The following is a 57,671-nucleotide window of genomic DNA, read 5'->3' on the forward strand; positions in this document are numbered from 1 at the left end:
CGCGTGGCGGCCGCCCAGTCAGCCACGACGCGGATCTCTACAAGGAGCGCAACACGGTTGAGCGCTGTATCAATCGGATCAAGGAGTGGCGTGGGCTGGCGTTCCGCTTCGACAAGACCCCCGAAAGCTATCTGGCCGGCCTTCATCTACGCGGAGCCATCTTGTGGATCCGAAGCCTCCGGCCTGCCTGAAGATCCGAACTCCGCACAGGCCCTAGAGGTCACCTCTGCTGATGTGGCCGAGCTTCCGAAGGCCCGTCGCGAGGTCGGCGACCGCATCACGCTCCCCGCATCCCGTCCACTGTTCTGAGTGCGGTGTCCTGAGCCCAGCGGCGGCGGTAGTCGCCGGGGGTGGTCCCGTACCACTGGCGGAAGGCCAGGTGGAAGCCGACCGTCGAGTGGTAGCCGACGCGCTCGCTGATCCGGCTGTGGGCGAGCATGGTCTCGCTCAGCAGGCGTGCGGCCTCCTGCATGCGGCGGGCGGTCAGGTGCCGGATCGGCGCCTCGCCGACCAGCTCGCGGAAGGTCGCCGCGAACGCCGAGCGCGACATCCCGGCCTGGGCTGCCAGTGACTCCACCGTCCAGGACTCGGCGAACCTCGTCTGTACGGCGTGCAGCGCCGTCCCGATAGCCGGGTGACGCAACGCCCGCAGGACCGGCGAGCCCTCGGCCAGCTCGCCCACCGCGGCCCGCAGCGCCAGCACGAAAACCAGCTCGAAGGCGCGCAGGGCGACCAGCGTCGCGCCGGGTTCGGCCAGGTCCCACTCACCCGCCAGTCGCCCGAGGGTGCCGCCGAGCAGCCCGTGACCTTCCAGCGTGGCCTGGTCGAGCACCAGGATGGGCGGCAGCGCCCGGTAGATCGGCGAGACGGCGGCCCGGTCGTAGTGGAGCCCGCCGCAGAGCAGGACGGTCTGCTCGCCGGGCCCGCCGAGCTCGACGGTGCTCACGCCGCCCGGCGGCCGCTCGGGTAGCACAGTGGCGAGCGGCACGGCGGGGCGCCCCGGCCGGTCGCCCAGCCGGTGGGCGCTGCCGTGCGGGAAGACGGCCAGGTCCCCGGCGCGCAGCAGGACAGGCTCGACGCCGGGCAACTCGACGGCACAGGTGCCCTCGTGCACATAGTGCAACAGCGCGCAGTCCTCGCCCTCGCCCGCGATGCCCCAGGGCGACCCAGCCTGCCAGCGGCTGTGGAAGACCCCCTCCAGCCGCAGCGGGGCCAATAGAGCGCTCAGCAGATCACCATCCACCGGACGATCCTTAAATAGCCCGATATTTCACTTTATCGAGCGTATCGCGGATTCGGTCGAGGCTGTCCGGCATGACCTTTCTTGTGATCGGCGCGGCAGGCGCCCAGGGCGGCGCGGTCGCGCGGCGGCTCGTCGCCGAGGGACACACGGTGCGCGGCCTGACCAGGAGCGGCCGAGTTCCGCACGGAGTGGAGCCGGTCGCCGGCGACCTCGGCGACGCCGGGGCGGTGAAGGCGGCCTTCGCCGGGGTGACGCACGCCGCGGTGACGCTGCCCCTGGTCTACGAGCCGGACACGGTGGCCGCTTACATCCACCATGTGCGCGACTCCGCGCTGGCGGCCGGGGTGCGGCGGCTGGTGTTCAACACCGCCAACCGGCTGCCCGAGGCCACCACGCAGGTGGCGGCCTTCGAGACGCGCCGGTGGGCGGTGCGGACGCTGCAGTCGGCCGGTCTGCCGGTCGTGGTGCTGTGCCCGCCGGTCTACCTGGACAACCTGGCCGCGTCGTGGGTGGCAGGTCCGCTGGCGGCCGAGGGCGTGCTGCGCTACCCGCTGCCCGCCGACCTGCCGGTGCCCTGGCTTTCGCACGACGACCTGGGCGCCGCCACGCACGCCGCGCTCGTGCGTGACGATCTGGAGGGCGCCATGCTGAAGCTCGGCGGGCCCGACGTGGTGACCGGCGACGAGCTGGCGGCCGCCTTCGGCGCCCGCTACTCCGCGCAGGATCTGGCCGAGTTCGAGTCGGGCCTGGCGATGGCGCTGGGCGCGCCGCTGGCCGCCGTGGTGGCGGCCACCTACCGCTGGGCCGCCGCCGACCGCGACCTGTTCGCGGCCGACCCCGCAGTGGCCGATCTGCTGGGCCTACGGCTGACGCCGCTACGCGCCTGGATCGCCGCCCGGCCCTGGGCGACCCGGTGAACGGCGCCGAGGCGGAGATCGTCCGCCACCACGAGGTCATCGAACGCTGGCTGACCGGCGCCGCCACGCGGGAGGAGTTCGCCCGCTTCGCCGACGCCCACGCCCCCGGCTTCACGCTCATCACCCCCGACGGCCAGACGCTCTCCCGCGACCAGGTCCTCGCCGAGGTCGAGGCACTCTACGGCAGGGCACCGGGGCTGACCGTCGAGATCCGCCATGTGCGGATCGTCGCCTCCGACGGCTCCCTCCTCGTGGCCACCTACCAGGAGGTCCAGCCGGATCGGACCCGGCAGTCCACGGTGATCCTCCAGGCCGCCACGTGGCTACACCTGCACGAGACCTGGCTACCGTGACGGCGGCCCGCCCCGCCCGGCCCGGCCCGTGAGCGTGACCCCGGAATGTCCCGGCCCGGGGCGGTGGGCGGCGGTCAGTACCGCTTGCCATGAGACGGGCGGCGGTCAGCCCTGCGCGTTCGCGATCGCGATGAGCCCCTCGATCTGCTCCCGCGACACGGGCGCGCCAGGGAAGGCCGTGAGCCGGCCGATCGGGAACGAGCCGAGTATCTTCCGCAGGCCCTCGTCATTGGCCATCGTCGACGCGCCGGCCCCGTTCATGCCGGACATCGCCTGCCGTACGATCGGGCCGGCGACCGGGTGGGCGAGCAGCTCGCCGATCGAGGAGTCCATGGTGAGCGGCAGGCGCACGTCGTCGCCGGTGACGGCCACGGTGACGGCCGAGCGCACGTCGCGGCTGGACGCGGCGACCTCGACGACGTACTCGCCGCCCTCGACGACCCAGCGGTCCACGCGGACGTCCCAGTACGCGAGGTCGGCGCGGCACACCACCAGCTCGGCGACCGCCGTCTCGCCCGGCTCCAGCGCGACCGAGGCGAATGCCTTGAGCTCCCGGGGAGCCCGCTGGACCGCCGAGCCGGGCAGGGAGGTGTACACCTGCACGACCTCCCGGCCCGTGACCTGGCCCGTGTTCGTGACGGGCACGGTGACGGCGATATCGCCGCCGGCCCGGACGGAGACCGAGGCGTCGCCGTAGCGGAACGTCGTGTACGACAGGCCGTGGCCGAACGGATAGGCGACCTCGACCGATCTCGCGTCGTACCAGCGGTAGCCCACGAGCAGTCCCTCTCCGTAGCGCACGTGGCCGGACTCGCCGGGGAAGTTGCCGTACGACGGGGTGTCCGCCAGGCGCAGCGGGATGGTCTCGGTCAGCTTGCCGGAGGGGTTGACGACGCCGAACAGCACGTCGGCGGTGGCCCCGCCACCGGCCTGGCCGAGGAGCCAGCCCTCAAGGATCGCGGGCACCCGGTCGCGGAACGGCAGCGCAACCACACCGCCGTTGGACAGCACGACGACGGTGCGCGGGTTGGCCGCGACGACAGCGTCGAGCAGGCGGAGCTGCGCGGCGGGCAGATCGATGTGGTCGCGGTCGTACCCCTCGGACTCCTCCGCCGCCGGCAGACCGAGGAAGACGACGGCGACCTCGGCCGAGGAGGCCGCGGCGACGGCTTCGTCCCGCAGCGCGGCGGCGTCGCCCGTGCCGTCGAGCGTGAAGCCCTCCGCGTACGTCACCTCGCCCGCCGACAGCGCGCGGATCTCGTCGATCGCGGTGTCGAGCCGCGTCGGGTTGATCAGGCTCGATCCGGCGCCCTGGTAGCGCGGTCGCGCCGCGAACGCGCCGATCACGGCCACGCGGGTGTCCCGGGCGAGGGGCAGCACGCCGTCGTTCTTCAGCAGCACGATCGATCGGCCGGCGGCCTCGCGGGCAAGCGCGTGGTGCGCCTCCACGTCGAGCGGCCCGGCGACCGCGGGGCGGGCCTGCGCCTTCCGTACGAGGTCGAGTACCCGGGCGGCGGCGGTGTCGAGTGTGTCCTCGTCGAGCTCGCCGTCCCGCACCGCGGCGACCACCTGGGCGTCGGTGCGCCCTCCGCTTGAGGGCATCTCCAGGTCGAGCCCGGCCTTCAGGCTCGCCACGCGGTCGGCGACCGCCCCCCAGTCGGAGACGACGAGGCCGGTGAAGCCCCACTCCTCGCGCAGCACCCGCGTCAGCAGCCACGGGTTCTCCGAGGCGTACACGCCGTTGATCCGGTTGTAGGCGCACATGACCGTCCAGGGCCGCGCGTCCTCGACCACCCGCTGGAAGCCGCGCAGGTAGATCTCGCGCAGCGGTCGCGGATCGACGTCGCTGGAGACGCGCATGCGGTCGGTTTCCTGGTTGTTCGCGGCGAAGTGCTTCAGCGACGCGCCCGCGCCCGTGGACTGGATCCCGCGTACGAGCGCCGCACCCATGACGCCGGACACGATCGGGTCCTCGGAGAAGTACTCGAAGTTGCGGCCGCACAGCGGCGACCGCTTGATGTTGACGCCCGGTCCGAGGAGCACGGCGACGTCCCCGATGGCCGACTCCACGCCCAGCGCCTCCCCGACGCGCCGCGCCAGCTCCGGGTCGAAGGACGAGCCGAGGCCGGCCGCGGGCGGGAAACACGTCGCGGGCACGCTGTCGGCGATGCCGAGGTGGTCGTTTCCGCCGCGCTGCTTGCGCAGGCCGTGCGGGCCGTCGGTCATCATGATCGACGGGACGCCGGCCCGCTCGATCGCCTTGGTCGTCCAGAAGTCCGCGCCGCTGGTCAGCGACGCCTTCTCCTCCAGGGTGAGGCCGGCCGGTGCCTCGTTCACCTCGGTGGCGTTGTCGGTCATGGTGTCTGCCTTTCTGCTCACGGCGGGCCGAAGGGGTGCCCGGTCAGAACGGGTAGGTGGGAGCCTGCCCGCGCATCGTGATCCAGCGGGTCTCGGTGAACGCCTCGATGTTGGCCATGGCGCCACCGAAGCGGGAGCCGGTGCCGGAGGCGCCGACGCCGCCGAACGGGGCGTTGGCCTCGTCGTTGACCGTCTGGTCATTGATGTGCACGATGCCGGTCGGGATCCGCTGCGCCAGTTCCAAGCCCTTCATCGCGTCGCGTGTGACTATGCCCAGCGACAGGCCGTACTCAGTGGCGGTGGCCAGCTTGACGGCCTCATCGAGGCTGGAGAAGCGGGCGACGGGGGCGACCGGGCCGAAGATCTCCCGGGCGAACGCCGGGGTGTCCGGGGTGACGTCAGCCAGGACGGTGGCGGAGTAGAACAGGTTCTCGTAGGTGCCGCCGGCGGCGAGTCGCGCGCCCTGGTCGACGCTGTCGACGACCAGCTTGTGGATCTTGCCGAGCTGCCCGGCGTCGATGATCGGGCCGAGGGCGGCCTGGCCGCCGGCCGGGTCTCCGGCGGTGAGCTGCCGGGCCTTGGCGGCCAGCCGCTCGACGAAGTCGTCGTAGAGCCGCTCGTGGACCAGGTGGCGGCCGGTGGTCATGCAGATCTGCCCCTGGTGGAAGAACGCCCCCCAGGCGGCCAGGTTGACCGCGGCGTCCAGGTCGGCGTCGTCCAGCACGATCAGGGCCGAGTTGCCGCCGAGCTCCAAGTGGGCTCGCTTGAGGTGGCGGCCGGCCAGCTCGCCGATGTGGCGACCCACAGGGGTGGAGCCGGTGAAGGAGATGACCCGTACCAGGGGGTGCGTGACCAGTGCCTCGCCGACGTCGGCCCCGCCGGGCAGCATCTGCAGCACACCCGGCGGCAGCCCGGCCTCTTCGAAGATGCGCGCTATCGTGACGCCGCCCGTGACGGCGGTACGCGGGTCCGGCTTGAGGATCACCGCGTTGCCCAGCGCCAGGGCCGGCGCCACCGAGCGGATGCCCAGGATGATCGGCACGTTGAACGGCGAGATCACGCCCACCACGCCGACCGGTCCCCTGGTCGCCAGGGACAGCCGGGGCTGCTCGCTGGGGATCACCTCTCCGTACGAGCGGCCGGGCAGCGTGGCGGCCTCGTAGCATTCCTGTTCCGCGGTGTGCACGGCGAAGCCCGCCATGCCGGGGACGGCGCCGACCTCACGGATGTTCCACCAGGCGATGTCGTCGGCGTGCTCGGCCCATAACTGACCGGCGCGCCGGAGCACCGCGGCGCGGACCGGATGCGGGGTCGCGGCCCACTCACGCTGCGCCTCGGCGGCGTTCTCGGCAGCCCGCGCCAGATCGTCGACGCCGGCCCGGCCGATCCGGCCGAGCGAAACGCCCGTCGCGGGTTCGATCACGTCGGCGCTGCCGCCGGAGCCCGCCTGCCACGAACCGCCGATAAAGATCTTGTCCTGCCACTGTGCCGCGTCGAGAAACACCGCGAAGTCCTTTCCTGCTGTGGGGATGGGTACCGCGGACGACGTCCGCGTCGTGGGTGGCCGCCGAGGTTCCGGAACCAGGCGGGTGGATCAGGGGTCGATTCGGGTCAGGAACTTCCGCACTGCCTCGATCGCCTGCTCCCTTCCGCGCTGCCCGGCCCGGCATGGATCAGCAAACCCGGACCCGTCACCCGACCGAACAGCAGGACACGACAGAGAAGCCGACACAGAATCAGCCCAGCTCAGCTGCCTCGATCAAATTGCCGGGTTCCGGACTAGCACAAAACGTGATCTTCCCTGCGGGAACGGACCCCGTCAAGGCACAGGTCAGAGCCGTCGTGGCGGTATCTTGACGCGGTACGCGTGGTCAGATCGGCCACCGGGACCATTCGCCTGCCCGGCGCGGGCGAGCGACAGCTCGTCTTCGGCAGCGGGCGTCGCACCATGTTTCGTCCTTCTTCTTCGCGGCCGGCGTTCAGCCGGCCGGATCATGGCGCGTCGGGCTGAAGGCCCGGGCGACGAGCGAGCGGAGTGCCTCGAGGCCGCCCTCGGCGAAGCCCGCGGAGCGGGCCTGCACGAGCACGTTGCCGATGGCCGTCGCCTCCACGGGTCCCGCGAGCACCGGGAGGCCCGAGCGGTCGGCCGTGCGCTGGCAGAGCAGGGCGTTGAGCGCGCCGCCGCCCACGATGTGGATCGTCTCGACACCGACGCCCGAGAGGGCCGACGCCGTGCGCACGGCTCTCGCGAACGCCTCGGCCAGGCTCTCGACGATCGATCGGGCGAACTCCGCGCGGCTCCGCGGCGCGGCGACCCCGCGCTCGGCGCACCACTCCGCGATGCGCCCCGGCAGGTCGCCCGGGGCGAGAAACCGCGGGTCGTTCGCGTCGAACACGGGCACCGCGGTCGTGACCGCGGCCGCCTGTGCGAGAAGCTCGGGCAGGTCGATCGACGACCCGTCGCGCTCCCACCAGCGCACCGACTCCGACAGCAGCCAGAGCCCCATGACGTTGTGCAGGAAGCGCACCCGGCCGTCGACGCCGCCCTCGTTCGTGAAGTTCGCCTCGCGCGCGGCGTCCGTGGTCACCGGCCGCTCGAGCTCGACGCCGACGAGGCCCCAGGTGCCGCACGAGATGTAGGCGGCGGACTCGGGGCGCATCGGCACGGCGACGACCGCCGAGGCCGTGTCGTGCGAGCCGACGGCCACGACCCGCATCCCGGTGGGAGCGCCGAGTTCGGCGGCGACTCCGGGCCGCAGGCCGCCGAGCGAGGTACCCGGCGAGACGAGGCGGGGCAGCACGGACGCTTCGAGTCCGAGCCGTTCGACGAGCTCGCGGTCCCACCCGCCCGTCTCGACGTCCAGCAGCCCGGTCGTCGAGGCGTTGGTGCGCTCGGCGACCTTCGCGCCCGTGAGCTGGAAGCCGACGAGGTCGGGGATGAGCAGGAGTGAATCGGCGAGCCCGAGGCATCCACCCGTCCGCTCGGCCGCGAGCTGGTACACGGTGGTGAACGGCAGGAACTGCAGGCCGTTGCGGCGGTAGAGCTCCGCGAACGGCACCCGCGCGTGCACTGCCTCGACCGCGGCCTCGTTGCGTTCGTCGCGGTAGTGGAACGGCTCGCCGAGGACGCGGCCGCCGCGCAGCAGCGCGTAGTCGACGGCCCAGGAGTCCACGCCGATCGACGCGACGCCGGGCTCGCGGCGGAACGCGTCCGCGAGCCCGCGCGTGAGGTCGCGGTACAGGCCCGTGAGATCCCAGTGCAGGCCCGACGCCAGGCGCACGGGAATGTTCGGGAACCGCGCGACGTGGTCGAGCCGGAGCGTGCCGGCCGCCTGGTCGACGTGCCCGACGACGACCCGGCCGCTCGTGGCCCCGAGGTCGACCGCGGCGACCGCCCCGGCGGTCATCGCAGGAACGCGGTGGCGACCCCCGCGTCGACCGGGACATGCAGGCCGGTGGTGTGGCTGAGTTCGGGGCCGGTAAGCACGAACACCGCGTTCGCGACGTGCTCGGGCAGCACCTCGCGCTTCAGGATCGTGCGCTGGGCGTAGAACCTGCCGAGGTCCTCCTCGGGGATGCCGTAGGTCTTCGCCCGGTTGGCGCCCCAGCCCGAGGCGAAGATGCCCGAGCCGCGCACGACGCCGTCGGGGTTGACGCCGTTGACCCTGACGCCGTGCTCGCCGAGCTCGACCGCGAGCAGTCGCACCTGGTGGGCCTGGTCGGCCTTCGTCGCCGAGTAGGCGATGTTGTTCGGGCCGGCGAACACTGAATTCTTCGAGGAGATGTAGACGATGTCGCCGCCGAGGCCCTGCTGGATGAGCACCCGCGCGGCAGCCTTCGACACGAGGAACGAGCCCTTGGCCATGACATCGTGCTGCAGGTCCCAGTCGGCCTCGGTGGTCTCGAGGAGCGGCTTCGAGAGCGAGAGGCCGGCGTTGTTCACCACGAGGTCGAGGCCGCCGAAGGCAAGCACCGCCTCGTCGATCGCGGCCCGCACCTGCGCGGCGTCCGTCACGTTCGCCTGCACGCCGATCGCGACATCCGTGCCGCCGAGCTCGGACGCCGCCGCCCGCGCCTTCTCGAGGTCGAGGTCGGCGACGACGACGCAGGCGCCCTCGGCCGCGAGCCGGGTGGCGACGGCCTTGCCGATGCCGGAGGCCGCGCCGGTCACGAGCGCGATGCGCGTCGCGTGCGTCTTGGGCTTCGGCATGCGCTGCAGCTTGGCCTCTTCGAGCGCCCAGTACTCGATGCGGAACTTCTCCTCGTCGGAGATGGGGGCATAGGTCGACAGCGCCTCGGCGCCGCGCATCACGTTGATCGCGTTCACGTAGAACTCGCCGGCGACGCGCGCGGTCTGCTTGTCCCTGCCGAACGAGAACATGCCGACGCCGGGCACGAGCACGATCGCCGGGTCGGCGCCGCGGATCGCGGGAGAGTCCTCGGTCGCGTAGGCGTCGTAGTACGCCCGATAGTCGGCGCGGTACTGCTCGTGCAGCTCCTTGAGGCGCGCGATGCTCTCCTCGACGCTCGCCGACGCCGGTAGGTCGAGCACGAGCGGCTTCACCTTCGTGCGCAGGAAGTGGTCGGGGCAGCTCGTGCCGAGCGCCGCGAGCGACCGCAGCTTCTCGCGGGAGAGAAACTCGAGCACCACCTCGCTGTCGGTGAAGTGGCCGAGCTGCGGCCTGTCGTGCGACGCGAGCCCGCGGATCGTCGGCGCGAGCGCGGCGGCCCTCGCGCGCCGCTCGGCCTCGGGCAGCGGCTCGTAGCCCGGCACGACCGCGCCGAACGGCTCCGGCTTGCCGTGCTCGGCGAGGTACGCCGCGGCGGTGTCGATGATCCAGAGCGAGTTCCTCTCGCTCTCCTCGGAGGTGTCGCCCCACGCGGTGATGCCGTGGCCGCCGAGGATGCAGCCGACCGCCTGCGGGTTCTTCGCCTTGATCTCCGCGATGTCGAGGCCGAGCTGGAAGCCCGGGCGGCGCCATGGCACCCATACGACCCGGTCCCCGAAGATCCTCTTCGTGAGCTCCTCGCCGGCGGCGGCGGTCGCGATGGCGATGCCCGAATCCGGGTGCAGGTGGTCGACGTGCGCGGCGTCGACGAGGCCGTGCATGGCCGTGTCGATCGACGGCGCGGCGCCGCCTCTGCCGTGCGGCCCGCCCAGCCCGAACAGGCAATGGTCGAACGCGGCGACCATCTCGTCCTCGCGCTCGACGCCCGGGTACACCTTCACGAGGTCGCGGAGCCGGTCGAGGCGCAGCACCGCGAGCCCGGTCTCGGTGAGCGTGCCGAGGTCGCCGCCCGAGCCCTTCACCCAGAGCAGTTCGACGGGCTCGCCGGTAACCGGGTCGGTCTCGGTGCCCTTCGCCGACGTGTTGCCGCCGGCGTAGTTCGTGTTCTTCGGGTCGGCGCCGAGGCGGTTCGACCGCGCGATGAGGTCGGCGGCTGCCTGGTTCGTCATGAGCGGGATCCTTCGGTGTGGCGGATGGTGGTCTGTTCCCTCGATGGGCTCACGCGCCCCAGCCGGCCTGCGTGCCGCCGACGCGCTCATCGGCGGTCCGGGCGAGGTAGCCCGACCCGGCGAAGGCCGTCATCGGGTCGGCGGGCAGGCCCCGCGACTCGCGCCACTCCGCGAGGGCCGGGCGAACGTCGGTGTGGAACGCGTCCATGAAGACGCGGTTCGCCTCGAGCACGTCGCAGCCACGCTGGGCGGCGGCGAGGGCCTCGCGGTCGACGAGCAGGGCGCGCGCGGTCATCTCCTGCACGTTGAGCACCGAGCGGATCTGGCCGGGGATCTTGTCCTCGACGTTGTGGCACTGGTCGAGCATGAACGCGACGTCGGGGTGGTTGAGGCCGCCGCCGCGGATGACTTCGAAGAGGATGCGGAACAGCTGGAACGGGTCGGCCGCGCCGACGATGAGGTCGTCGTCGGCGTAGAAGCGCGAGTTGAAGTCGAAGGAGCCGAGCTTGCCGAGGCGCAGCAGCTGCATGACGATGAACTCGATGTTGGTGCCGGGCGCGTGGTGGCCGGTGTCGAGGCAGACCATGGCCTTGTCGCCGAGCGCGGCGACCTGGGCGTAGCTCGTGCCCCAGTCGGGCACGTCGGTGTGGTAGAACGCCGGCTCGAAGAACTTGTACTCGAGCACGAGGCGCTGCCCGTCGCCGAGCCGGTCGTAGATCGTCTTCAGCGACTCGTGCAGGCGATCTTGACGGCCGCGCAGGTCGGCCTGGCCCGGGTAGTTCGAGCCCTCGGCGAGCCAGATCTTCAGGTCGCGGCCGCCGGTGGCGTGCATGACGTCGATGCACGCGAAGTGGTGGTCGATCGCCTTCCGCCGAACCCGCGGGTCCTCGTGGGTGAGGGCGCCGAACTTGTAGTCGTCGTCCTGGAAAGTGTTCGAGTTGATCGTGCCGAGGGCGACGCCGAGGTCCTCGGCGTGCCGGCGCAGGTCGTCGTAGGAGTCGACCTTGTCCCACGGGATGTGCAGGGCCACGGTCGGCGCGAGGGCCGTGTACGCGTGCACCTGCGCGGCATCCGCGATCTTCTCGTACGGGTCGCGCGGCGTGCCCGGCGCCGAGAAGACCTTGAAGCGGGTGCCCGAGTTGCCGAACGCCCAGCTCGGCAACTCGATGGCCTGCCGTTCGAGCTCGGCCAGGACGTCTGGGGAGAGCGTGGTCACGATCGCTTCTTTCTGTCGGTCGGATGCGCGGTCGGGTTCGCCGCCGAGCGCGGCGAACTGGGCTTCGAGGTGGAAGATCTCGGTCAGGTGCCGGGCGCCCCGGTCGGGCCGATCGTCGCCGAGCGCGCCCATGCCCGAGAGTCTCGGCTCGGTCGCAGGCGAGCGATGTACGATTGAATCGTTTCAAAGCGTAGTTACAACGGCCGGGTGCGAGCAAGTCACGCCAGTCGCGACGCGCTATGTTCTCGGAGTACCTCGGCGATCCGAGAGGTCGCCGCCTTCAGAATGCGTGTGCGCGGCGATGCTCGCCGCGAGCGAGAAGCCGGGAGCCAGGCTGACGCGCCAAGGGGAGAACTGATGACGGTGAGCGTTCGCGATGTCGCAGCCGCGGCGTCAGTCTCGGTTGGTACCGTCTCCAATGTCCTGAACCACCCGGACAAGGTCGCCCCGGCGACCGTCGAACGCGTGCTCTCTGCGATCGAAGAACTGGGCTTCGTCCGGAACGACGCGGCTCGACAGTTGCGAGCCGGGAGAAGTCGTTCGATCGGGTTGGTGGTACTTGACGTGCGCAACCCTTTCTTCACCGAGGTCGCCCGTGGCGCCGAAGAGCGTGCGGCCGCGGAAGGCCTGACCGTGCTGCTCGGCAACAGCGGCGCGAACAGCGCCCGGGAAGCGGCGTATCTCGATCTCTTCGAGGAGCAGCGGGTTCACGGCTTGCTGATCACACCGCTCAACGAGGAACTCGCCAGGCTTGAGCGGTTGCGCCGCCGCGGTACTCCGGTCGTGCTTGTCGACCGGCAGGCTCCTCCCCGCAGCTTCTCTTCGGTGGCGGTTGACGACGTCGCCGGCGGGTTCCTCGCCGCTCAGCACTTGCTTGAGCGGGGCCGCCGTCGGATCGCTTTCGTGGGCGGGCCACTCGGCATCCGGCAGGTCTCCGATCGTCTCGAGGGTGCTCGCCGCGCTGTCGCCGAGGTCGCGGGCGCCGCGATCGAGGTGGTTCCGACTGAGAGCCCGACGGTGTTGGAGGGTCGTACCGCCGGCGAGGCCCTGCAAGCGAGAACCCCGGCGGAGCGCCCCGACGCGGTGTTCGCCGCCAACGATCTGCTGGCGATGGGGCTGTTGCAGGCGCTTATGCTGCGAGGAAAGCTACGGGTGCCGGAGGACATGGCACTGATCGGATACGACGACATCGATTTCGCTGCCACGGCGATCGTGCCGTTCTCATCGATCAGGCAGCCGGCTGCTCTGCTCGGTCAGACGGCGGTCGATCTCCTGCTCCAGGAGGCGTCAGGCCGCGGAATGAAGGAACTCCGCCAAGTCGTCTTCCGTCCCGAACTCGTGGAGCGAGCTTCGACGCAAGCCTGATTCAACCTCCACTCCAAGACACGCGGGTGTCTCGCCTTCCCGCGTGCTCGGCGGGCGGCTAGGTCGCGGGCCACACAGCGGGCCGGTCGCGGTGGGTCCGCTTAAGCGCAGCCCTGCTTAAGCGCAGCCCTAAAGAACACCAAGGGGCCCAGCACACACTTTGGTCAGGAAACCGACCAAGGAGAATCCGATGACTTCCCCGAATGTCCCGAACGTGCTGGGCTTCCGCATCACCCACCGGGCCATGCGCGGCGACGCCCGCCGCCTCGCCAAGGTGACTCAGGAGATCGCCGCGGGGCGGCAGTCCTGCGACGCGCGCCGCGCCGCGGCGATCCGTGACTTCACCGTCCAGCTCTGTGCCGGCATCCACCACCACCACAGCGTCGAGGACGAGGCCCTCTGGCCCCTGCTCGTACGGTCCGCGGGCCCGGAGGTGGACCTCACCGACCTGAGCGACGACCACTCCGAGCTGGACCCCCTCCTGGACGAGGTCCGCGCGGCGATGGCCGACCCGGCCCAGGCGGCCAAGCCCCTGGCCCGGCTGGCCGACCTGCTCGACGAGCACATCGAGGAGGAGGAGCGCGTGATCTTCCCCATCATCGAGCGGCAGGTCTCCCCCGCGGCCTGGAACGCGGTGGAGAAGCTGGCCAGGAAGGGCGGCAAGATCTCCTTCGAACTGCCCCGGATCGAGCAGTACGCCCTGCCGTCGGAGATGGCGAAGCTGCGCAAGCTCGCGGGACCGGTGCTCGTGGTGCTGCTCGCGCTGATGCGCGGCGGCCACCGGCGACGCCAGCGGCTGATCTTCGGCGCCGCCTGACCCTGTCGCCCGGCCTGACGACGCTTCCCGATCCGGTCACCCCGTGCGTACGCGAACCGCGGCACAACGGCTGAATACGCGGCTCAGCGGACGGCCCGGCCGGTTACGGACGCCAGCGCGAGCAGGGCACGCTCCCGCCAGTGAGGGGAGCCGACCCGCTCCGCCACCTCGGCGGCGACGGCATAGTGCCCTTCGGCGGCCTCCGGGTCATCGAGGAACTCCGCGAGTTCCCCCAGCGTCTGGGCGACCGGCCACAGCGTGATCGAGCCGCTGTGCAGCCCGGCCAGCTCTTCGCGGGAGGGCAGGAGCAGCCGGTAGCACTCGCCGGCCACTTCACGGGCCCCGAGGGCGATCGCGTTGGCCGCCCGTACCGCCATCATGAACAGCCAGTAGTAGTCCCGCCGTGGTGCTCGCCCGGCCGGCCACACCTCCCTGGCTTCCTCGATGCGGCCCGCGGCGATCAGCGCGTAGGTGTACTGCTCGTCCACCTGGTCGGGGACGCGCTCCCGCAACGCGGCTATCTCGGCCAGCGAATCGTGGCCGCGCCCCGAGCACATGCGAACCGTCAACCTGCCCAGCGCGCCGAACGAAGCCGCGTTGATGGCGCCCACCTGGGCCATCCGCTCGGCCACCGAGGTGTAGGCGGCCTCGGCCCGCTCGAAGTCTCCCCTGAGCAGGAAGTGGAGGGCGTCGAGGACGGCGAGGACGCCGAGGGCGAGACCGAGCTGGCCGCTCGTGGAGAGCTCGACCGCCCGGTCGGCGTGGCTCCGGGCCCCGGCCCAGTCGTTGCGGCCGAGCGCCACCATGCACAGGGCGAAGTGGCCGAGCGTCTGGTAGCCGAGCAGGCCGCCGGACGCCGACGCCTCCAGCAGGTCCTGGCCGAGCCGCTCCAGTTCGTCGCGCCGCCCCGGCTCGACGCAGGCCCAGTATCGGGCGTTGAGCGCCATGCAGAGCAGCCGCGGATCGTCCAGGTCACGGGCGATCCGCAGCGCTTCGGCGCTCACCGTCTCGAGAAGCTCGGGGTCGTTCCCTTCGAGCTGGTGGGCCAGCGCCACCAGGACGCGGCAGCGCGCCTCCCCCGGTTCCTCGGGCATCGCCTCATGGGCCGCCCGTATGACGTTCTGGTCGGGCTGCCGGTCCAGCTGGATCGTCCAGATGACCGGCGCGTCGAACGCGGCGGCCGCACGGGCGATGAGCACCGGGTCGGTGGTCCGGCGGGCGAGTGAGAGCGCCGTCGCCTGCGCCGCGAGGGCGGACACGACGTCCCCCGCGTGGGCCTTCGCGGAGACCAGGCGGCACAGCAGATCCACCCGGGTTTCCAGATCGGGGCCCGCGGCGAGATCGAGCGCGTCGAGCGCGCCCCGGAGCAGCGCGGCCGCCTCCTTGTGCGCGTAGAGACCGGACGCCGTGTCCGCCGCCCGCGCGGCGTACTCCGTGGCTCTGAGCGCCGTGGCGGTGGTCGCCGCGGCCAGGGCATGGTGCCCGAGCGCCCCCACGTCTCCCGGTCTGAGCCGCTCCAGCGCCGCAAACGACCTCCCGTGCAGGCGGGTACGGCGCAGCCGGGGGATGTCCTCGTACAACGTCTCGCGTACGAGTGCGTGGGCGAAGCGGACGTGACCCGGCAGCGGCTCTGTCAGCAGCCCGGAGAGCACGCCTGCCTCCAGGCCGTCGAGCACGGTCTCCTCGTCGCCGCCGGACATGGCGATCAGCACGTCGGCGTCGGCGTCCCGGCCGAGGACGGCGGCGTTGCGCAACGTCAGCTGGGCCGTCGCGGGCAGGCGGGCCACCCGCCTGCGGATCAGGTCGCGGACGCCGGGCGGCAACGCGTGAACGGCGGCCGGCCCGTCGACGGCGAGCAGCCGCGCGATCTCGGTCACGAACAGCGGGTTGCCACCGGTCCGCTCGGTGACGGTGCGGGCCGTGGCCGGGTCGACCTCCATGCCGGACCGTTCCCGTAGCAGCAGGGTCACGTCCTGCTCGGTCAGGCCGTCCAGCGTCACGTTCTCGGCGGCCTGGACGGCGAGGGCCGCCCGGGTGGTCAGCAGGTCGACGGCGGCCTCCGCGGGCCGGTGGGTCAGCAGCACGAGGACGGGCGTCCGGGCCAGGCGTACCGCCAGGTGCCGGAGCAGCTGAAGGGTCTCCTCGTCGGCGCGGTGGACGTCCTCGATCACGATCAGCAGGGGTCCGGGCACGCCCTCCAGGTACTCCCCCGCCGCCTGGGCCAGCCAGAACTGGCCGACGGTTTGGTCGGTGTCGGGCTCCAGGAGGGGCGCGAGCCGTACGACGGCCTCCGGAGTGGGCGGGGAGGCGATGGAGAGATGACCCAGGACCTCGCTCCAGGCCCACGCGGGCGGCACGCCGCCGACGGTCTCCGGGCACCGGCCCACGGCGGCCCGCCAGCCGTCGGCCACGAGCCTGCCTACCAGCGCGTCGGCCAGCGTGCTCTTGCCCGAGCCCGCGTCGCCGCCCAGCCAGGCCACCCGGAGCCCGTGCCGCGCCTGGGCGGCGGCGGCGACCAGGCGGGCGAGCTCCGCCGTACGGCCGATCATGGGCGCGGGGTCGGCGGCGGGCGCGGGAGGGAACCGGACCGGGCCGGGAGCCGGTACGGAACCAGCGGCGGTCGCGACAGAAGCGGCCGGATCTGCCGACGCCGCAGGAGCGGCGGACGCGACCGACGGGATCCGGGCCGGGTCCAGGCGGAGGGAGTCGGCCTGGGCGAGGATGTCCGCCTCCAGGGCGCGCAGGTGGGGCCCGAGGTCCACGCCCAGTTCCTCGGCCAGGCCGTGCCGCGTCCGGCGGATCACGGCCAGCGCCTCCCCCTGGCGTCCCGCCCGGTAAAGGGCGAGGGCGAGCAGGCGTACGCCGTTCTCGCGGAACGGATGAGTATAAACGTGACGTTCGAGCTCCGGCACGATCTCGGCGTGGCGGCCGAGAGCGAGCGCCGCCTCGGCACGGTAGTCGACGGCGACGGTGCGGATCTCGTCGAGCCGGGACACCTCCGGGGCCGCCCACTCCTCGTCGGCGAACTCGGCGTAGGCCGGACCGGTCCACAGCCTGAGCGCCTCGTCGAGCGTCTCCATGGCCTCGGTGGGCCGTCCCGCGTCGAACGCGGCGACCGCGGCGTCGACCAGCCGGGGGAACCGCCACGCGTCCACGGCGTCGGCCTCCAGGTTCAGCCGGTACCCGGGCGGAGCGCTGACGATCACGCGGTCAGGACTCCGAGTGGAGCTCCGGGGAGGCCGGCCGGGTTCGAGGACGCGCCGCAGGTTGGAGATGTAGACCTGCAGCGCGGCCAGGGCCCGGGGCGGCGCCTGCTCCTGCCAGAGGTCGTCGATGAACCGGTCGGTGGAGACGACATGCCCCTGGGCGCAGACGAGCCTCGTCATGACGGCACGCTGGAGCGACGCGCCGAGGTCGACGGGGCGGCCCGCCACCTCGGCACGGCACTGCCCGAGGACCCGCAACCTCACCATGACGTTCCTCATGCCGGGTAGAACACGTCGCCGACGCGCAGGGTCGCGCGCTCGTGATGGGCGACGACGACCTTGGCCGCCTCCACGTCGACCATTATCGCGGGATAACCACCGACATCGCCGGGTTTATCGCGTGCGACTACGCGGCGCCACCGCGCTCGTGCAGGACCGCAGGTCACAACCCCCGGTCGGTGGGCGCGCCGAACACCATGGTGTACCCGAGTGGCCAGCCGGGGTCGCCGGTGCGGGCGAAGCGCACCCAGGCGGCGTGCATCGCGTCGGCCACGGCCTGCGGCGCGCCGGGCCCCGCGGTGCGTTCGACGCCGGGCGCGTCGAGCACGTCGAAGACGAAGGGCAGGTCGAGGTTGTGCACCGCGCCCACGCGTCCGCCGCCGACCGGGCTCTCGACGGGCGACTCCCACCGGAACTCGTAGCCGTAGGCGGGCCTGGCCTCGCGGATCCAGCGCGTCTCCCGGGTGAACAGGTGCTGGGTGAAGGCGCGTCCGACGCGCTCGGCCGGCGTGAGGCCGGGTTCGTCGACCTGGAGGCCGAGGTGGTCGAGCACGGCCTGCGCGGCGGCCTCGTCGAGGTCGGCGACCAGGCGGCGGACGAACACGTCGGCCTCCTGCGAGGTGCAGCCGACCAGCAGTGGAACGTGCCCGCTCGCGCCCGCGCGCAGAGCGGCCAGCGGGACGGCCGGGATCAGGTCGCCGTCGACGACCGGCTTGACCGGCACCGACTCGTTCAGCCCGCCGGAGTCGCCGGCCAGCGGCGGCGGCTGTTCGGCGACGAGCGCCTCGGGGGACAGCCCGGCGAAGGCGGACCTGGTCGGGTCGATCCCCAGCCGGGTGGCGAGCGTCTTGGCGTAGTCGCGCGCCTCCTGCTCGGTGGCGACCAGGTTGGCCGAGCCGCTCATCACGATCGCGCGCCGGAACAGCCCTTCGGCGCGAGGCGTCGTCAGCAGGGTGGCGACGGCGGCGGCGCCCGCCGACTGCCCGGCGATGGTCACGTTGCCGGGGTCGCCGCCGAAGGCCGCGATGTTGTCGCGTACCCATTCCAGCGCGGCCAGCCAGTCGAGGACGCCCCGGTTGAGCGGGGCGTCCTCCAGGGCCAGGAAGCCCTCGAAGCCGAGCCGGTAGTTGATGGCCACGCAGACCACGCCGTCGCGGGCGAAGCGGGAGCCCTGGTGCCAGGCCGCCCCGTTGCCGCCGATGGAGAACGCGCCGCCGTGGATCCAGACCAGGACGGGCAGCCCGGCCGGACCGGTCTCAGGGGTGCGCACGTCGAGGTTGAGGCAGTCCTCGCCGACCTCGAAGACGTCGGGCGCGTACAGGCCGATGTCCTCACCGGCCGCCTGTGGGGCGGCCGGGCCCCGCGTGACGGCGGGCCGTACGCCGTCCCACGCGGGTGGCGGGACGGGCGCGCCGAAGCGGTGCTCGCCGAAGGGCGGGGCGGCGTACGGCACGCCGAGGAAGGCGAGCACGCCCTCCTCGGCCCTGCCCTCGACCGGCCCGGCAGTCGTTCGTACGATCATGCGCGACGCCATCCGGCCGTCCCTTCGACGATTCTGATCGCCGCCCGGGTGAGCGGCTCAAGGCTGGCCTCGTGCACCTTGTCGAGGGTGTCGGCCGAGTCGAACAGGTACATGGGAGCCGACAGGAAGTGCACGAGCGGCACCCCTTCGGGGTGGAAGAAGGCCCCGTCGGTGGGCGGCATCGGGGAGAACACGTCCGGCGGCAGCACGAACGAGCGTCTCAGGTCCTCCGCGACGAGGGCCGCCGCCACCAGGCTCTCCAGCTCCGGCTTCCTGGTGGTGAACCACCAGCCGGGTTCGGGATCGCCGGTGGGCACCAGCTCGTCGTCCACGACCACGCACCGCCGGGCGGCGTGCTCCAGGTGGAGCTGGAGTACGACGTCGCCCAGCAGGCCGCGGTTCTCCTCGATGAAGGCCCGGGTGCCCGCGGCGTGCGCCATGTGACCCGCGGTCAGCAGGAAGATCAGGTTGTGTGGCCGGTCCCGCTCGGGCACGCCGGCCCAGTACTGGGCGGCGGCGAGCACCAGCGCGATCCCCGAGGCGTCCTCGACGGCCGAGGCCCAGGGCGCGTCGTGGTGCGAGCCGATGATCACCCACTGGTCGGATCGGCCGGGGAGCGTGCCGATCACGTTGCGCGAGACGGCCGGGCCCGTCTCCGACTCGACGGTGAGCGTGCCCGTGCAGGGGCCCTCGTCGACCAGGTCGAGCACCCGCCGCGAGTCGCCGCCCGACAGCCAGACGGCCGGGAGGTCGCGGTGCACGGCGTCGTAGGGCACGTAGTAGTCGCGTGTCTCCCACGGCACCCCGGTCAGCGCCCCCGCGAAGGCGGCGGCGCCGCCGTCCATGACGCCCTGGATGATGTCGAGGTAGTCGAGCTGGAACGGCAGCGTCTGGACCAGCTCGTCGAAGACGCCCTCGGGGTCGTGCACTGCCGTCGCCAGGTCCCTGACGTAGGACTGCGGCAGCTCGGTGAAGGTGTACTCGGGCACGACGATCGCGCCCGGCACGACCTCGCGGCTGACCGGCGCGCTCACGATCGCCTTCGGCGTGGTGTACGGCAGGGCGGACGCCGCCACCCGCACGACTCTCGACGGGTCGGCGTCCAGGCGCACCACCAGGGCCGCCGTCACCGGCCGCCAGACGGGCAGCTCGACCGGCGCCAGCCGTACGTCGTGGAGCCCGAACTCGGTGAAGCGCTCGGCGGCCCACGCGGCGGTCCAGTCGTCGGCCGGGTAGCCGGGACGCCTGATGCCCCGCGAGGTGACCGTCTCGATCCACTCCATCATCCGCGCGGCGCCGGGGATCATGTCCGGGATCATCGTTTCAGCCCTCCGAAGGTGAGCCCCGCCACGTAGTAGCGCTGCAGCGCCACCATCAGGATGAACGGCGGCACGGCGGTGACCAGTGCCGCGGTGGTGGTCAGGTGATAGGTGATGCCGACCTCGCTCTGGAAGTTGGCCAGCCCCACCGGCAACGGCCACAGCTCCTGCTCGTTGGCCACGATCAGCGGCCACAGCAGGTTGTCCCACTGTGCCAGGAAATGCACGAGGAACAGGGTGATGAGCGCGGGCTTGAGCAGCGGCGCGGCGATGCGCGCGAAGATGCGGAACTCCCCCGCGCCGTCGACCCGCGCGGCCATGAGCAGCTCCTTCGGGATGCCGAGGGCGAACTGCCGCACCAGGAAGACGCCGAACGCGCTGATCATGCCGGGCACCATCATGCCCTGGAAGGTGTTGACCCAGCCGAGCTCCTTCACGATGAGGAAGACGGGGATGACCAGGACCATCGGGGTGAGCGCGAGCGTGCCGATCACCAGCGCGAACAGGACGCGGCGGCCGGGGAAGGACAGCTGGGCCATCGCGTATCCGGCGGCGGCCGAGAAGATCACGTCCAGGACGCCGGTGCCGACGCACAGGATGAGGCTGTTGCGCAGGTAGGTGGGCAGGTTGCCCTCACCGAACAGCAGCCCGATGTTCTCGGGCAGGTGGAAGCCGTTGAAGACCAGCCCGCGCAGGTCGGTGTCGTCGGGCGCCGAGGCGACGACGAGCATGGCGTAGACCGGCAGCAGCATGAACCCGACCGCGACGATCAGCCAGACGGCGCGCAGGATCGTTCCCGCTCTCATTCGTCGCCTCCCTTCAGGAACCCGAACTGCAGCGCCGAGACGATCACCATGGCGGCGAGCAGCACCATGCCCATCGCGGCGGCGTAGCCCATGTGCTCGTAAGGGAAGGCGTTGGCCCAGATGTAGTACGGCAGCACCTGGGTGGCGTCGGCGGGCCCGCCGCCGGTGAGCAGGAAGGCGGGCACGAACGCCTGCATCGATCCGGCCACCGAGATGACCAGGACGAACAGCAGGGTCCGGCGCAGCAGCGGGAGCGTGATCCGGGTGAACGTGGTCACCGCGCCTGAGCCGTCGATGGCGGCGGCCTCGTACACCTCGCCGGGCAGCGCCTGCAGCCCGGCGGTCAGGATGATCACGAACAGCCCCATGCTCTTCCAGACGACCATCACGACCAGGGCCCAGATGGCCAGGTCGGAGCTGGTCAGCCAGGACTGCGGATCGATCCCGACCAGGCCGAGGAGGGTGTTGGCCAGGCCGCGGTCGGAGTAGATGATCACCCAGACCATGGACGTGGCGGCGAGCGGCATCACGGCCGGAATCATGACGAGCGCTCTGAGCCAGCGGTTGAGCCGCCCCGGCCTGCTCAGCGGCACGGCCACCAGCAGGGCCAGCACGATCGTCGGGACGACCGTGCAGACCGTGTAGACGACGGTGATCCACGCCGAGTTGAGGAAGCCGGGGTCGGCGAACATGCGCTCGTAGTTGGCGAGGCCGATCCAGTTGGGTGTCCCTGCCATCTCGTAGTCGGTGAAGCTGAGATAGATGGCGGCCAGGAACGGGACGAGCCAGAACACGACGAAGAAGACGGCCACCGGGAGGGTCAGCGCCACGCCCGCCGTGGCCTGGGGCCGGGCTCTGACCCTGCCGAGTACGCTCACAGGGCCAGTCGCACGGTGGAGTCGAAGGTCGCCGCGGCCTGGGCGGGGGTCGACTTGCCGTAGGCGACGGAGTCGACGGCGCCGGCCGCGGCCTTCGCCAGTTCGAGGGTGCCGGGGATGATCGGGCCGAAGTCGACGTGCGGGATGCTGTCGGCGACGATCCGCATGATCTCGGACTTGCCGCGCGGCCCGGCGTCGCGCCAGCCGTTGGTCGGGATGATGATGCCATTGTCGAGGTTGGCGGTCACCGACGGGGCGCCCTGCAGGTAGTTGACGAGGTGCCAGGCGGTGAACTGGTTGGGCGAGTCCTTGGCCACGCCCCAGCCCCAGGTGTAGGCGGGAACGACGGGCGGGCCGCCGGCCCAGGTGGGCATGGGCGCGACGCCGTACTGCTTGCCGAAGGTGAGTGTGTCCTTGCCCAGCTTCTCCAGCGCGGGGCCGAGGAAGGCGCCGCTGACGACCATGGCGGCCTCACCGGAGTAGAACAGGCCGAGCGCGCCCAGCGGGTTGGAGAGCGTGGGGTTGCCGATCCCCGACATGTACGTCAGGGCGCTGAGGCCCTGCTCGGTGGCCAGCGACGCCTTCGCGCCGCCCGCCGAGACGAGCTCGCCGCCCTTGCCCTGGATGAGGGCGGTCAGCATCATGAGGGCCCACTGCGGGTCGCCGTAGAGCCACTGCAGACCGACCCGCCTGCGGTCCTTGGAGGTGAGCTTGGCGCTGTACTCGGCGACCTCCTCCCAGGTCACCGGGGGCTTGTCGGGGTCGAGTCCGGCCTCCTCGAACCGGTCCTTGCGGTAGTAGAGCATGCAGGGGTTGAAGTCGATGGGCACGCCGTAGGGCACGTCCTGGTAGGTGAGCGGGGCGGTCGTGCCCGGCTCGTAGTCCTGGAGCGAGAGCGCCCTGGTGTCGACGGGCGCGAGCCGCTTCTTCTTGGCGTGCGCGGGGAAGCTCCAGTGGCCGATCTTGAAGACGTCGGGCGGGGCGCCGCCGCTGAAGGCGGTCAGCAGTTTGGCGTCGAGCTGGCCCACGGGCAGGTAGAGCAGCTTCACGTCGACCTTGAACTCGGCGATGTAGCGGTGCACGAGCTCCTGGAACTGCTGGCCGGTGTCCTGCGAGCCGTGCAGCCAGACGGTGACCTCGCCGTGCGGCCTGCCGTCCGCGGCCTGCTGCCGAGGCCGGTCCTTGCCGCATCCGGCGAGCAGGGCGAGCGCGCCGACGGCGAGTAGCCCACGCCGCGTCAGATCCGCCATGGGGGTCTCCTAGGTGAGGTTCTTGAGAGCCTGGTTCTGCCAGGCGGTGTTGGTGGGGAGCTCGGGGGTGCTGCCGGCGAACACCCCGCGGGCCTGGGTGTCGGCCTGGAGGCGGTACCTCAGCCAGGCGGTCACGTAGCCGAGGAAGGCCCCGCCGGTGTTCTGGATGTCGTTGTGCCCCGCGCCCTTGAGCAGCGCCCGGCCCGCTCCGGCGGTGGCCTGGTCGTAGTAGCCCTGCACGGTCGCGGCCGAGGAGATCAGCCAGTCGTTCGCGCCGCTGAGGAGGAGCACCGGGCAGGTCAGGTCGGCCACGGAGAACTCGTCTCCCGGGCTGGCCATCCACTGCGCGGGCACGGAGATCGGCACGACGGTCTTGATCAGCCCGGCGGAGTGGTTGGTCGCGTTGATGGATCCGCCCGCGCCCTGGGAGTGGCCGACGGCGGCGACCTGGGCGGTGTCCAGCTTGCCGTGGAAGACGCTGGCGGGGTCGGTGTTGAGGCCGATGAGGTGCTGGGCGGCGGCGAGGATCTCGGCGCCGGTGCCCGTGGTCGTGCTGGTGGAGGCGACCACCGCGAAGCCCCACGAGGCGAGGTGGTTGAGCAGCCCCGGATAGTTGTCGGGGGTGGCCCACGAGCCGTTGCCCCATGTGACGATCGGGTGGGTGACGCCGCCCGAGCCCAGGGTCTGCGGGTAGTAGAGCCGGTGGCCGCCCGAGGTGCCGGTGGCGACCGGCCACGGACCCGGCGCCTTGTAGATCGTCTCGATGGTGGAGGCGGCGTTGGCCTCGGTGGTCCACGACAGGAATCCGGCCGACATGAGGCCGAGCGCCCCTGCCCGCAACGCCTGCCGACGGGTGAAGTTCTCCATGGTCACCTCGTAGGTTATTTGGAGACGTGAACGTCTCCTAAGAGAGGGAAGTACGATCGGTGAGCGATGTCAAGACATGAACAGAAGGAAGTTCCGGCGGCCCGGCCACTCCCCAGGGGGCGGCACGGGCTCTCCCCCGACACGGTGCGCAGCTCCCAGCGAGAGCGCCTCGTGGAGGCCATGCTGAGGCTCGTCGCGAGGCGTGGATACGCCGCCACGAGCGTGCCGGACGTGATCGCCGCCGCGCGGGTCTCGCGCAACGCCTTCTACGCCCAGTTCGCCGACAAGGAGGCGTGCTTCCTCGCCGGATGCGAGCGCGACCTGCCCGCGATGGTCGACTCGATCCACGCGGCCGCGTCGGGGGCGGGCGACCGCTGGAGCGAGGCGCTCCGGCTGGGGTTGGCCGCCTACCTGCGGTGGTGGCAGGAGCGCCCGGAGTACGCGCAGGCGTACTTCGTGGAGTTGCCGAGGGCGGGTGAGCGGGCCGTCGAGCAGCGGGACGCCGCCTACCGGCCCTTCCTCGACATGCTCGGGGCGCTGGCCGCGCGGGCCAGGCTGGAGGATCCCTCGCTGCCGCCGCTGCGTGCCGCGGTGCCCCGCCTGATCGTCTACGGGACCACCGAGTTCATCGCCTCGGAGGTGCGTGCGGGCCGCGTCGCCACGCTGACGTCGTCGGCCGGCGACCTCTACCACTACACGGTCGCCCTGCTCGCCGGCCCCGATCACGGCATCGCGACCACCCCTTCCGCCTGAACCAGCCAGCCTTCGGGGAAGCACCCCTCCGCCGCCATGTGGGCGACGGCGGCCAGCAGGCCGCCGTTGCCCGGCAGGTAGAGGGGCAGCAGGCCGGGCCACTGGTGGTTGTGGCCGCTGGCCAGGTAGGTGTTCTTCGGGGCGTCCATCAGCAGCGCGTCCACGGCGGTGTCAGGCTCGCCGAGCCTGGCCGCGCACATGGCGAGCATCGGATAGTCCCAGCCCCAGGTGCTCTCCAGATCCCAGTTGGAGAGCACGTCGTGCAGGGTGGCCCGCATGGTCTCGGGATCGATCAGCGGGGTGGGCGGCACGAACCCGAGCGCGCCGGTCATCGAGGGGTGGTCGGTCCTGATCGTGTACGGCTCCACACCGATGGCCGCGTAGACGCCGTCGCGCACCAGCGGCCGGGCCAGGCCGTGCAGGACCCGCGCCCACTCCGGGTCGGGGCCCCGGCCGAGCAGGCCCCGCCACCGCTGGGCCGTCTCCAGCCCCCACCACCAGTAGGCCAGCTCGAACGTGGGATCCCGCACCAGCCGCCTGGACTCGTAGTAGGACTCCTGCGCCGGGACCAGCGGCGGCCCCAGATGCCCGCCGCCCGCGAAGGAGGCCATGAACTCGGCCGTCTCGAACACCAGGTCCCGGTAGTCCTCCAGCGCCCCCGGGCGGATCCGGCGGAGCAGCTCGGCGAAGTAGATCAGGTGCGGCTGCTGCCAGACGATGAAGGCGCCGATCTCGCTCGGGCTCTCCCTGCCCTCCGGCCCCACCTGCTTGGGCCAGCGGGCGCCGCGGAAACCCTGCCGCGCGGCCGTGGCCCTGGCCCGCGGCAGGATCGAGCGATACCACGGCAGGCTCCGCTCCAGCAGCTCGGGCCTGCCCCACAGGGCGAAGTGGGCGGCGTGCCACCAATGCATCTCCAGGTGGAACTTGCCGCTCCAGGAGTTGACGGCCAGCCCGGTCTCCTGCGGCGGGGTGGAGCCCGCGCAGTTCACCGCGGTGAGGTACTGCGAGAGCACGACCCGGCGTTCGAGCTCGGGCGCTCGCGGGTCGGTGCTGCCGTCGAAGCTCACCGCTCCCCCGCTCGTCCAGAACCTCTCCCAGTGGGCGGCGGCGGCCGTACGGACCTGGGAGAAGGACGGGAGGGCGGCGCCGACGGGGAGGCGGGCGAACTCGACGACGAGCTCCAGCTCGTCGCCCTGGATCAGGTACACGTGAGCGCCGGGCGACGTGAGCCGCGCCGGCCCCGCCCACTCGGCGGCCACGTGGTATCGGTCCGCGTCCAGGACGCGGGTGAAGTCGCAGCGCGAGCCGTACGGCGTGCGCGTGAGCGCGTGCGTGGTGGTGTGCCTGTCGGGTTTGTCCCAGTCGGCGGTGGTGTGCCAGCCGTCGCTGGCGTAGGGGAAGGCGATCCTGATCCCCGCGCCGCCCACGACACGGATGGCCAGCAGGTCGCGCTCGGGGTGACAGACCGTCTCCACCTCATGCGGCAGGCCGCCCAGCTCGAAGGAGCTGGACAGCGTGCCGGTCCACAGGTCGAGGGTCTGCGCCGACCGGCCGAGCGGGGCGGCCTCGTCGACGTCGAGGCCGATCCGGCCGAGATGCAGGCGGTGCGGGTTCACGTGCAGCCAGCCGCCCGCCTCGGTGGCCGGATACAGGTCCGGATAGCCGACGCCGTCGTAGTCGGTGAACGCGTCCTCCAGCACGTGGCCCTTGGGGTTGGGCATCGTGTGCCAGCCCCACTGCGCCTGCGTGCCCAGCGGCGCGAAGGTCTGCAGCCCGGTGGCGTCGGCGGTGAAGGCGAACTCCCCGTTGCCGACGGTGAGCGGACACCCGGCGTCGGCGATGGTGTGCCGACGCACGAGCGTCCTCCTGTCGATGCTCACGCACACCCCGGCGTGCCGGAGGCGCGCTGCTGGCGCATGGCGGTCACGTCGCCCGCGACGGCCGACTGGGCCATCGGGCCGAGGCCGAGCACGACGTCGGTGAAGGCGAGCGACGCCTTGCGCATCGCCGGCAGGTCGATCGCCTCGGTCCCGAACTGCGGCGAGAACAGCGTCTTGGGCGAGGCGATGGGCGAGATGACGGGCAGCAGGTGCTGGTTGTACGGCGTGCCCTCGCCGCCGAAGCCGCAGTGGTGCGGCACCGTGGTGAGATCCGCCGCCGACAGGCCCTTGAGGACCGCGGTGCGCTTCACGTCCCGGTACTGGATGTGACCCTTGACCAGTTCGCGCAGCGGCGTGCTCTCGCTGACGGGGACCATCAGCAGCTCGGTGAGGGTGGGGTCGGCGACGAGCTGCTTGCCGGGCAGGCCGTTCGGCCTGGCGACCGCGTTGTAGCGCTTGGCGCCGAGGTGCTCAAGCACGACGACGGAGGAGACCCCGCCCTGGTCGTACTCGGCGTCGAGCTGGGCGGCGAGCTGACCCGCGCCGCCCTCGCGGACGTTGGGGCCGGTCAGGTGCTGGTAGAGGTGGCCGGTCACGAACGCGAACTGCACGGTGCGCGGACGGCACTCCACCGGTAGCGACGACAGGTAGCGGGCCATCTCGATCATGGTGAGCGGGCCGTTGTCCCACACCGGGCTCATGCCGTCGGTGTGGCTCTCCACGACGATCTTCTGGGCGCTCCCGCCGGGAAGCGTCGCGAGCAGGGTGCGGGTCGTCGTCGGCGTCCAGGCGGCGTTCACGGTCAGCGCGGCCTGGACCGGCTGCCCGGCGGCCAGCGCGTCCTTGATCTGCTTGCCCTGGTCGGCGCCGACGTACGCGCCCGGCACGCTGTACGGCAGGCCCTCGTAGGGCGCGTACATGCCCTGGATCTGGGCATGCGGGAGCTGGCTGACCTCGATCACGCCCACCGCGCCCGCGGCGGCGGCGGCCTTGAGGTCGGCGTCGGCCGCGGCCGGGGCCTCCATCGACTCCGAGCCGAGCAGGTTGATCGTGTTGGCCGGGTCGTACATGGAGTAGCCGAGGCCGAGCGGATAGAACAGCAGGTTGGGCACGTTGGTCCACGGCAGGTCCCTGACGACGATCTTCCCGGCGGCGTTGGCCGCGGTGATGTTCGTCCCCGCGGCCAGGTGGACGAGCGGCGCCGAGACGCCGCCCGCGCCGGTCGAGGAGGAGAACGGCACGGGGGCCGCGACCTGCACGGCCGTACCGCCGACGGTCAGGCCGGTGCCGAGGCTGTCCCAGCGGTCGATGGCGTAGGGCAGCGAGGAGAACTGGAGGCCGGGGATGGCCGCCATCTCGTCCTCCAGCCAGTCGACGTAGTCGGCGTGCGCGGCGGAGCCGGTCGGCCTGGGGCCGAACGCCTCCTGCTGGTCGGCCAGGGTGCTCAGGCGGGCCTCGGAGGCGAACGCGGCGGGGTCGACCCTGACCGGGCAGGACAGAGCGGCCGCCTGGGCGAAGGCCGGTTGCGCGGGCGCGACCAGCGGGAGGAGGAGCGCGAGGAGAGCGAGTCGTCTCACGTGGGGGGTCCTTCCATTGAATCGTTTCAATATGTGGTCCGCGACAGTCCCCCGACGTGCGGTCGCTTCTCAGGGGCGAGGCGGTCCGGTGGTTCCGCGGACGATCAGCGTGGGCGACACCGACGACGTCACCGATCGTGAGCGTCCCTCGATGCGTTCGACGAGCAGTTGCGCGGCGGTCGCCCCGATCACGTGCCCGTCCTGGTCGACGCTGGTGAGCGAGATGCGCTTGAGCGAGGCGATGCCGATGTTGTCGTATCCGGCGACGGAGAGGTCCTCCGGCACCGACAGGCCCGCCTCGTCGGCGGCGCGCAGCACGCCGAGCGCCGCGATGTCGGCCCCGGCGAAGATCGCGGTGGGCCGGTCGTCGCGCGCGAGCAGTTCCCGCGCGCCCTCGAAGCCGCCCTCCTCGGTGAAGGAGGTGGCCAGCACGTCGTCGGCGAGTCCGTGGGCGCGCATCGCCTGGCGGTAGCCTTCGGCGCGCACCGTGTGCGGCAGTCCCTGGGCGCGGGCCCGCTCCAGGTGGGTGATGTGCGCGATCCGGGTGTGCCCGAGCCCGACCAGGTGGTCGACCACGAGCCCCGCCCCCATCACGTCGTCGTCGACGACCGCGTCGTAGGCCGCGGCGCCGCCGTGCCGACCCACCACGACGACCGGGATGGCCGCCGCGATGGCGGCGAGTTCGGCGTCCGTCATGACCGGCGAGATCAGGATGAGCCCGTCCATGCTCCGGTCGATCATGGCGTCGGTCATCCTGGCCTGCGTCTTGGGCTCGATCCCGCCAGGTCCGAGCAGCACCTGGTACTCGGTGTCGCCCAGCCGGCCGGTGACGCCCTCGATGATGTCGGGGAAGAACGGGTTGCGGGTGTCCGAGAGCATGACGCCGAGGGTGTAGGTGCGTCCGCGCAGGGCGCGGGCCGCGGCGTGCGGGCGGTAGCCCAGCTCGTCGATGGCCTGCGTCACCTTGGCCTGCATCTCCGCGCTCACGCCGTAGGCACCGCGCACCACCTTGGACACGGCGGCCGTGGAAACCCCGGCTCGCCTGGCCACATCGGCGATCGTCACCCGTCCGCTCGTCACACGCCGTCCTTCATCGAGTTTTCGTAGAACGAACTACACGCTTTTCTGAAAAGCGAGGCTAGCCCGTCACTGATCCTCAGGTCTACCTCTTGACGGGCGATTCTCTCGTGCCCTAACAATGGAGAACGTTCTACACAATACCCCCTCACATGAACAGGAGCACGGGCGTGAGAGCACCATCTCGTCTGCTCGGCTCGGCGATCGGCGCCGTCCTCGCCCTGTCCCTCTCCGGCTGCGGGTCGTCCGCCCCGGAGGGCACCGGTCAGGTGAAGCTGACCCTTTGGCACAACAGCGCGGACCCGGCGCCGCTGCTGGAGATGTACAAGAAGTTCGAGAAGCAGTCCGGCCACAAGATCGAGCTCATATCGATCCCGTCCGACGGCTTCGAGGACACCACCCAGACCAAGTGGGCCACCGGCGACCGCCCGGACATCCTGGAGTACCACGCGACGGCGAGCGGCCTGCTCGCCCTCAACCCGGCCGAGAACCTGCGCGACCTGACCGGCGAGGCGTACATCGCCAGGTCCGGCGACCTCTACCAGAGCGCCGGGGCTGTCAACGGCAAGGTCTACGCCGCCATCACCGGCTTCCCCCAGGTCTTCGGCCTCTACTACAACAAGAAGGTCTTCACCGCGGCCGGGCTGACCCCGCCCACGAACTTCGCCGAGCTCGCCGCCACCTGCCCCAAGCTCAAGGCCGCCGGGGTCACGCCGGTCTTCGAGTCGGGCGGGTCGATCTGGCCGGTGCAGATCCTGCCCATCCTCTACCTGGCCGGCGCCAACCAGTCCAACGCGTACGGCAAGGCCATCGCGGGCCACAGCAGCACGCTGGCCGACGCGGGCTCGCCCTTCGTCGCCGGTCTGACCGCCTACGCCAAGCTGCAGGCCGACGGCTGCTTCAACAAGGACATCGTCACCGCCAAGTTCGAGGACTCCATGAAGGCCCTCGTGACCGGCAAGGCCGCCATGGTCGCCCAGCACTCCGACATGCTCCCCGCCCTCCTCGCGGCCGCGGGCGGCGACCAGAAGACCGTCGACGAGTCCGTCGGCTTCGTCGGCCTGTCGAGCGACAAGCCGCTCGTGACCTACGCGCCCGGCCCGATCGGCACGTTCTACCTGCCCAAGACCGGTGACGCGGCGCGGGAGAAGGCGTCGCTCGACTTCGTGCGCTTCATGACCGGCCCGGCCTACGCCGAGTACATCAACGCGTCCAAGACCTTCCCCGTGTTCACGGACGTGCCCAACCCGCAGGGCGTCTCGTCCGTGCTGCAGGACGTCAAGAAGGCGTACGACACCGGCGCGGTCATCGCCTTCAACTCCGACATCCCCGGCATGGGCGGGCTGGCCCAGCTCATGTCCGAGCTGATCGCCGGGCAGAAGGATCCGCAGAAGGCGGCGACCCAGCTGCAGGGCCAGGTCGAGCAGGCGGCCAAGGCGGCAGGGTTGCCCGGATGGTGATGCGGAACAGGGCGGCCTGGCTGCCCTGGGCACTGCCCTCGATCGTGCTGGTCACGGTCTTCTTCCTCGCCCCGTTCCTGCTCAACGTCCGGTTCGCGTTCTCCTCCTGGACGAGCTTCCGAGCCGAGATCACCTGGAACGGGCTGGAGAACTTCCGCACGCTGATCGACCAGGACCTGCTGGCCAACGCGGTCACCGTGACCGTGCTGTACGCGATCCTGTGCATGGCGATCCAGAACACGGTCAGCCTCTCGCTGGCCCTGGCCCTCCAGCGGACCAGCCGGATCAACACCGTCTTCCGCTCGGCGTTCTTCCTGCCGACGCTCATCTCGCCGCTGGCCGCCGGATACATCTGGCGCGGGCTGCTCGCCCCCGACGGGGCGGTCAACTCCTTCCTCGGCATCGAGTGGGCGTGGCTGGGCGAACCGTCCACCGCGCTGGCGGTGGTCGCGTTCATCGACGCGTGGAAGTGGAGCGGGCTGATCACCCTCGTCTACATCGCGGGCCTCAACTCCATCCCGAAGTCGCTGCTGGAGTCGGCGACCGTCGACGGGGCCGGGCCGTGGACCCGGTTCCGGCGGGTGGTGTTCCCGATGCTCGCCCCGGCGCTGACCTTCAACGTGGCGGTCACGCTGGTGGGCGCGCTCAGCGCGTACGACGTGATCGCCGCCACCACCGGCGGCGGGCCCGGCGACCACACGCGGGCCCTGAACGTGGTGATGCGCCAGCAGTGGGGGCAGGGCTTCTTCGGCTCCGCCAGCGCGCTGGGGTTCACCGTGACGCTGCTGGTGATCGCCACCGCCGTGCCCCTCGTGTGGTGGCTGCGGCGCAGGGAGGTGGCGGGATGAGAGCGGTCCTCAAGTACACGGCGCTGACGCTCTTCGCGATCCCGTGGGTGCTCGTGCCCATCTGGCTCGTGGTGGTCAACTCGTTCAAACCCGCGGGCGAGGCCGCCGAGCTGGGCCTCGGCCTGCCCAGGACGTGGGCGATCGCCGAGAACTACGGCATCGTGCTCGACCGGGGCGGCTACCTGACGGGGCTGGTCAACAGCCTCAAGGTGACCGTGCCGATCGTGGTGGCCGTGGTGTTCCTCGGCGCGGCGGCGGCGTGGGCGTTCGGGCGCAGCCGGTCGCGGTGGCTGCAGGCGGCCTACTTCGTGATGGGGCTGTCGATCCTGCTGCCGCCGTCGATCATCCCGACCGTCTACCTGCTGCGCGCCCTGTCGCTGGACGGCGGCTCGCTCGGCTACGTGCTGGCGATGACCGGCTGCCGCCTGGGCATCGTGATCTTCCTGGCGACCGGATTCGTCCGGGCGTTCCCCCGCGACCTGGAGGACGCCGCCGCCATCGACGGCGCCTCCCGCCCGCAGGTCTTCGTCCGCATCCTGCTGCCCCTGCTGCGGCCGGTGCTGTTCGTCGGCGGCGTGATCTTGATCATCAACGTCTGGAACGACTTCTTCTTCGCGCTCTTCCTGCTCCAGGGCAGCGCGAACGCCACGCTGCCGCTGAGCCTGTTCCAGTTCGCCTCCGGCACCTTGCAGAGCCTGAACTGGAACCTCGTCTTCGCCCACGTCCTGCTCACCACGCTGCCCCTCGTGGCGGTGTACGTCGTCGCGCAGAAGCGCGTCCTGGCCGGCCTTACGGAAGGTGCACTCAAGGGATGACCACTCACGAAATCGCGCTCGACTGGGTCAGGCGCGAGATCAAGGAGGGGCGGCTTCCGTGCGCGGTGTTCGGCGCCGCCACCTCCGACGGGATCCAGGTGCTGGAGGCGTTCGGCGAGCACGACGGCCGGAAGACCAGGACCGAGGATCATTTCGCGCTGTTCTCGGTGACCAAGCCGCTGACGGGGCTGGTCGCCCTGCGCCAGGTCGAGCGCGGGCTGCTGTCGCTGCGCCGCCCGCTGCGGGACGTACTGCCGAACTTCGCGCGGCCCGACGTGACGCTCTGGCATCTGCTCACCCACACCAGCGGCATCGCCGAGCAGACGCTCACGCCCGACGATCTGCTGGAGCACCTCGTCACCGCGCCGTCGATGTTCGAGGCAGGCACGCTCAGCCAGTACTCCAACCTGGCCTTCGCCGGGATCGCGGAGATGGTCCGCGACGTCACGGGCCGCGACATGGCCGACGTGATCGACTCCGACCTGAACACGCTGGTGCCGGGCGGCGGGCGCATCACGTTCGACCCAGAGTGCGACGCGGCCGAGGTCCACGGCCTCGAACTGCTCGGGCCCGGCTTCGACTTCGACAAGTTCGTACGGCTCCGCCACCCGGCGGGGGCGCTGTTCTCCCGCGCCGAGGACCTCCTGGCGCTGGGCGGGGCGCTGCTGCGCGGCGACCGCAAGCTGATCCACCCGACCACCCTGGCCGCCATGACGACCCCGCAGACGACGGGCCTGGTCAAGCTGCAGCCCGACCCGGTCAACGCCGGGCAGGACTGGGGCCTCACCTGGAACCTGCGCCACTCGGCTCCCGGGCTGCTCGACCGGCGGCTGTACGGGCACGGCGGCGCCTCGGGGTGCCAGTGGTGGATGTACCCGGAGCAGGACGCGTGCTTCGTGCTGCTGATCAACGTGATGGCGCCGAGCCTGTTCGGCGTCGACGTCGACGGTCTGCACAACGCCTTCACCACCGGGCTCGATGCGTGAACCGGGATTCGGGGGTGCTCGGAGTGCAGGTCTCAGGCGCGCAGGCGCCGTTCATCCGTTCGGCCCCGCCCGGTTCACGGGCGGGCCTGACGTGCGGTCTGGCGGATCCGGTGGGCGTGGACGAGCCGTCGCCCCGGCTGTCGTGGGACGCCCGGCTGTCCAAGGAGGCCACCGTGGTGGTGTCCTCGGACGGGCGCGAGGTGGGGCGGTCGTCCGTGCCTGCCGGATCGCACGGCGTGGACGTGCCGGATGAGTGGCTGGCGCCGCTGACGCCGTACACGTGGAGTGTGGAAGGGTACGCGACCGGCGCGTTCACCACGGGCCTGCGGGCGCGCGGTGAGTGGGACGCCCCCTGGCTGGCTGGCGACCCTCAGGCGGCGGTGAGCCTGCGCGGGTCGTTCACGTGGAGTCCCGCTCCCGGGCGCGCCTGGCTGGCCGCCACCGCGCTGGGCGTCTACCGGGCGCTGCTCAACGGGGTACGGCTGAGCGAGGAGGAGCTGGCCCCCGGCTGGACCGACTACGGCCACCGGACGCGCTATCGGCTGCTGGAGCTCACGGAGCTGCTCGTACCCGGCGAGAACGAGCTGGAGCTGTGGCTCGCTCCCGGCTGGTACGCGGGTCACATCGCCGGCGGAGGTCCGCGCCGCTACGGCGACCGGCCCGCCGCCAGCGCCCAGGTGCTCGTGCGGGACGACGACGGAGTCCGCCGCGTGTTCGCCACGGACGCGGCCTGGACCCGGCGGGATCTCGGCCGCCCGCGCGCCGACCTGGTGATGGGCGAAACCGTTCAGGCTCCTTCCCCGCAGGCCGGACCCGCCGACACGACGGCCGTCTCGGAGCTCCTGGTGGAGGCCGACCCCGCGCCCCCGGTGCGGGTGATCGGTACGGCACCCGCCGTGTCCGTGACCGAACCCGCGCCGGGTGTCCAGGTGGCCGACTTCGGGCGGAACGTCGTCGGGCGCGTACGGCTGCGCGTCGACGCGCCGGGCCCGGTACGGATCGTGGTGCGGCACGGGGAGGAGCTGACCGCGACCGGGCGGCTCTACACCGACAACCTGCGCACCGCGGACCAGCGTGACGAGTTCGTCCTCGGCCCCGGATCGCACGTCGTGGAGCCCGCGTTCACCCTGCACGGGTTCCGCTACGCGGAGGTCACCGGCTGGCCGGGCGCGCTGACGCCGGACGACCTGGAGGCGGTGCTGCTGTCCTCCGCGCTCGCCGTCACCGGCTCGCTGACCGTGAGCGATCCCGCCGTACGGCAACTCGTCGCCAACATCGGCGCGTCGGCGGACGGCAACCTGGTGAGCGTGCCGACCGACTGCCCGCAGCGCGACGAGCGGACCGGCTGGACGGCCGACATCTCGGTGTTCGGCTCGACGCTCAGCTTCCTTCGGCACACGCAGGCGTTCCTGTCCGGCTGGGTGACGACGCTGATCGACGGGCAGCGGGCCGACGGCGCGGTCCCGCATGTCGCGCCGATCCTGCCCGAGTACGGATACGACTCCCCCGTGTGGTCCGACGCGCTGGTCGAGGTGCCGTGGCTGCTGTGGCGGCGCTACGGCGACGACCGCACGCTGCGCCGCGCGTACGACCCGATGCGGCGGTGGGCCGACTACTGCCTGGCCCAGGCCGAGGACGGCATCAGACCGGGCCGGGCCCTGGGCGACTGGCTGGCCCCCGGCACGGTCGAGACGCCCAAGAGCCTCATCGCCACCGCCGCCCTCGCCCGCAGCCTCCGCCTGGTCGCGCACGTGGCCGACGTGCTCGGCCAGCCGCACGCGCCGGAGTACGGCGAGGCGTTCACCCGCGTGTCGGGCGCCTTCCAGCGGGCCTTCCTCAACGGGCCGAGGCTGCACACCGAGACGCAGACCGGCTACGCCGTCGCCCTCGCCTGGGACCTGGTCCCGCCCGAGGACCGGGCCGCGTCCGCGCAGGCGCTGGCCGAGCTGGTCCGCGCCGACGGGCACCGGCTCATGACGGGCTTCGTCGGCACCCCCCTGCTGCTGCCCGTGCTGTCGGAGACCGGCCACCACGACCTGGCGTGCCGGATCTTCAACCAGGAGGGCTATCCGTCCTGGCGCTACCAGCTCCGCGCCGGGGCGACGACCATGTGGGAGCGCTGGGACGCCTGGCACCACCGGCACGGCCTGCAGACACCGTCCATGAACTCCTTCAACCACTACGCCTACGGCTGCGTGGGCGACTGGCTGTTCCGGCATGTGGCGGGCCTGGGCGACGACCCGCGCGGGACGGGTGGCGGCTTCGGCGAGCTGCTGCTGCGTCCCGGCCCCGTCCCGCTGCTGCGCCAGGCGCACGCCCGCTACGAGAGCGCGTCGGGGACCGTCGAGTCGGGCTGGCGGGCCGGGCCCGACGGGGTCCAGTTCACGTTCGCCGTCCCGGAGGGCGTGACCGCCCGCGCGGTGCTGCCCGTGCGCGGCGCGTGGGACGGGATGGCCGTCAACGGCACCTTCCTCATGGGCCTCAGCGAGCAGCTGCCGACCACCAGGCTGGCCGACGGGGGCTGCGCCCTGAACCTGCCGCCGGGCCGCTGGTCGTTCACGGCCCCTGCGGCAGCCACGGCCCACCTACTCCAGGAGTGGGACGACCTGGGCTAGTGAGCTGCTGTGAGGCTTCGCGGTCACCACTCGTGTCGGCTTTTCGTCACCGAGTGGTGACTTCGGGTGTGGCGGTGAAGAACGTGCGGAGGTCGTCGGCGAGGAGCTGGGGTTCCTCTTGCGCGGCATGGTGTCCGCCCTTGTCGTAGGTGTTCCAGTGCACGATGGCGCTGTGGTCGCGTTCCGCGAGCGGGCGGATGGAGGGGAAGAAGTCGTCGGCGAAGCAGGCGAGGCCCAGCGGGAACGATGACGGCCCGGCAGGCGGCCTGTTGCCGTGATAGCCGATCAGGGCCGAGCTGCCGGCGGTGTCGGTCAGCCAGTGGATGGCGGCGTTGGTGAGGATGTAGTCGTCGCTCACCGCGTCGCCGAACAGCTGCAGGTTCCAGGCCAGCTGGCCGGCCGGGGAGTCGGCGAGCGCGTGCGCGAGGGTCTGGGGCTGGGTGGACTGGAGGCTGAGGTAGGCGCTCCGGCCGGTCATGAAGCGTTCCAGGGCGGCCAGTCTCGCCCGGTCGTCCGGTCCCAGCAGGGCGCGCTCCGCCGGATCGGCGGAGGGCAGGGAGAAGATCTGGGTGACGTGCACCCCGACGACGCGGTGCGGATCCAGGCGTCCGAGCTCGATGGAGATCATGGAGCCGACGTCGTTGCCGTGCGCGCCGTAACGCTCGTATCCGAGCCGGCGCATCAGCTCCGCCCACGCCGCGGCGACGCGGTGGCGGTTCCAGCCCGGCTCACGCGGTACGCCGGAGAACCCGAAGCCGGGCACTGAGGGGATGACGAGGTGGAAGGCGTCGCTCAGCCGGTCGATCAGCGGAAGGAACTCCACGACCGACATGGGCCAGCCGTGGGTGAGAATGAGCGGCAGGGCGTCCGGTCGGGCCGAACGGATGTGCAGGAAGTGCACGTCAAGCCCGTCGATCTCGGTCATGAACTGCGGATGGGCGTTGATCCGCCGCTCCCAGGCGCGCCAGTCGTAGCCGTCGCGCCAGTACTCGACCAGGCGCCGGACGCGGTCGGCGGGCACTCCGAGGTCGCGGCCGGGCAGCGGGCGGGTGAAGCGGGTCGCGGCCAGCCGGGCGGCCAGGTCATCCAGGGTCTCTTGCGGAATCTGAACCAGGTACGGGCGCATCATGACCGGGCCACCTCGTCCAGCGCTCGGGCCAGCAGCTCCGGTTCAGTGATCATCGGCCAGTGCCCGGCGTCCAGCGTGATCACTTCCAGGCCCGGCAGGCGCGGTGGGCCGCCCGGATCGGCCGCGCATGCGATGTAGGTGCGGGGCAGCCGCTGCGCGGCGCGCAGGTCGGCCGGCGCCGGGTCCTGGTAGGTGCCGATGGGCTGGCCGGCGCCGCGTGCCCGCAGCCAGGCCCGGTCCTCGGAGGTGAGCCCGTGCGCGCCGAAGTTGGCGTCGATGACCTCGTCACTCATCACCGGGATCCGCCCGCCCCGGACGGTTTCCATGATCGCTTCGACGATGGGCGCGGGCGTGCCGTCGAACAGGCTCTTGCCCGGCTCGGGCAGCAGCGCGGCGAGGTAGACCATGCGGGAGATTCGTTCGGGAATCGTGTTGGCGGCGATCGTGGCCGGGGCTCCGCCGTAGGAGTGCGCCACGAGCACCACCTCGCGCAACCCGGCGTACTCGATCGCGGCCGTGATGTCGCGGGCATGCGTGGTGAGCGTCGTGTCCGGCGAGCCCAGATGCGTGCGGTCGCCGAAGCCGGTGAGCGTCAGCGGATGCACCTGGTGCCCGTACGCGGTCAGCAGCGGCGTGACGCGCTCCCAGGCCCATGCGCCGAGGAACGAACCGCCGACAAGGACGATGGTCGACATCGGGTCGACTCCTTTCAATCGATCTCTTACCGGCGCAAGGCTAGGGACGATTGTGGACGCTTTCTGCCCTCATTAGGATCGCGGCCGTGTCCCGTCCCGTGACCCGCGTCCTGGCACTGCTGGAGATCCTGCAAGAGCGCGGCCTGGTGCCCGCCGACGAACTGGCCCGGCGCCTGGACGTCGACGCCCGCGCCGTCCGCCGCTATATCACCGCCCTGCGCGACATGGACATCCCCGTCGAGTCCGTCCGCGGACGCTACGGCGGCTACCGGCTGGCCCACGGCGTACGCCTGCCGCCCCTGATGCTCACCGACGACGAAGCGGTCGCCGTCGCGGTCGCGCTGGCCGGCGGCAAGGATCAGCGGGCGGGCGAACCCGACCCGGCCGACCGGGCGCTGGTCAAGCTCAACCGCGTCCTGCCCGCGTCGCTGCGCCGGCGCGTCACCGCGTTGGTCGCCGCCACTTCGGCGACGGCGGGTCCGCTGACCCCCGAACCACACCTGGCGCTGACGCTGGCCGCGGCCGTCCACGCCCGTCACACCGTCCGGATCGAGCACACCCGCGGCGCACGCGAAGTGGACCCGTACGGGCTCGTCGTGCACGCACGCCGCTGGTACCTGGTCGGACACGACCATCTCCGCGCCGCCATCCGCATGTACCGCCTGGACAGGATCAGCGGGGCCACCGAACTGCTCGGCCGGTTCGCTCCGCCCGAAGGTTTCGACCCCGTCGCCCATGTGCTGCGCACGTTGACGCTCGGCGCCTGGACCCACCGCACCGAGGTGTGGCTCGACACCGACCTGCGGACCGCCCGCGACCAGCTGCCGGCCACCTTCGGCGACCTGCACGCCTGCCCCGGCGGCGGCGTGCTCCTGGTCAGCGGCGCGGAGAACCTGCCGGCCATGGCGCGCATCCTCGCCGGCCTGCCCTGGCCGTTCACCGTGCGCAGTCCGCCCGCGCTGGTCGCGGCGCTCGCCGAGCACGTCACCGCGCTCACCCTGGCTGTCGCCCGCTCTCAGGTCGCACCGTAGTCGTCATCGTGCGGGCGGTGCCCGGAAAGTCCGTTGACCCCAGACCTCTGATTTGATCAGATCAGATCTGATCTTGCTGGTGACCGGCTTCTGGTCGCATGTCGATCATGACGAATTCTGGGTGATCGTCGTTGGGCGCCGCGAACTCGGTCAACGACACGACCCGTCCGCCGGGTCTTGACGGGGTGGCGGTGGAGCCGGCCACCCATGGGAGAACCGCCGTGGCGAACGAGAACACGATGGCGCCGGACGGCCTGGTTGATCCGCGATTCGTGCTCGGCGCGTTCCGCCCGTCCGCACTTCGCGAAATGGCCGCCGAGCGGGTCAAGCTGCTCCGATTGTTGCGGCACGCGGGCGGCGGGACGGTCGCGGCGCTGGTCGCTCCGCAAGCGGTCAGCGTGGCGACGACCGCGTTGAGCGCCGTCTCGACGGGTTGGCTGGTCGGGGCGGTCGGATCCGCTCATCGGTTCACCGATGTGCTGGGACCGCTCCTGGTGCTGGTGGGGATTGTCCTGATCGACCGCATGGCTCAGGTCGTGCTGGCGCTGCCCTCCGCCGTCGCGGCGCGTCGCGTGGACGGAGCGGTGCGCTCAATGGTGCGCGAGATCGCCCTGGCGCCGGAGGGAATCGGCCACCTCGACGATGCGGAGTTCCGTGACGACGTCGAGCGCGCCTGCGACCTCGGACTCGGCTGGCGGACCCGATCTCCCGGCAACGCGGCGGTCGGCCAGCTGACGCTCCTCTTCCAGGTCGTCGCCGGGCTGGCGGCGGCCGCGGTCATCGCCGTACACTTCCCGCTGCTCGCGGCCGGCCTGCTCGTGCTGTCTCTGCTGATGCGGATGCTCACCCGCCGGCAGTGGATGTGGATGTCGGCCATGAGCGACGTCCGGATGAGCGAGCACCGCAAGGCGCAGTATTTCGCCGGGCTGCTCGGCGAGGCCGCACCGGCCAAGGACGTGCGGTTGTTCGGGCTGGCGGATTGGCTGCTCACCCGGTTTCGAGACGCGCAGCTCACGGCGCATCGTCCGTTGTGGGAGGTCCGTACGTTCGTGCTGCGGCGTCAGGGCCTGACGTTCACCATCGCGGCCGCCAGCGCCGCCGTCACATTGATCGTGCTCGGCGCTTCGGGGCAGAGCCCTGCGACGGTGGCGCGCTGCATGGTCGCCGCCTGGGCCGTGATGGGCCTGTCCTGGCTCGGTCAGGAGGCGTTCGACATCGACTACGGCGTGGCGACCGTACGCGCTCTCGATCGGGTCACCTCCCGGCACCTGCCGCCGGCACGCGACTCCGGCTGCCCTGCCTCGACCGGTCGACCGCCGCACGTGCGCTTCGAGAACGTCACCTTCACCTACCGGGGAGCCGACCGCCCCGTTCTGGACGACCTCTCGTTGGAGGTTTCGCCCGGCGAGACGTTGGCCGTCGTCGGCATCAACGGCGCGGGCAAGACGACCCTGATGAAGCTGCTGGCCGGGCTCTACCATCCCGATTCCGGGCGAATCACGATCGACGGTGCCGACCTTCGTGAGCTCGACCTTCAGGCGTGGCGTGCCCGGATGACCGCACTGTTCCAGGACTTCGTCCACTACGGGACGACCGTCGCCGACAACGTGGCCTTCTCGGCACCCGAACACCTCAGCGACGTCGCCGGCATCAACGCCGCGATCGCGGCGGCCGGCGCCGAGCAGTTCATCGCCGAGCTGCCCGATGGGATCGACACCGCGCTGTGGCACGGCGGTGAGCACGGCGTCGGCCTGTCCGGCGGGCAATGGCAGAAGCTGGCGATCGCCCGTGCGTTGTTCGCCGCGGCTCACGCACGTGACGTGCTCGTCCTCGATGAGCCGACCGCCCATCTCGACGTCGAAGCGGAGCAGGAGTTCAACGACCGGGTGACCGCCGGGGCCGGCGGGGCGTCGATCGTCCTGATCTCCCACCGGCTGTCCAACGTCCGCGGCACGGATCGGATCGTCGTGCTCGACGGCGGCCGGATCACCGAGTCCGGCACACACGAGCAGCTGATGGACGCGGACGGCGGCTACGCCGCGCTGTTCCGCTTGCAGGCCGCACGATTCGCGAAGGCAGAGGCATGATCCGCCGGACAAGGCAGACCATCGCGCTGATCCGCCATCTTGCCGGGCTGTCATGGCAGGTCAGCCGGGCAGGATCGATCGTCACCGCGGTGGTGTTCTTCGGTGTGGCGTTCGGCGGCGCGGGCGTGGCCCAGAGCCAGCGGTGGGTCATCGACGGACTGCGCCGGCATGCCCACGACCCCGGCCTGACCTGGCTGATCGTTCCGGTGATCGTCGTCGCGTTCGCGCATGCCGCGTCGACCATCGCCACCCGCGTCGCGGCGCACCTACGCGTGAATCTGGTGCAGAAGGTCGAGGTGGAACTGTCGCAGGAGGTCCTCGGCTACGTGGCGCGCGTCCCCACGATCGAGCACCTCGAGCGCGCCGACTACCTCAACCGCGTCTATCTCGCCGCCAAGGGCAGCGCGGCGCTGGCCTCCTACGGTTGGTCGATCGCGGAAACCGGCACCTGCGTGCTGATGATCGGCCTGAACGTCTGGCTGCTCGTACTCGTGCACCCGGCCCTGCTGCTGCTCGGGCTGACCACGCTTCCGCTGCTGCTGCTCGCGAGTCGCGGACAGTCCGCACTGCGCCGGGTCAATGACGCGTGCGCCGAGACGACCCGGCTCGAATCGAACCTGCACGGCCTGTGTCTCGACCCGGACGCCGCCAAGGAAATCCGGATCAGCGAGTCAGGGCCCGAACTGTCGGCCCGGGCCTCCCGGCTGTGGCGTGAGGTCACCGGCGCCCAACGCAAGGCGCTGATCCGCGGCGCCCTCCTGGAGGCGGGGGGCTGGCTGTGCTACCTGCTCGGCCTGGCCGGCGGGTTGGCGCTGGTCGCCAACGAGGTGATCGCGGGGCGGATCGGGACGGGTGCGCTGGTGCTCGTCGTTTCCCTGGCCGCCCAGCTGCGCCTGCAGCTGTGGGCGTTGCGCGACAACTACGGCAGAGCAGCCGAGGCGGGACGCGCCGCGGTCCACTTCCTCTGGCTACGCGACTATGCGGCGACGTTCGATGACATCGCGACGCGCGCGCCCGAACGGCTCGCCGACGGCATCACGCTGGAGAACGTCGCGTTCGGCTACGCGGAGGGCGACGCGCCGGTGCTGCGTTCGCTCAGCACGCATCTGCCCGCCGGATCGGTCGTCGGACTGGTCGGCATCAACGGCGCGGGCAAGTCAACGCTCGTGAAGCTCCTGACCGGTCTCTACCAGCCCACATCCGGGCGGATTCTCGTCGACGGGCAGCCGTTGAACGACCTCGATCCGCGCTCGTGGGCGGCCGCGTCGTGCGGCGTGTTCCAGGACTTCGCCCGCTTGCAACTGCCCGTACGGGAGTCTGTCGGCGTGGGCGACCTCTCGGCGCTCGATGACACGCACGCGATCACCCGCGCGATTGAAGCCGCAGGCGCGGCGAAGCTCGTCGGCAGACTGCCCGACGGCCTCGACACCCAGCTCGGCACGATCTTCGGCGGCGTCGACCTGTCCGGAGGACAGTGGCAGCGGCTCGCTCTCGCGCGCGGGATGATGCGCACCGCACCGCTGCTGCTCATTCTCGACGAACCCACGGCAGCGCTCGACCCCCAGGCGGAACACGACCTGTTCGAGAACTTCGCGCACCACGCACGCGAAGCCGCCGCTCGAACAGGCGCGGTCACCGTTCTCGTATCGCACCGGTTCTCAACGGTGAGCATGACCGACCACGTGCTCGTCATCGCGAACGGCGGGATCATCGAGTCGGGCAGCCACGAAGACCTGCTCGAATCAGGCGGCCGCTACTCGGAGCTCTACGCGGCGCAGGCGGAGGCCTACGGCGTACAAGTAGGAAAGGACGCTGTGCCCTTGAGTGGCCTCGGTTCCGGAAAGGAGCCCGTGCCGTAGAGGTCAGCCCGCGGAGGCTACATCACTGTCCCGCGGTCGACGTCGTCTGGGGACCGCGTACGACGGCCACCGGCCCTTTTGCATGGTGGAGGACGGCATGGCTGATCGAGCCGAGGCGGAGCCCAGGGAAACCGCCGCGCCCTCGGGCACCGACGACGAGGAGTTCCGCGTTGCCGGAAGCGTCGACCAGAGTCGGCACAGGAGCGCCTTCGACCACCTGCTCGACGACTGGGACGTCGGGATACTCGGTCTTCCATCCCGCCAGGGACTCCGAGAGGAGCCTGGCACCTTCCTGTTCGACCGCCGTCGTGTCGTAGCGGGCGGCGCACATCTCCGGTGGGTAAGCCGGGTGATCCCAGGCGTGGATGGCGCGCAGGCCGACCGAACGCAGGGACGACTCCTCGAACGCGAAGCCCACGGCCTCGATGGAGGCCGCAGAACCGTCAATGCCGACGACGATCCCCGACCGGCCGGGTCGGGTGTCGGATTCCTGGGGCACGATGACGACGGGGCACGAGGCGTGTTCCGCCGCTTGGCGGCTCACCGAGCCGAGCAGCAGCCGAGGAAACGCCCCGGTTCCCAGCGGACCCAGCACCAGTAGGGCGGCGTCGGCCGCCTCCTGGAGGAGCGTGGCGGGGATGGGGCCGATGCCGAGCCGGCAACTGACGTCGACGGACGCGAAGGTCCGGGCGCGTTCCTCGGCGATCTCAAGGACCTCCAGCCCCGCAGCCTGCGGCCGTGGGGCCTCCAAGCCTGGTTCCCGGATCGCGATGCTGTACTCCCAGCGGACCGCGATGTGCACGATGCGCAACGGCAGGCGTCTGCGCCCGGCTTCGGCGGCGGCCCAGTCCACAGCGCGTAGAGCTTGTGCCGATCCGTCCACGCCGACCACGATGGGCTTGGCCAGACGCGGGCCGGCATCATTACGGTCAGCGGACACCCCGTCCTCCTCACACAGGAGAGGCTCGTGACGCCGCCGCGCGCCAGAGGGCCATCGGAGTGTTCGCGCGACAGCTGGAACCAGATATCGGCTGGTGATTCCCGATTCCCCTGCCCACAATCAGCTCCCCCAGTACTCGCTAACCGGCAGCGCGGCGCCTGAACGAACGCCCGCCATGGCGTCGGACGTCCTTGCCCTCCTCGCAGACTCGACGGTTTCGTGCCGTCAGTGCACCGCCTCAGTGAATGCGCCTTGGCGGTATGCCTTCCCGCGGATCATGCCGGAGTCGTGGTGTCCGCTGCGGGTGGGTGACGCACCACCGCGACAGGGCATCGGGCATGGTGCAGGACGCCGCGGCTCACGGAGCCGAGAACCGCCGAGCCGACCGCGCCGCGCCCGCGGGAGCCGACCACGAGCAGGGCCGCATCCCTGGACGCCTCGACCAGCGCCGTGACGGGATGATCGTGGATCACCTTGACCTCTGCGGGTACGTCCGGGTACGTCGCCCGCCAGGTGGCGAGCACGTCCCTTACGAGCCGATCCCGCATCCGCTGCACGTCTTCGGAATCGCGGACGAACCAGCCGCTGGAGATCTCCGAAGGCAGCTGCCATCCGTACACGGCACGTAGCGGGCAACCCAGCAGCCGCGCCTGCTCGAACGCGTAGCCGAGCGCGGGCTCGCACTCGGCCGATCCGTCGATGCCGACGACCACCTCAGCACGTATCGGCGTGTAGTCAGGGCGCACCACGACGACAGGCGCGGCCGCGTGGCCGGCGACGTACGCGCTCACCGAGCCGAGCAACATCCCGACGAAACCGCCTCGGCCGCGGCCGCCGACCACAAGCTCGGCGGCCTGAGCGGACTGAGCAGCCAGGACGCGCCCGGGGGGCCCGTCGAGCAGTGCGACAGATGTGTCCATATCGGGGTGCCGGGCCCACGCGAGCCGTTCGGCCTCCTCGAGGAACCAGCGGCCCGCGCGCGTCAGGGCGTCCTCCAGCCCGGGAACCACGTGCGTCGCTCCGACGTACGGCAGGTGATAGACGGCGTGCACCACTTTCAGCGGCAGCTCCTTGCGCACCGCTTCGTCGGCCGCCCACTCCACAGCGGCTGCCGCGGACGGCGAGCCGTCAGCGCCGACAACGATCGGGTTGGCCATCAGCTATGCCCCAGTGCCTCGGAAACCAGAGGGCATAGGGATGATGTCCCACGATCGGCATGCACATCCGATGAGGCACACAAATTCTCGCGCGCGTTCAGGGATTTAATTAATGCCTTCCCGCGCCCCTATTTGTCGCCCTATTCTTTGCCTTTCTCTTATGTTGCCGACGATCCAGTTCACATGGTGCCGGGCACGTAGGGATCGACCACTGCGTTCAAATGCACGGCTGAACGTACATGGCGTGACAAGGTTGCGAGCCGTACAGGTCATCGCGGCGGCCACCAGGCCGGATGTCTGTAGATCGAAGATCCCCCAGATGATGGGCTCCATGCCCCGCCCTCCCACCCTGCTGAACCACGACGCGACCGTAAGGAGGAGGCAGCGATGAGCGAAGATGACCAGACGCGTCCCGTCCTGGTGGGATATGACGGATCACCGGCCAGCGAACTCGCACTGCGCTGGGCAGTGGAAGAAGCTCGGCTTCGTCGCCTGCCTCTCACCGTCTGCCACGTTTGGCACTGGCCCTATCCCCACCGCCCGCCAGAAGAGGACACGCTCAACACCTTGAGGAGCATCGGCGCGGCCGTGGCCGACGAAGGCGTACGCAAGGCCCGTTCGCTCGCCGAAGGCCTGGAGGTGCGCTGCAGCCTGAAACAGGGTTCGGCCTCCGGCGTGCTGCTGGAAACGTCCCGCGACGCCAGCCTGATCGTGCTCGGCGCGCGCGGGCACAGCGGATTCGACGACGTCACGGTGGGATCCACCGCGGTACAGGTGCCCGCCCGCGCCGATCGCCCGGTCATCGTCATACGGTCGGGCCCGCCGCCTGCTCAGCGGAACGGGGGGCGGATCGTGGTCGGCGTGGACGGCTCATCGGCAAGCGAGACAGCCCTCGGGTTCGCCTTCGAAGAAGCCGAACTGCGTGACGCGCGCGTGGAAGCCGTATGCGGCTGGTGGGACTTCGCCGCGCTCCCCGGGCCGGATCAGGTTCCCTTCATCGATCCCGAGTCGCTGAGACAGGAAGCGAGCGCGCGATTCGAGCGGGCTGTCGCACCGTGGAAGTCCAAGCACCCCAAGGTCCCGGTCGAGACAAAGTTCGTCGTCGAGGCCCCACGGCGCGCTCTGGTCAAGGCCGCAGAGGATGCGGCCCTGCTCGTGGTCGGCAACCGCGGGATCGGCTCCGCACCCAAGATGCTCCTCGGACCCGTGACCCAGGCCGCACTGCACGAGGCACCCTGCCCGGTAGCGGTGGTGCCCGCACGGCAGGCCGGGCGCTCTTCGGATACCTGACCTGGCGCTTCCGTTCGCAATGCCGGTCGCGAGACTCATACCGTGCCCCGGCGGCGTGCGGGCATGAGCACCTCGGCGCTGCCGCGGGCGTACCAGGACGAGCTGGAGGTGCCGGCGGGCTCCGGGGCGCGATGCGAGTCGCGAAGATCGTCGCAGCGCTGAGGTTGCCGATGGGTCGACCAAGGTCGAGGACATGCTCGTGCGGCTGGACGCCGCCCACGCACAGACGAGGAAACATAGGTGAGGAATAGGAATAAATGGGCAGAGAACGCTGGGCTCGCAGGTCGGTGTCACGGCTTGCGCCTACCGCGAGCTGGTCGGCCCCTGGGCCAAGCGGGCGTGGTCGTCGCGGCACTCGGCCCGAGCGCCGGCGGCGGCACCCGCGTCGCCCTCTTCTCGGGGGCGAGCGGTAGCCGACAAGCCAGTTGAGAAACCGCCGGTCCGAGTAGGAGGAACTGGGATGGGTCTGTCCCGCCGCATCGCGGCCCTGTTTCGTACCAAGGTGGACAAAGCGCTGGACAGCGCGGAAGATCCCCGGGAGATGCTCGACTACTCCTACTCGCAACAGCTGGAGCTGTTGAACAAAGTTCGCCGGGGTCTGGCCGACGTGGCCACAAGTCGCAAGCGCGTCGAGCTGCAACTGACCGAGATGCAGGACTCCGCCACCAAGCTGGAGGCGCAGGCGCAACAGGCGCTGTCCGCGGGGAGGGAGGAGATCGCTCGCACGGCGTTGACCCGTCGCGCGGCTGCCTTGTCCCAGCTGAGCGACCTGCAGAACCAGCGCACCTCGCTCCAGGCCGAGGAGGAACGGCTCACGCTGGCGAGCCAGCGACTGCAGGCCAAGGTGGAGGCGTTCCGCACACACAAAGAGATGGTCAAAGCGAGCTACACCGCGGCGGAGGCGCGGACCCGGATCAGCGAATCCGTCACCGGCATCTCGGAGGAGATGGGAGACATCGGACTGGCCATCCAGCGCGCCCAAGACAAAACCGCTCAGCTGGAGGCCCGCGCCGGAGCTCTGGACGAACTCCTCGCCTCCGGCGTCCTGGAGGACGCCACACAGCTCGCCGGACATGACGAACTGCAGACACAGTTGGCGGAGATCTCCACGCAAGGCGACATCGACGAGCAGCTCGCCGAGATGAAGCGGCAGCTGGAGGCGGCGCCCGCCCCGTCGGCCCCCTCCGACAAACCGGTCACAGATGAGCAGGCGGGCGGTAGGGACAACCCCTGATCGGGAGCTGAGGAGTGCGCCATGCGGAGACAGCGCCTGGCCCTTTTCGCGATCGCGCCGGTGATTGCAGCGATGGCCGTCCGGCGGGGGCGCCGCTGCCACCGCACTCATCGTGGTGCTGGTGCTGGGCTACCCGATCTTGATGCTGTTCATGACACGGTCGATGAAGGACCGGCGCCTACGCCCACCGCGATCACTTGACGTCGACATGCCGCTCCCCTCCCGCCGGCTCCGAGAACGGCAACGGACAACACGGACTGCCCGCGCACGCCACCAGGTCATCGCACCCGGCATCCAGCGCCTGGATCAGCGTTTGACGGATCGCCTCAAGGTCGGCGATCTTCCGTTCCACCTCGGCGAGCTTGGCCGTGGCCCTCACCTGCAAGCCCTTGTCGCGGCCGTGACGATGCGAAGCGGCCTCAACCAGGTCGGCGACCTCGTCCAGCGTGAAGCCCAGCCGTTGCGCCGCCTTGATCACCCGAAGAACGGTCACCGTCTCCCGCGGATACAGCCGGTGCCCCCCATTGCTTCGCTGCGGCTCCTCCAGCAGCCCGCGCCGGTGGTAATAGCGCAGGGTTTGAACGTTGACCCCGGCCGCCTCGGCGACCTCTCCGGTACGTAACCACCCAGCAGTCACGACGCCACCTGGGGAGCCGCCGCCATCGCCCGAGCCGCCAGCCCGTCCAGCACCCGGGTATGCACGGCCGGCACCTCGATATCCAGGGCCAGCCCGTCGGCCCCCGGTGTCAGGCCGAAGGAGAAGAACGAACAGCAGCTCGTCTCACGAGCCGTCAAGTCACGTACGGTCTCCTCCACCTGCGCCCCACCGTCCAGCATGAGCCGTAGATGAGTCGGCCCCACTCGCTCCACGCCGTACAAAGCGAAGGCGAACAGCTCGTCGAACTCCGCCACCCGCAACGGCCGCTCCTCGGTCGGAAGAGTGCATTCCGCCGGCGCCCACTCCATGAGACCTCCAGGTGCCACGCCGCTCGTCTCTCACCAGAGCGGCCTACAGCCCGACGGTAAGCCCGTACCGGGGTACCGGATGCAACCCGGTGCCCTGATGCCGAAAACCGGCTCGGCGGCTGTGGGGCTCCGCGCGGTAGAGCCCCACAGCCGCCGACTCATGCGGGTTCGAACATGCGGAAGTCATATCCGGGTGGGACGGGCTCGCCGGGGTGCACGGCCAGCCAGAGCCGGTCGAGGGAGACCTCTCCCTCGCGGATGTCGTCGACGCGGATGCCCTCCGCCAGCAGGCGGCGGAGGCGGTCGTCGTCGCCGGTCGCGTGCGCGGCTCTGGCCTCAGCCAGCCGGATCCGGCCGTGGTCGCGGTACGGCAGCGTCTCGATCAGGGCGAGTACCGCTTCGCACCGCCCGGACACGAGCAGGGCGTCGAGGGCCTCGACGGCCAGTTCCTGCATGTCGGGGCGCAGCCGGTGCGCTTCGAGCATGAGGTCGGCCGCCTCCTCCGGCGACGAGGCGAGGAAGGCCAGGACGCGCAGCGCCCATGGGGTCCTCTGCGCGCCGACGGAGAGCTCGCAGGCGTCGCGGGCCGCGTCGTCCTCACCGTCGGCCAGGCGCATCAGGCCCAGGTGGTAGTACGCGTGCCAGTCGTCCGCACTCTTCTCCAGCGACTCCCGCCAGCGTCGGCCGGTGATCGGGGGCGCGGGCGGGTCGCAGACCGGCAGGCGGCCGGTGGAGAGCAACTCCTGCCAGGGTGCCTGTTCGGGGCCCGGTGGCGGGAAGCCGGCGAATCCCTCGAGGCCGCCCCAGCCGGAGCCTTCGGCGAGCCACTCCTCGGGTGGCCCGAAAGCCGCCGCCTCCCTGAGCGCCTCGTCCAGCCGCGAGGGAGGAACGAGCCGTTCCAGGGCCTCGGCCGTCGCCTGGCAGGCCTCCTGCCAGCTCCCGTGTACGGCCGGCGCGTCGACATCGAGCCGGCCGTACGCCTCGGCCCAGGACCAGGTCGCGCCGCCGGGCAGCGGCAGGTGCTCCAGCTGGGTCCTGGCGAGTCCGGCCTGGATCTCCAGGTACGGCGAGCCGGGGCCGGACAGCCACTCCTGCCAGTGCCGGCCGCCGGTCGTGGTCCCCCAGCAGAAGATCTTGCGGCCACGCAGCCTGTCCGTGGAGGTCTGGACGAGCCCCGACCCGGCTCCGTCCAGGGCCGCGATCCAGCGACGCTCCCCTTCGGGCAGGTCCAGGAAGTAGTCGGCCGCCTGGACGGCACTCGCCGGGTAGCTGCGGTCGGCGCCGTCCGACTCGGGGAAATTCACCTGCCGCAGATCGCTCACGTAGTCGAAGTGGAAAGCGCGCTCGGCGGGGCAGAGCACCCGGACCCCCGCGGTCTCCGGCACGGCGATGTTGGACCACCAGTAGACCGGCGTGACCTGGTCAGAGGGGTTGTGGATGGACACGTGCACGTAGAGCACCGGTGACCCGGCGGGCAACCAGGCGTCGATCCGCACGATCAGCCGCCGGAGCCGCTCGAACTCGAACATCCGCAGCACCGGTGTCCCGTCGGCGGCGGTCACCCGGACCGCGTGCAGCGGCTCGCAGGTCAGCGGCCAGTGCCCGGTCGTGCCCAGGTTCCACTCCACCCCGCCGGCGACCCACGCGTCCCGCAGCGCGAGGTTGGCAGGCTGCAGGATCGGGTTGCGGTGCAGCAGTTCTCTGCCGCTGGGCCGGTGGACGAGGGACCACAGGCGCCCGCCGTACCCCGGCAGGAACGTCGCGGTGAGCAGGTCGTTCTCCAGGACCACCGTGGGCAGGTCCCGCTCGGTGCGCTCGCGGTCATATCCCCACTGCCGGGTGTACGGCACGAGCGAGCGCGGCCGGCCGTAGGCCAGGTTCCGGCGCATCTCGTCGTCGACGCCCACGCCGTCCCCGGTGACGGGGCGCACGCCGGACAGGATCGGCAGCACTCCGGAGACCGGGTCGGCGGCTCCGTCGACCCGGAGCTTTCCCTTCCGCAAGGAGGTCATATCGTGACCTCCGCCGTCAGCCCGAGCGACAGCGCCGTACCGCCCGGCAGCACCGGCCGTACCGTGAACGTGTGCGTCGAGCCCGGCACGAGCGAGTCGATCTTCGCCTTCGTCTTGTTCGCCGCGACCCGGGCGACCTCGGTGTCACCGTCGAAGACGGCGTAGCCGGTCGCGATCACCGACCTGGGCCAGTCGAGCTTCACCGACGTCTGTTTCGTCTTGACGGCGAGCTCGGCGCCGTCGGCCCACGGGCGCGGCACCTCGACGACGAAGGCGTCCACGATGGCGATCCGTCCGGTGTCGGCGGCGCTCTGCTTGTTCACGACGCGGATCGTGTGCTCGCCCAGCTTGAGGCCGCTCGCCCGGAACACCCGCTGCTGCCCCTGGCGGACCGGGCCGTAGCAGTCCGCCGAGGCCCGCAGCTCTCCGTCGATGTAGAGGTCGACGACCCCCATGTCGGTGTAGCGCTCGGTGAGGAAGCTGATGCCGGTGCCGGTGAAGGTGAGCTCGGCGTAGTCGCCCTTCTCGGTGGAGTAGTGCACGTCGTCGCCGTAGTCGCCGAGGCCGCGGCCCCGGTCCACGCCGAAGGCGCCGGAGTACTTCACCCGCTGGTCGTCGTCGTTGACGTAGGTGAGGAGCAGCGCGGGGTCGGTGACGGTCAGCGGGTAGCTGTCCGAGAGGCCGTCGTAGATCGCCGTGACGGTCGTCGAGCCCCAGGCCGCCGCCTTCACCACGCCGTGCGCGTCGACGGTGGCGACCGACGGGTCTGAGCTCACGTAGATGACGCCGTCGGAGACGGGGGTGCGGCTGCCGTCGGCGTTCACGGCCTCGGTGGTGATCGTGGCGGTGTCACCCGCCTTGAGCGCGGTGGCGCCGGTCGCGATGATCGCCTTGGTCGCGGCGGTGCCCGCGGTGACGGTGAACGCGTCGAGCAGCAGGCCCGCCCCCTCGGCGACGATCCGGAAGGTGTGCACGCCCGCGGTGAGCTTCACCCAGGTACCGACGGTCGTGAAGTGGCCGTCACCGCCGGTGTCCGGCACGTGCACCGGGTACCGGTCGCCGTCGACCTCGAAGCGGAAGGAGGTGGCCTTGTCGGACGCGGCGGTGAACTCGACCCGGTAGAGCCCGGTGTGCGGTGCGAAGACGTTCTCGTAGCGCAGGTAGTCGCCCTCGTCGACGTGGCCGACCGCCCGCACAGGGCCGTCGGCGCCCTTGTACGTGCCGACGACGACCCCGGTGTCAGCGCCCTTCCAGGCCCATTCCTGGCCCAGGTTCCACTGCATGGTGTAGTGCTCCGCCTCGATCGTCTGCTTGGCGGCGCCCTGCAGGTCGAGGCGCATCCGGTTCCACACGATGTTCGAGTGGGCCTCGGTCCACACAACCTTGATCGAATGGGTGCCGGCGGTCAGCGGGATGACGAAGTCCTCGGTCCGGATCCGGTTGACCCCGCCCGTGTCGCGCAGGCTCAGTTCGCCCGAGACGTCAGCCCCGTCGACCTCGACCCGGAACTTCAGCGGGTCGGCGTTGACGGTGGAGTACTGGAACTGCAGGAGGTAGTCGCCGCTCGCGGGGACCTTGACCTCGTCGTACCGCAGCCAGTCGCCGGTGTCGATGACGGAGACGCCGAGGGTGCCATCGTCATTGACCGCGTCATCCGCGGCGAGCCAGACCCCCTCCTGCGCCGTGGGCTTCTCGGCCTGGATCGTGATCGACTCGGGCCGCTCGTGCGTGAACCGCATCCAGTTCATGAAGAACCAGCGGCCGTCCTCGCGGGTGATCCGGATCGTGTGGCGGCCCTCGGTGAGGGTGAGCTCGCGCTCGACGGTCCGGTAGACGTTGTATCCGCCGGAGTCCGGCACGACGATCGACCCCAGCGCGTCCTGGCCGTCGACCTCCACCCGGAAGCGGTTGCCCTGCTCCGACGACACGCGGAACTCGGCCCGGTAGGTCCCGCTCGCAGGCACCACGACGTTGTCGTATTCGGCCCACTCACCGGCCTCGTCCATGTAGACCGAGCCGAAGCCGCCCTCGGGCGGCGCCTCGACGCCGTACGCGCCCTTGGCTTCGGTGTAGTCCTCATTTTCGACCTTGAACTGGATGAGCGGCGCCGCGAGCGGTGCCGGAGGCGTGACATCAGGTACGACCTTGATCGTGCCGATCGGGTACACCTTGCCCACGCCGTCCGGCATGGCCAGCTCGATGCGCGGCTTGCCGTCGGCGCCGAGCATCGCGATGCCGAGGTCGTAGGTTCCGGCAGGGACGCCGGCGGGCAGCCTGAACACCGACCGCAGTTCGCGCACGTCCCCCTTGAACCACTTCGTCTGGTCAAGCGAGGCGTCGGTGCCGCGCCACACCACCTCGCCCGTGGCGTGGTCGGTGAAGCGCACCTCGAGCGGGTATTTCCGCGGGCTGAAGCCGACGCCGTTGTTGGTCCAGGTGTGGGCGAGCGTGAACTCGCCGCCGGCCGCGACCTGGGAGTCGTAGGTCGCTCTCGGCATGAGGAACCGGTAGCCGGAGTAGCGCCCGAGCATCGTGAACCACTCGCCGTACGCGTCCATCATCGGCCGCCACTGCGCGAAACTCGTGTTGTTGATGCCCTGCAGGTTCGAGTGGTAGGCCTCCAGCGCGTTCTTGACGACGAGCCGCGGGTTGTTCAGCATGATCCCGCTGTCCCAGCCCGACCCCTCCGAGACCTGGATGAGGTCACGGCGGAGCTTGCGGTTGATCCACACGCTCTCGCTACCGGTTCCGTACTGCATCCACGGGAACGCGCTGTTCACGGTGTCGGACCGCAGACCCCAGTTCTCGTTACGGGCGGCCTGGTCGTAGCCGAACGCGACGTACCGCTTGGCCTGGGTGTCGGCGTCGGGGTCGTTCGCGACCACGTCCGCGCCGGGGTTCGGCATCATGACCATCGTGTGGGTGAAGGCCTCGGCGTAGATGTCGATGATCGTGCGCAGCGTCGCCGAGCGGGTGGCGTTGTCGGGCCACGGGAAGTTCATCGCGTCGTCCCAGCCCGACCACTCGCCGAACAGCGCGAAGGCGCGCAGGTCGACCCAGGCCATCCCCGGGTTCGTGTCGTAGCGGGCCGCGAAGGCGCCGACGGCCTCCTTGAGCTCGGCGAGGTAGATCGGGTCGTAGTAGATCGGCTGCCGCGACTTGTAGACCGTGTTGTACGGCGCGAGCCGGAATTTCGCGCCGAGCTTGTCGAAGAGCCAGGCGGGCGGGTACTCGTAGGCGAAGACGCTCGGGTCGTTCTTGATGTCGGGCGCCTCGGACATGAGGAGCTGGAACTCGACGGTCTTGCCCTGCTCGACGATGCGCTTCATGAACGCGTCCAGGCGATCCCAGGTGAAGGCGTCGTCGTCGGGCTCGAAGTCGGCCCACGCGATCTGCAGCCGCACGATGTCCGCCTCGGCGGGGATCTTCTCCTTGCCTTCGATGAACGCGGTGATCGCGGGATCGTCGGTGAAGGTCCAGCCGCGTTCGCCCGCGGGCTTGGGCGAGTTGATGTCGAAGGCGGTGCCGGTGTACGGGTTGCCGTGCAGCACCTCGTGCGTGTCGGTGAAGGTCACGGTCGTGCGGGGACTCGGGGTCTCGGCGGCGGTCTCGGCGGCGGCGTGAACGGGCAGGATGGCCAAGGCCGCGGTGACCGCGACGGACAGGGCGACGCCGAGCAGGCCGCGGGTCATCGGTTCTCCATCTCAAGGCACACGGGGGCCGTCTCGGTCAGCGACCGATACGCCGCCTCGACGAGCGCGACGGTGCGGTAGCCCGCCATCGCGTCAGGCTGGCGAGCCTCGCCGGTGCGCACCGCGTCGAGGAAGGCGCGGATCAGCAGGTCGTCGAGCGGCGCGCCGTAACCGGACGCGACCGCGCCATGGCTGTTCCAGCCGGTGAGGACGTCGGCGAAGGGCGCGATCTCGGCCACACCCTCGGTGCCGACGACGGTCAGCGTGACCAGGTCGCCGGCGTTGGGCCGACCGGGCGGGCGCGACCAAGAGCAGTCGATCGACGCGATGGTGCCGTCGCGGTAACGCAGCGAGACGAGCCCCGCCGTCTCGACCGGTACGGCGGCACCGTCCTTACCCAGGTTCGGGATCGTGTTGGCGATCGCGTACACCTCGACGGGGTCCGCGCCCAGGAGGTCGGCGAGCAGGTCGGCCACGTGTACGACGTGGTCGGTCAGGGCGCCTCCGCCGCTCAGCGACGGATCGACGAACCAACCCCGGGTGGTGGGTACGCCGCCGCAGTTCGTGGCCGCGATGGAGATGATCTGGCCGAGGTCGCCGCGTCGTACCGTCGCGCGCAGTTCGGCGTAGGCGGGGGCGAACCTGACCGGGAACGCCGTCATCAGCACGGTACCCGCGGCGCGTGCGGCGGCGAGCATCTCGGCCGCGTCCGCGAGCGACGTCGCCAGCGGCTTCTCGCAGAGCACGTGCACGCCCTCGGCCGCCGCGCGCACCGCGAGCTCGCGGTGCCTGGCGTTCTCGGCGCAGATCACCACACCGTCCGGCCGCCACGCCCAGAGGTCTTCCTCGGTCTCGAAGTAGCCGACGCCGAGTTCGTCGGCGAGCGCACGGCCGCCGAGCTCCGCGGTGGAGCGGCCGGAATGGCCGACGTCGCACGCCGCGATCTCGATGTCGCCGGCACGTCGCAGCGCGGCGGCGTACTCGGTCGCGTGCAGGTGGGCGAACGAGAGGATTCCGATTCTCATGCGGCAGAAACCTCTTCCATGGTGGGCCGAAGGTCGACGGGCAGGCCACTGGCGGCCGAGCGGGCCACGGCGTCCGCGATGCGCATGGCCTCGAGGCCGTCGAGGGCGGTGACCCTCGGCGCGGCGCCGGTCGCGATGGAGTGGACGAAATCCCCGAGCTCGGCGCGATAGGGGCTGGTGAGAGGAGAGAAGACGGGAAGGAGGTCCCCGCCGGACTCGGCGCGCCCTTGGTAGCGGAAGGTGCGGTGCTCGTCGGAGTCGCCGTGCAGGACGCCGTCGGAGCCCGCGACCTCGAACTGCGTCCGGAACTCGATCGGAGCGGTGGTCCAGGTCGCGGTGAGCACCGAGATCGCGCCCCCGGCATGGGTCAGGAACGCCTGTGTGCTCTGGCTGCCGCCCACGACGTTCGTGCGGGCGAACACCCGCTCGACGTCGCCGCCGATCCAGCGGGCGATGTCGATGTCGTGGATCATGAGATCGAGGAGCACGCCGCCCGAGTGGTTCTCGTCGAGATACCAGCCACTCTGTGGGCTGCGTCCCTGCCGGGTGTGGCGTTGCACGCCGACCCGGCCCACGTCGCCGCGCGCTACCGCGTGCCACAGTTCCTCGTACTCGGCGAAGTACCGTACGACGTGCGCGGGGAAGAGCGGCACCCCGGCCTCGGCGAACCGCGCGACGAGATCCTCCGCCTCCTCAAGGGTGCGGGTCAGGGGTTTCTCGCACACTGTCGGGAGGCGGTGTTCAAGGGCGGCGAGCGCCAGCTCGCGGTGGGTGTGCGTCGGCGTGCAGATGTCGACGATGTCCGCCGCGCCGAACAACGCCTCCAGATCGGCCACGGACCGCCCGCCGCCGTGCCGGCCGATGAGCTGCTCCGCGTCATCGGCGGCAGAGAAGACCACGACGTCGTAGCCGAGGTCCAGCCAGGCCGGTAGATGCGCGTTGGCGATGCCGCCCGCGCCGATGAGTCCGACCGTTCCGTGCATGTGGTGACCATCCGTTTCCGCGCGATTGCCGGTCATTTGCCGATGCCTTGCGTCATGCCGTTCACGATGCGGCGGCCGAACCAGAGGTAGATCGCGATCATCGGGAGCACGACGATGACGACACCGGCGAAAAGCCCACCCCAGTTCGAGGTGTATTGCATGTTGGAGTAGAAGTTGAGCAGCGCGACGTTCAGCGTCTGCATGCGCTGGTTCGGCACCAGCATCAGCACGATCACGGTCTCGTTCCACAGGCTCAGCACGTTCAGCACGGCCACGGTCGTGATGCCGGGCTTGGCGAGCGGGACCATGATCTGCCAGAAGGTCCTGAACGGCGTCGCGCCGTCCAGGGCCGAGGCCTCTTCCAGCTCGCTGGGCAGCGACCGGAAGTAGCCGATGAGCACGAAGACGCTGAACGGCAGGCTCAGCACGACGTAGAAGAGCGCGACGGTGATCCGCGGATCCCAGGCCCCCGTGACCCAGTCGATCATGAACCTCGACAGGCCGACGCTGATGAGCACCATCGGCACGGCGAACGCCTGGAACGGGATGCTCATGCCGATGGCGAAGAAGGTCGCGACCGGACCGCTCGACCGTCCGCCCAGGCGCGCCACCGCGTACGCGGCCGGGATGCTGAGCCCCATGATGAGCGCGACCGAGACGGTCACCAGGATCACCGAATTGAGCGTGGCGGCCCCGAGTCCCGAGGTCGACCAGGCGGTGGCGAAGTTCTCCCACATCCAGGTGTCGGGCATTCCCACGGGGTCGGCGAAGATCGACCGCGAGGTCTTGACCGAGTTCAGCATGACCCAGAGGACCATGGCGACGTTGAAGAGCACCCAGAGCCAGAGACCGGCCCTGATGAGGAGGATCGCCGAGGCGCCGAAGGCCTCGGCCGTACGAAGGCGCGCGGAGCCGGTCATGACCACTCCAGCCGGTCGCGTCGCTGGATGCGGCGGGACAGCACGATCAGCGCGACGGTGATGGCCGTCATGACCACCCCGATGGCGGCCGCCTCGCCGAGCTGGGCCATGCCGCCGACGCGTCCGCCCGTGACCCGCAGGTACTGCTCGACGGCGAGGGTCCTCGCTTCGAGCGGCGGGGTGCCCGCCGTTCCGACGAAGGCGATGATGATCTCGAACGTCTTGATGCCGGCGATCGCCCAGAGGGCCGCCGCGATCGCGATCATGTCTCGCGTCAGCGGGAGGGTGACGTACCTGAACTGCTGGATCAGGCTGGCGCCTTCGATGCGGGCCACCTCGTAGAGGCTCGGGGGGATTCCGTCGACCGCGGACATCACCAGGACGACGTAGAAGCCGGCGGCGCTCCACACGACCCCCACCATGATCACCCGGAAGATGAGCTCGGGTCCGAGCCAGGGCTGGCGCAGCGCGTCCAGTCCGGCCAGCCCGAGGACGCTGTTCACCATGCCCTTCGGGTTGAAGAGGAACGAGACCGCGAGACCGACCGCGATCGGTGAGATCATGAACGGCAGGAAGACGGCCGATCGGATGAAGGCGCCGGCGCGGGCGGTGCGCAGCGCGACCATCGCGGCGACCGCGATGAGGAAGAGCGCCACCCCGACGATCAGCGTCAGCAGGACGGTGTTCAGGAACGACGACAGAAATATCCGGCTCGACAGGAGTTCGGCGTAATTGGCTATGCCGACCCAGGAGAATTCGGTACCCAGCCCTGACCACTCGGCGAAA

44 protein-coding genes (1 of these 44 running past the window's edge) are annotated in these 57,671 nt (G+C 70.9%); 16 read left to right on the plus strand and 28 right to left on the minus strand.

Features of this window, described 5'->3' with window-relative positions:
* Positions 1-191: transposase (locus tag AWQ71_RS40495; RefSeq protein ID WP_157570540.1), on the plus strand; the 191-nt coding region annotated here is incomplete at its 5' end.
* Positions 192-277: 86 nt separating this feature from the next.
* Here AWQ71_RS40495 and AWQ71_RS24680 read toward each other — a convergent pair.
* Positions 278-1,243 (minus strand): AraC family transcriptional regulator, encoded by a 966-nt coding sequence (locus AWQ71_RS24680; RefSeq protein WP_157570541.1) that lies wholly within the window; start codon positions 1,241-1,243, stop codon positions 278-280.
* Positions 1,244-1,314: 71 nt separating this feature from the next.
* On the opposite strand from AWQ71_RS24680, the gene AWQ71_RS24685 reads away from it, so the two are divergent.
* Positions 1,315-2,160, plus strand: coding sequence for an SDR family oxidoreductase (locus tag AWQ71_RS24685; RefSeq protein WP_067137209.1), 846 nt, complete (start codon positions 1,315-1,317; stop codon positions 2,158-2,160).
* Positions 2,157-2,513 carry a DUF4440 domain-containing protein gene (locus AWQ71_RS24690; RefSeq protein ID WP_067137210.1) on the plus strand — a complete coding sequence of 119 codons (357 nt, stop codon included), beginning with the start codon at positions 2,157-2,159 and terminating at the stop codon, positions 2,511-2,513. The genes AWQ71_RS24685 and AWQ71_RS24690 overlap by 4 nt, the downstream gene beginning before the upstream one ends.
* 105 nt (positions 2,514-2,618) lie before the next feature.
* On the opposite strand, the gene AWQ71_RS24695 is transcribed toward AWQ71_RS24690, so the two are convergent.
* The 5 genes from AWQ71_RS24695 to rhaI form a co-directional block, all read right to left on the minus strand.
* Positions 2,619-4,871 (minus strand): glycoside hydrolase family 3 C-terminal domain-containing protein, encoded by a 2,253-nt coding sequence (locus AWQ71_RS24695; protein ID WP_067137212.1) that lies wholly within the window; start codon positions 4,869-4,871, stop codon positions 2,619-2,621.
* A gap of 43 nt (positions 4,872-4,914) precedes the next feature.
* Entirely contained in the window at positions 4,915-6,375 is a 1,461-nt protein-coding gene (locus AWQ71_RS24700; protein WP_067137214.1) for a benzaldehyde dehydrogenase, read from the minus strand.
* Between the two features lie 475 nt (positions 6,376-6,850).
* On the minus strand, positions 6,851-8,278 hold the full coding sequence (locus AWQ71_RS24705) for a rhamnulokinase (protein ID WP_067137216.1): 1,428 nt from the start codon (positions 8,276-8,278) through the stop codon (positions 6,851-6,853).
* A complete protein-coding gene (locus tag AWQ71_RS24710) occupies positions 8,275-10,329 on the minus strand; it encodes a bifunctional rhamnulose-1-phosphate aldolase/short-chain dehydrogenase (RefSeq protein ID WP_067137218.1) in 2,055 nt (684 codons plus the stop codon). Before AWQ71_RS24710 ends, AWQ71_RS24705 begins: the two co-directional genes overlap by 4 nt.
* A 49-nt stretch (positions 10,330-10,378) precedes the next feature.
* Positions 10,379-11,677 (minus strand): L-rhamnose isomerase, encoded by a 1,299-nt coding sequence (rhaI, locus tag AWQ71_RS24715; RefSeq protein WP_218001948.1) that lies wholly within the window; start codon positions 11,675-11,677, stop codon positions 10,379-10,381.
* Between the two features lie 225 nt (positions 11,678-11,902).
* Here rhaI and AWQ71_RS24720 point away from each other — a divergent pair, with 225 nt between their 5' ends.
* Positions 11,903-12,910, plus strand: coding sequence for a LacI family DNA-binding transcriptional regulator (locus tag AWQ71_RS24720; RefSeq protein WP_067137219.1), 1,008 nt, complete (start codon positions 11,903-11,905; stop codon positions 12,908-12,910).
* Positions 12,911-13,100: 190 nt separating this feature from the next.
* Entirely contained in the window at positions 13,101-13,727 is a 627-nt protein-coding gene (locus tag AWQ71_RS24725) for a hemerythrin domain-containing protein (RefSeq protein ID WP_067137222.1), read from the plus strand.
* An 83-nt stretch (positions 13,728-13,810) separates the two neighbouring features.
* Here AWQ71_RS24725 and AWQ71_RS24730 read toward each other — a convergent pair whose 3' ends face one another.
* The 7 genes from AWQ71_RS24730 to AWQ71_RS24760 form a co-directional block, all read right to left on the minus strand.
* Positions 13,811-17,212: an ATP-binding protein gene (locus AWQ71_RS24730; protein WP_245658450.1), complete on the minus strand. Its 3,402-nt coding sequence runs from the start codon at positions 17,210-17,212 to the stop codon at positions 13,811-13,813.
* Between the two features lie 163 nt (positions 17,213-17,375).
* Positions 17,376-18,734: a carboxylesterase/lipase family protein gene (locus AWQ71_RS24735; RefSeq protein ID WP_218001949.1), complete on the minus strand. Its 1,359-nt coding sequence runs from the start codon at positions 18,732-18,734 to the stop codon at positions 17,376-17,378.
* Positions 18,731-20,041: a M28 family metallopeptidase gene (locus AWQ71_RS24740; RefSeq protein WP_067137441.1), complete on the minus strand. Its 1,311-nt coding sequence runs from the start codon at positions 20,039-20,041 to the stop codon at positions 18,731-18,733. Before AWQ71_RS24740 ends, AWQ71_RS24735 begins: the two co-directional genes overlap by 4 nt.
* Before the next feature lie 8 nt (positions 20,042-20,049).
* Positions 20,050-20,859, minus strand: a complete 810-nt coding sequence (locus AWQ71_RS24745; RefSeq protein WP_067137227.1) for a carbohydrate ABC transporter permease — start codon at positions 20,857-20,859, stop codon at positions 20,050-20,052.
* The gene (locus tag AWQ71_RS24750; RefSeq protein ID WP_084259250.1) at positions 20,856-21,737 is read right to left on the minus strand and encodes a carbohydrate ABC transporter permease; all 882 of its coding nucleotides are present in this window, start codon (positions 21,735-21,737) and stop codon (positions 20,856-20,858) included. Before AWQ71_RS24750 ends, AWQ71_RS24745 begins: the two co-directional genes overlap by 4 nt.
* Positions 21,734-22,987: an ABC transporter substrate-binding protein gene (locus AWQ71_RS24755; protein ID WP_067137229.1), complete on the minus strand. Its 1,254-nt coding sequence runs from the start codon at positions 22,985-22,987 to the stop codon at positions 21,734-21,736. Before AWQ71_RS24755 ends, AWQ71_RS24750 begins: the two co-directional genes overlap by 4 nt.
* Before the next feature lie 9 nt (positions 22,988-22,996).
* Entirely contained in the window at positions 22,997-23,854 is an 858-nt protein-coding gene (locus tag AWQ71_RS24760; protein ID WP_067137231.1) for a poly(ethylene terephthalate) hydrolase family protein, read from the minus strand.
* Between the two features lie 66 nt (positions 23,855-23,920).
* Between AWQ71_RS24760 and AWQ71_RS24765 the strand changes: the two genes are divergently transcribed.
* A complete protein-coding gene (locus AWQ71_RS24765) occupies positions 23,921-24,607 on the plus strand; it encodes a TetR/AcrR family transcriptional regulator (protein ID WP_084259251.1) in 687 nt (228 codons plus the stop codon).
* On the opposite strand, the gene AWQ71_RS24770 is transcribed toward AWQ71_RS24765, so the two are convergent.
* The 3 genes from AWQ71_RS24770 to AWQ71_RS24780 all read right to left on the minus strand — a co-directional run bounded on the left by AWQ71_RS24770 (position 24,577) and on the right by AWQ71_RS24780 (position 29,144).
* Positions 24,577-26,463, minus strand: coding sequence for a hypothetical protein (locus tag AWQ71_RS24770; RefSeq protein WP_218001950.1), 1,887 nt, complete (start codon positions 26,461-26,463; stop codon positions 24,577-24,579). The genes AWQ71_RS24765 and AWQ71_RS24770 overlap by 31 nt on opposite strands.
* A 20-nt stretch (positions 26,464-26,483) precedes the next feature.
* A complete protein-coding gene (locus AWQ71_RS24775) occupies positions 26,484-28,064 on the minus strand; it encodes a zinc-binding metallopeptidase family protein (protein WP_067137235.1) in 1,581 nt (526 codons plus the stop codon).
* A 69-nt stretch (positions 28,065-28,133) separates the two neighbouring features.
* Complete coding sequence (locus tag AWQ71_RS24780) at positions 28,134-29,144, minus strand: LacI family DNA-binding transcriptional regulator (protein ID WP_157570542.1); 1,011 nt, start codon at positions 29,142-29,144, stop codon at positions 28,134-28,136.
* 167 nt (positions 29,145-29,311) lie between these two features.
* Here AWQ71_RS24780 and AWQ71_RS24785 point away from each other — a divergent pair, with 167 nt between their 5' ends.
* The 5 genes from AWQ71_RS24785 to AWQ71_RS24805 all read left to right on the plus strand — a co-directional run bounded on the left by AWQ71_RS24785 (position 29,312) and on the right by AWQ71_RS24805 (position 35,865).
* Positions 29,312-30,601, plus strand: coding sequence for an ABC transporter substrate-binding protein (locus AWQ71_RS24785; protein WP_067137236.1), 1,290 nt, complete (start codon positions 29,312-29,314; stop codon positions 30,599-30,601).
* Positions 30,595-31,449, plus strand: a complete 855-nt coding sequence (locus tag AWQ71_RS24790) for a carbohydrate ABC transporter permease (protein WP_067137239.1) — start codon at positions 30,595-30,597, stop codon at positions 31,447-31,449. The genes AWQ71_RS24785 and AWQ71_RS24790 overlap by 7 nt, the downstream gene beginning before the upstream one ends.
* The gene (locus AWQ71_RS24795) at positions 31,446-32,264 is read left to right on the plus strand and encodes a carbohydrate ABC transporter permease (protein WP_067137241.1); all 819 of its coding nucleotides are present in this window, start codon (positions 31,446-31,448) and stop codon (positions 32,262-32,264) included. The genes AWQ71_RS24790 and AWQ71_RS24795 overlap by 4 nt, the downstream gene beginning before the upstream one ends.
* Positions 32,261-33,250 (plus strand): serine hydrolase domain-containing protein, encoded by a 990-nt coding sequence (locus AWQ71_RS24800; protein WP_067137243.1) that lies wholly within the window; start codon positions 32,261-32,263, stop codon positions 33,248-33,250. The genes AWQ71_RS24795 and AWQ71_RS24800 overlap by 4 nt, the downstream gene beginning before the upstream one ends.
* A gap of 116 nt (positions 33,251-33,366) precedes the next feature.
* Positions 33,367-35,865 (plus strand): alpha-L-rhamnosidase, encoded by a 2,499-nt coding sequence (locus AWQ71_RS24805; protein ID WP_169806620.1) that lies wholly within the window; start codon positions 33,367-33,369, stop codon positions 35,863-35,865.
* A 46-nt stretch (positions 35,866-35,911) separates the two neighbouring features.
* Here AWQ71_RS24805 and AWQ71_RS24810 read toward each other — a convergent pair whose 3' ends face one another.
* Both AWQ71_RS24810 and AWQ71_RS24815 read right to left on the minus strand, forming a co-directional pair.
* Positions 35,912-36,994 (minus strand): epoxide hydrolase family protein, encoded by a 1,083-nt coding sequence (locus tag AWQ71_RS24810; RefSeq protein ID WP_067137246.1) that lies wholly within the window; start codon positions 36,992-36,994, stop codon positions 35,912-35,914.
* On the minus strand, positions 36,991-37,689 hold the full coding sequence (locus AWQ71_RS24815; RefSeq protein WP_067137248.1) for an alpha/beta fold hydrolase: 699 nt from the start codon (positions 37,687-37,689) through the stop codon (positions 36,991-36,993). The genes AWQ71_RS24810 and AWQ71_RS24815 overlap by 4 nt, the downstream gene beginning before the upstream one ends.
* Before the next feature lie 86 nt (positions 37,690-37,775).
* On the opposite strand from AWQ71_RS24815, the gene AWQ71_RS24820 reads away from it, so the two are divergent.
* From AWQ71_RS24820 to AWQ71_RS24830, 3 genes are all read left to right on the plus strand, one after another.
* A complete protein-coding gene (locus tag AWQ71_RS24820) occupies positions 37,776-38,720 on the plus strand; it encodes a helix-turn-helix transcriptional regulator (RefSeq protein ID WP_067137249.1) in 945 nt (314 codons plus the stop codon).
* A gap of 221 nt (positions 38,721-38,941) precedes the next feature.
* A complete protein-coding gene (locus tag AWQ71_RS24825; RefSeq protein WP_157570545.1) occupies positions 38,942-40,807 on the plus strand; it encodes an ABC transporter ATP-binding protein in 1,866 nt (621 codons plus the stop codon).
* Positions 40,804-42,666 (plus strand): ABC transporter ATP-binding protein, encoded by a 1,863-nt coding sequence (locus tag AWQ71_RS24830; RefSeq protein ID WP_067137252.1) that lies wholly within the window; start codon positions 40,804-40,806, stop codon positions 42,664-42,666. Before AWQ71_RS24825 ends, AWQ71_RS24830 begins: the two co-directional genes overlap by 4 nt.
* A 22-nt stretch (positions 42,667-42,688) precedes the next feature.
* Here the strand turns inward: AWQ71_RS24830 and AWQ71_RS24835 are convergent, their stop codons facing one another.
* Complete coding sequence (locus AWQ71_RS24835) at positions 42,689-43,606, minus strand: universal stress protein (RefSeq protein WP_169806621.1); 918 nt, start codon at positions 43,604-43,606, stop codon at positions 42,689-42,691.
* A gap of 275 nt (positions 43,607-43,881) precedes the next feature.
* Entirely contained in the window at positions 43,882-44,763 is an 882-nt protein-coding gene (locus tag AWQ71_RS24840; RefSeq protein ID WP_067137254.1) for a universal stress protein, read from the minus strand.
* Positions 44,764-45,150: 387 nt separating this feature from the next.
* On the opposite strand from AWQ71_RS24840, the gene AWQ71_RS24845 reads away from it, so the two are divergent.
* Positions 45,151-46,053, plus strand: coding sequence for a universal stress protein (locus tag AWQ71_RS24845; RefSeq protein ID WP_067137256.1), 903 nt, complete (start codon positions 45,151-45,153; stop codon positions 46,051-46,053).
* Between the two features lie 460 nt (positions 46,054-46,513).
* Positions 46,514-47,287, plus strand: coding sequence for a PspA/IM30 family protein (locus AWQ71_RS24850; protein ID WP_067137258.1), 774 nt, complete (start codon positions 46,514-46,516; stop codon positions 47,285-47,287).
* A gap of 193 nt (positions 47,288-47,480) precedes the next feature.
* Here AWQ71_RS24850 and AWQ71_RS24855 read toward each other — a convergent pair whose 3' ends face one another.
* From AWQ71_RS24855 to AWQ71_RS24890, 8 genes are all read right to left on the minus strand, one after another.
* Entirely contained in the window at positions 47,481-47,924 is a 444-nt protein-coding gene (locus AWQ71_RS24855) for a MerR family transcriptional regulator (RefSeq protein WP_067137260.1), read from the minus strand.
* Entirely contained in the window at positions 47,921-48,253 is a 333-nt protein-coding gene (locus AWQ71_RS24860; protein ID WP_067137263.1) for a hypothetical protein, read from the minus strand. Before AWQ71_RS24860 ends, AWQ71_RS24855 begins: the two co-directional genes overlap by 4 nt.
* Positions 48,254-48,411: 158 nt before the next feature.
* Positions 48,412-50,265 (minus strand): DUF5107 domain-containing protein, encoded by a 1,854-nt coding sequence (locus AWQ71_RS24865; protein ID WP_067137265.1) that lies wholly within the window; start codon positions 50,263-50,265, stop codon positions 48,412-48,414.
* On the minus strand, positions 50,262-53,957 hold the full coding sequence (locus AWQ71_RS24870) for a carbohydrate-binding protein (RefSeq protein ID WP_067137267.1): 3,696 nt from the start codon (positions 53,955-53,957) through the stop codon (positions 50,262-50,264). Before AWQ71_RS24870 ends, AWQ71_RS24865 begins: the two co-directional genes overlap by 4 nt.
* Positions 53,954-54,982, minus strand: a complete 1,029-nt coding sequence (locus tag AWQ71_RS24875; protein WP_067137269.1) for a Gfo/Idh/MocA family protein — start codon at positions 54,980-54,982, stop codon at positions 53,954-53,956. The genes AWQ71_RS24870 and AWQ71_RS24875 overlap by 4 nt, the downstream gene beginning before the upstream one ends.
* Positions 54,979-55,965, minus strand: coding sequence for a Gfo/Idh/MocA family protein (locus AWQ71_RS24880; protein WP_067137271.1), 987 nt, complete (start codon positions 55,963-55,965; stop codon positions 54,979-54,981). Before AWQ71_RS24880 ends, AWQ71_RS24875 begins: the two co-directional genes overlap by 4 nt.
* Positions 55,966-55,997: 32 nt before the next feature.
* Positions 55,998-56,885 carry a carbohydrate ABC transporter permease gene (locus AWQ71_RS24885; RefSeq protein WP_067137273.1) on the minus strand — a complete coding sequence of 296 codons (888 nt, stop codon included), beginning with the start codon at positions 56,883-56,885 and terminating at the stop codon, positions 55,998-56,000.
* Positions 56,882-57,671 carry the 3' portion of a carbohydrate ABC transporter permease gene (locus AWQ71_RS24890; RefSeq protein WP_067137274.1) on the minus strand. 170 nt of this gene lie beyond the right edge of the window, so only the last 790 of its 960 coding nucleotides appear in the window; its start codon lies beyond the right edge, outside the window; its stop codon occupies positions 56,882-56,884. The genes AWQ71_RS24885 and AWQ71_RS24890 overlap by 4 nt, the downstream gene beginning before the upstream one ends.

Source organism: Microtetraspora malaysiensis, from assembly GCF_001528665.1.
Lineage (GTDB): Bacteria > Actinomycetota > Actinomycetes > Streptosporangiales > Streptosporangiaceae > Microtetraspora_A > Microtetraspora_A malaysiensis.

Excerpts from the sequence above, each read along its gene's own strand:
- AWQ71_RS24840 (WP_067137254.1), bottom strand. The coding sequence starts at position 44,763 with ATGGCCAACCCGATCGTTGTCGGCGCTGACGGCTCGCCGTCCGCGGCA.
- AWQ71_RS24710 (WP_067137218.1), bottom strand. The coding sequence starts at position 10,329 with ATGACGAACCAGGCAGCCGCCGACCTCATCGCGCGGTCGAACCGCCTC.
- AWQ71_RS24720 (WP_067137219.1), top strand. The coding sequence starts at position 11,903 with ATGACGGTGAGCGTTCGCGATGTCGCAGCCGCGGCGTCAGTCTCGGTT.
- AWQ71_RS24830 (WP_067137252.1), top strand. The coding sequence starts at position 40,804 with ATGATCCGCCGGACAAGGCAGACCATCGCGCTGATCCGCCATCTTGCC.
- AWQ71_RS24810 (WP_067137246.1), bottom strand. The coding sequence starts at position 36,994 with ATGATGCGCCCGTACCTGGTTCAGATTCCGCAAGAGACCCTGGATGAC.
- rhaI (WP_218001948.1), bottom strand. The coding sequence starts at position 11,677 with ATGGGCGCGCTCGGCGACGATCGGCCCGACCGGGGCGCCCGGCACCTG.
- AWQ71_RS24870 (WP_067137267.1), bottom strand. The coding sequence starts at position 53,957 with ATGACCCGCGGCCTGCTCGGCGTCGCCCTGTCCGTCGCGGTCACCGCG.
- AWQ71_RS24880 (WP_067137271.1), bottom strand. The coding sequence starts at position 55,965 with ATGCACGGAACGGTCGGACTCATCGGCGCGGGCGGCATCGCCAACGCG.
- AWQ71_RS24685 (WP_067137209.1), top strand. The coding sequence starts at position 1,315 with ATGACCTTTCTTGTGATCGGCGCGGCAGGCGCCCAGGGCGGCGCGGTC.
- AWQ71_RS24860 (WP_067137263.1), bottom strand. The coding sequence starts at position 48,253 with ATGGAGTGGGCGCCGGCGGAATGCACTCTTCCGACCGAGGAGCGGCCG.
- AWQ71_RS24725 (WP_067137222.1), top strand. The coding sequence starts at position 13,101 with ATGACTTCCCCGAATGTCCCGAACGTGCTGGGCTTCCGCATCACCCAC.
- AWQ71_RS24885 (WP_067137273.1), bottom strand. The coding sequence starts at position 56,885 with ATGACCGGCTCCGCGCGCCTTCGTACGGCCGAGGCCTTCGGCGCCTCG.
- AWQ71_RS24865 (WP_067137265.1), bottom strand. The coding sequence starts at position 50,265 with ATGACCTCCTTGCGGAAGGGAAAGCTCCGGGTCGACGGAGCCGCCGAC.
- AWQ71_RS24735 (WP_218001949.1), bottom strand. The coding sequence starts at position 18,734 with ATGATCGTACGAACGACTGCCGGGCCGGTCGAGGGCAGGGCCGAGGAG.
- AWQ71_RS24875 (WP_067137269.1), bottom strand. The coding sequence starts at position 54,982 with ATGAGAATCGGAATCCTCTCGTTCGCCCACCTGCACGCGACCGAGTAC.
- AWQ71_RS24760 (WP_067137231.1), bottom strand. The coding sequence starts at position 23,854 with ATGGAGAACTTCACCCGTCGGCAGGCGTTGCGGGCAGGGGCGCTCGGC.
- AWQ71_RS24795 (WP_067137241.1), top strand. The coding sequence starts at position 31,446 with ATGAGAGCGGTCCTCAAGTACACGGCGCTGACGCTCTTCGCGATCCCG.
- AWQ71_RS24745 (WP_067137227.1), bottom strand. The coding sequence starts at position 20,859 with ATGAGAGCGGGAACGATCCTGCGCGCCGTCTGGCTGATCGTCGCGGTC.
- AWQ71_RS24800 (WP_067137243.1), top strand. The coding sequence starts at position 32,261 with ATGACCACTCACGAAATCGCGCTCGACTGGGTCAGGCGCGAGATCAAG.
- AWQ71_RS24695 (WP_067137212.1), bottom strand. The coding sequence starts at position 4,871 with ATGACCGACAACGCCACCGAGGTGAACGAGGCACCGGCCGGCCTCACC.
- AWQ71_RS24705 (WP_067137216.1), bottom strand. The coding sequence starts at position 8,278 with ATGACCGCCGGGGCGGTCGCCGCGGTCGACCTCGGGGCCACGAGCGGC.
- AWQ71_RS24755 (WP_067137229.1), bottom strand. The coding sequence starts at position 22,987 with ATGGCGGATCTGACGCGGCGTGGGCTACTCGCCGTCGGCGCGCTCGCC.
- AWQ71_RS24730 (WP_245658450.1), bottom strand. The coding sequence starts at position 17,212 with ATGAGGAACGTCATGGTGAGGTTGCGGGTCCTCGGGCAGTGCCGTGCC.
- AWQ71_RS24790 (WP_067137239.1), top strand. The coding sequence starts at position 30,595 with ATGGTGATGCGGAACAGGGCGGCCTGGCTGCCCTGGGCACTGCCCTCG.
- AWQ71_RS24740 (WP_067137441.1), bottom strand. The coding sequence starts at position 20,041 with ATGATCCCCGGCGCCGCGCGGATGATGGAGTGGATCGAGACGGTCACC.
- AWQ71_RS24765 (WP_084259251.1), top strand. The coding sequence starts at position 23,921 with ATGTCAAGACATGAACAGAAGGAAGTTCCGGCGGCCCGGCCACTCCCC.
- AWQ71_RS24850 (WP_067137258.1), top strand. The coding sequence starts at position 46,514 with ATGGGTCTGTCCCGCCGCATCGCGGCCCTGTTTCGTACCAAGGTGGAC.
- AWQ71_RS24815 (WP_067137248.1), bottom strand. The coding sequence starts at position 37,689 with ATGTCGACCATCGTCCTTGTCGGCGGTTCGTTCCTCGGCGCATGGGCC.
- AWQ71_RS24845 (WP_067137256.1), top strand. The coding sequence starts at position 45,151 with ATGAGCGAAGATGACCAGACGCGTCCCGTCCTGGTGGGATATGACGGA.